Annotated in this window: 54 protein-coding genes, 10 tRNA genes, 1 rRNA gene, 1 pseudogene and 1 riboswitch (1 of these 67 running past the window's edge); of the genes and pseudogenes, 56 read left to right on the top strand and 10 right to left on the bottom strand. The window is 37.2% G+C overall.

All coding sequences use genetic code 11. The features are described from left to right. The 28 genes from rrf to CUU59_RS04800 all read left to right on the top strand — a co-directional run. Nucleotides 1–80, top strand: a 5S ribosomal RNA gene (gene rrf, locus CUU59_RS08360); the annotation flags it as partial. Between the two features lie 68 nt (nucleotides 81–148). Next, nucleotides 149–223 (top strand) — tRNA-Asn (locus tag CUU59_RS04930). 19 nt (nucleotides 224–242) lie between these two features. Next, nucleotides 243–318: transfer RNA gene (locus tag CUU59_RS04925), tRNA-Met, on the top strand. A gap of 4 nt (nucleotides 319–322) precedes the next feature. Next, a tRNA-Glu gene (locus CUU59_RS04920) sits at nucleotides 323–397 on the top strand. Nucleotides 398–418: 21 nt separating this feature from the next. Next, nucleotides 419–494 (top strand) — tRNA-Val (locus tag CUU59_RS04915). 49 nt (nucleotides 495–543) lie between these two features. Further along, nucleotides 544–620 (top strand) — tRNA-Asp (locus CUU59_RS04910). Nucleotides 621–625: 5 nt separating this feature from the next. Further along, nucleotides 626–711: transfer RNA gene (locus CUU59_RS04905), tRNA-Tyr, on the top strand. Nucleotides 712–717: 6 nt separating this feature from the next. Then, a tRNA-Gly gene (locus CUU59_RS04900) sits at nucleotides 718–792 on the top strand. A 28-nt stretch (nucleotides 793–820) separates the two neighbouring features. Then, a tRNA-Gly gene (locus tag CUU59_RS04895) sits at nucleotides 821–894 on the top strand. Between the two features lie 3 nt (nucleotides 895–897). Beyond that, nucleotides 898–974 (top strand) — tRNA-Arg (locus CUU59_RS04890). A gap of 3 nt (nucleotides 975–977) precedes the next feature. Further along, nucleotides 978–1,054: transfer RNA gene (locus CUU59_RS04885), tRNA-Arg, on the top strand. Between the two features lie 94 nt (nucleotides 1,055–1,148). Continuing rightward, a complete protein-coding gene (rpsT, locus tag CUU59_RS04880; RefSeq protein ID WP_099950870.1) occupies nucleotides 1,149–1,418 on the top strand; it encodes a 30S ribosomal protein S20 in 270 nt (89 codons plus the stop codon). Between the two features lie 170 nt (nucleotides 1,419–1,588). Then, nucleotides 1,589–2,062, top strand: coding sequence for an NUDIX hydrolase (locus CUU59_RS04875; protein WP_099950869.1), 474 nt, complete (start codon nucleotides 1,589–1,591; stop codon nucleotides 2,060–2,062). Between the two features lie 312 nt (nucleotides 2,063–2,374). Further along, nucleotides 2,375–2,818 carry a 50S ribosomal protein L13 gene (gene rplM, locus CUU59_RS04870; RefSeq protein WP_099950868.1) on the top strand — a complete coding sequence of 148 codons (444 nt, stop codon included), beginning with the start codon at nucleotides 2,375–2,377 and terminating at the stop codon, nucleotides 2,816–2,818. Further along, a complete protein-coding gene (gene rpsI, locus CUU59_RS04865; RefSeq protein WP_099950867.1) occupies nucleotides 2,818–3,198 on the top strand; it encodes a 30S ribosomal protein S9 in 381 nt (126 codons plus the stop codon). The genes rplM and rpsI overlap by 1 nt, the downstream gene beginning before the upstream one ends. A gap of 605 nt (nucleotides 3,199–3,803) precedes the next feature. Beyond that, nucleotides 3,804–4,916: a glycine cleavage system aminomethyltransferase GcvT gene (gene gcvT / locus CUU59_RS04860; RefSeq protein WP_099950866.1), complete on the top strand. Its 1,113-nt coding sequence runs from the start codon at nucleotides 3,804–3,806 to the stop codon at nucleotides 4,914–4,916. A gap of 26 nt (nucleotides 4,917–4,942) precedes the next feature. Beyond that, nucleotides 4,943–5,326 (top strand): glycine cleavage system protein GcvH, encoded by a 384-nt coding sequence (gene gcvH, locus CUU59_RS04855; RefSeq protein WP_099950865.1) that lies wholly within the window; start codon nucleotides 4,943–4,945, stop codon nucleotides 5,324–5,326. A 3-nt stretch (nucleotides 5,327–5,329) separates the two neighbouring features. Continuing rightward, a complete protein-coding gene (gene gcvPA, locus CUU59_RS04850) occupies nucleotides 5,330–6,667 on the top strand; it encodes an aminomethyl-transferring glycine dehydrogenase subunit GcvPA (RefSeq protein WP_099950864.1) in 1,338 nt (445 codons plus the stop codon). Then, nucleotides 6,667–8,127, top strand: coding sequence for an aminomethyl-transferring glycine dehydrogenase subunit GcvPB (gene gcvPB, locus CUU59_RS04845; protein WP_099950863.1), 1,461 nt, complete (start codon nucleotides 6,667–6,669; stop codon nucleotides 8,125–8,127). The genes gcvPA and gcvPB overlap by 1 nt, the downstream gene beginning before the upstream one ends. 45 nt (nucleotides 8,128–8,172) lie before the next feature. After that, nucleotides 8,173–9,072, top strand: a complete 900-nt coding sequence (locus CUU59_RS04840) for a YitT family protein (RefSeq protein WP_099950862.1) — start codon at nucleotides 8,173–8,175, stop codon at nucleotides 9,070–9,072. A gap of 58 nt (nucleotides 9,073–9,130) precedes the next feature. After that, nucleotides 9,131–10,105: a stalk domain-containing protein gene (locus CUU59_RS04835; RefSeq protein WP_169922860.1), complete on the top strand. Its 975-nt coding sequence runs from the start codon at nucleotides 9,131–9,133 to the stop codon at nucleotides 10,103–10,105. Between the two features lie 175 nt (nucleotides 10,106–10,280). Continuing rightward, nucleotides 10,281–10,760 (top strand): 5-(carboxyamino)imidazole ribonucleotide mutase, encoded by a 480-nt coding sequence (gene purE, locus CUU59_RS04830; RefSeq protein ID WP_099950860.1) that lies wholly within the window; start codon nucleotides 10,281–10,283, stop codon nucleotides 10,758–10,760. Beyond that, a complete protein-coding gene (gene purF, locus CUU59_RS04825; RefSeq protein ID WP_099950859.1) occupies nucleotides 10,761–12,101 on the top strand; it encodes an amidophosphoribosyltransferase in 1,341 nt (446 codons plus the stop codon). A 10-nt stretch (nucleotides 12,102–12,111) separates the two neighbouring features. Further along, the gene (purM, locus tag CUU59_RS04820) at nucleotides 12,112–13,143 is read left to right on the top strand and encodes a phosphoribosylformylglycinamidine cyclo-ligase (protein ID WP_099950858.1); all 1,032 of its coding nucleotides are present in this window, start codon (nucleotides 12,112–12,114) and stop codon (nucleotides 13,141–13,143) included. Continuing rightward, on the top strand, nucleotides 13,122–13,682 hold the full coding sequence (purN, locus tag CUU59_RS04815; RefSeq protein WP_099950857.1) for a phosphoribosylglycinamide formyltransferase: 561 nt from the start codon (nucleotides 13,122–13,124) through the stop codon (nucleotides 13,680–13,682). Before purM ends, purN begins: the two co-directional genes overlap by 22 nt. Further along, nucleotides 13,679–15,208, top strand: coding sequence for a bifunctional phosphoribosylaminoimidazolecarboxamide formyltransferase/IMP cyclohydrolase (purH, locus tag CUU59_RS04810; protein ID WP_099950856.1), 1,530 nt, complete (start codon nucleotides 13,679–13,681; stop codon nucleotides 15,206–15,208). The genes purN and purH overlap by 4 nt, the downstream gene beginning before the upstream one ends. Nucleotides 15,209–15,227: 19 nt before the next feature. Beyond that, the gene (locus CUU59_RS04805; protein ID WP_099950855.1) at nucleotides 15,228–16,526 is read left to right on the top strand and encodes an NCS2 family permease; all 1,299 of its coding nucleotides are present in this window, start codon (nucleotides 15,228–15,230) and stop codon (nucleotides 16,524–16,526) included. Nucleotides 16,527–16,679: 153 nt separating this feature from the next. Then, nucleotides 16,680–17,126: a hypothetical protein gene (locus CUU59_RS04800; RefSeq protein WP_099950854.1), complete on the top strand. Its 447-nt coding sequence runs from the start codon at nucleotides 16,680–16,682 to the stop codon at nucleotides 17,124–17,126. Here CUU59_RS04800 and CUU59_RS04795 read toward each other — a convergent pair. From CUU59_RS04795 to CUU59_RS04785, 3 genes are all read right to left on the bottom strand, one after another. Continuing rightward, on the bottom strand, nucleotides 17,123–18,439 hold the full coding sequence (locus tag CUU59_RS04795) for a bifunctional folylpolyglutamate synthase/dihydrofolate synthase (protein WP_169922859.1): 1,317 nt from the start codon (nucleotides 18,437–18,439) through the stop codon (nucleotides 17,123–17,125). The genes CUU59_RS04800 and CUU59_RS04795 overlap by 4 nt on opposite strands. After that, complete coding sequence (locus CUU59_RS04790) at nucleotides 18,439–19,311, bottom strand: YitT family protein (RefSeq protein ID WP_099950852.1); 873 nt, start codon at nucleotides 19,309–19,311, stop codon at nucleotides 18,439–18,441. The genes CUU59_RS04795 and CUU59_RS04790 overlap by 1 nt, the downstream gene beginning before the upstream one ends. 140 nt (nucleotides 19,312–19,451) lie before the next feature. Next, entirely contained in the window at nucleotides 19,452–20,324 is an 873-nt protein-coding gene (locus CUU59_RS04785; protein ID WP_099950851.1) for a YitT family protein, read from the bottom strand. A 313-nt stretch (nucleotides 20,325–20,637) separates the two neighbouring features. On the opposite strand from CUU59_RS04785, the gene CUU59_RS04780 reads away from it, so the two are divergent. Genes CUU59_RS04780 through CUU59_RS04765 form a run of 4 tightly spaced genes read left to right on the top strand, consistent with a single transcriptional unit; the run spans nucleotide 20,638 to nucleotide 24,254 of the window. Beyond that, entirely contained in the window at nucleotides 20,638–21,552 is a 915-nt protein-coding gene (locus tag CUU59_RS04780) for a metal ABC transporter solute-binding protein, Zn/Mn family (protein WP_099950850.1), read from the top strand. Nucleotides 21,553–21,559: 7 nt separating this feature from the next. Further along, nucleotides 21,560–22,282: a metal ABC transporter ATP-binding protein gene (locus CUU59_RS04775; protein ID WP_099950849.1), complete on the top strand. Its 723-nt coding sequence runs from the start codon at nucleotides 21,560–21,562 to the stop codon at nucleotides 22,280–22,282. Nucleotides 22,283–22,315: 33 nt separating this feature from the next. Beyond that, a complete protein-coding gene (locus CUU59_RS04770) occupies nucleotides 22,316–23,164 on the top strand; it encodes a metal ABC transporter permease (RefSeq protein ID WP_099950896.1) in 849 nt (282 codons plus the stop codon). After that, nucleotides 23,157–24,254, top strand: a complete 1,098-nt coding sequence (locus tag CUU59_RS04765) for a metal ABC transporter permease (RefSeq protein WP_099950848.1) — start codon at nucleotides 23,157–23,159, stop codon at nucleotides 24,252–24,254. Before CUU59_RS04770 ends, CUU59_RS04765 begins: the two co-directional genes overlap by 8 nt. Nucleotides 24,255–24,488: 234 nt before the next feature. Here CUU59_RS04765 and metK read toward each other — a convergent pair whose 3' ends face one another. Then, the gene (metK, locus tag CUU59_RS04760; RefSeq protein WP_099950847.1) at nucleotides 24,489–25,658 is read right to left on the bottom strand and encodes a methionine adenosyltransferase; all 1,170 of its coding nucleotides are present in this window, start codon (nucleotides 25,656–25,658) and stop codon (nucleotides 24,489–24,491) included. A 68-nt stretch (nucleotides 25,659–25,726) separates the two neighbouring features. Further along, a riboswitch (SAM riboswitch) is annotated at nucleotides 25,727–25,821 on the bottom strand. A gap of 152 nt (nucleotides 25,822–25,973) precedes the next feature. Between metK and guaB the strand changes: the two genes are divergently transcribed. From guaB to CUU59_RS04690, 14 genes and pseudogenes are all read left to right on the top strand, one after another. Then, nucleotides 25,974–27,428: an IMP dehydrogenase gene (gene guaB, locus CUU59_RS04755; RefSeq protein WP_099950846.1), complete on the top strand. Its 1,455-nt coding sequence runs from the start codon at nucleotides 25,974–25,976 to the stop codon at nucleotides 27,426–27,428. A 121-nt stretch (nucleotides 27,429–27,549) separates the two neighbouring features. Continuing rightward, nucleotides 27,550–27,684 (top strand): 50S ribosomal protein L34, encoded by a 135-nt coding sequence (gene rpmH, locus CUU59_RS04750; protein WP_075573435.1) that lies wholly within the window; start codon nucleotides 27,550–27,552, stop codon nucleotides 27,682–27,684. Beyond that, a complete protein-coding gene (rnpA, locus tag CUU59_RS04745) occupies nucleotides 27,684–28,010 on the top strand; it encodes a ribonuclease P protein component (RefSeq protein ID WP_075573436.1) in 327 nt (108 codons plus the stop codon). The genes rpmH and rnpA overlap by 1 nt, the downstream gene beginning before the upstream one ends. After that, nucleotides 28,007–28,222 carry a membrane protein insertion efficiency factor YidD gene (gene yidD / locus CUU59_RS04740; RefSeq protein ID WP_099950845.1) on the top strand — a complete coding sequence of 72 codons (216 nt, stop codon included), beginning with the start codon at nucleotides 28,007–28,009 and terminating at the stop codon, nucleotides 28,220–28,222. Before rnpA ends, yidD begins: the two co-directional genes overlap by 4 nt. A gap of 25 nt (nucleotides 28,223–28,247) precedes the next feature. After that, nucleotides 28,248–28,949, top strand: coding sequence for a YidC/Oxa1 family membrane protein insertase (locus tag CUU59_RS04735; RefSeq protein WP_099950844.1), 702 nt, complete (start codon nucleotides 28,248–28,250; stop codon nucleotides 28,947–28,949). A gap of 1 nt (nucleotide 28,950) precedes the next feature. Then, nucleotides 28,951–29,907 carry an RNA-binding cell elongation regulator Jag/EloR gene (gene jag, locus CUU59_RS04730; protein WP_099950843.1) on the top strand — a complete coding sequence of 319 codons (957 nt, stop codon included), beginning with the start codon at nucleotides 28,951–28,953 and terminating at the stop codon, nucleotides 29,905–29,907. 16 nt (nucleotides 29,908–29,923) lie between these two features. After that, nucleotides 29,924–31,252, top strand: a complete 1,329-nt coding sequence (mnmE, locus tag CUU59_RS04725) for a tRNA uridine-5-carboxymethylaminomethyl(34) synthesis GTPase MnmE (protein WP_169922858.1) — start codon at nucleotides 29,924–29,926, stop codon at nucleotides 31,250–31,252. Nucleotides 31,253–31,256: 4 nt separating this feature from the next. After that, a complete protein-coding gene (mnmG, locus tag CUU59_RS04720) occupies nucleotides 31,257–33,137 on the top strand; it encodes a tRNA uridine-5-carboxymethylaminomethyl(34) synthesis enzyme MnmG (protein WP_099950841.1) in 1,881 nt (626 codons plus the stop codon). Continuing rightward, nucleotides 33,118–33,780, top strand: a complete 663-nt coding sequence (gene rsmG / locus CUU59_RS04715) for a 16S rRNA (guanine(527)-N(7))-methyltransferase RsmG (protein WP_099950840.1) — start codon at nucleotides 33,118–33,120, stop codon at nucleotides 33,778–33,780. Before mnmG ends, rsmG begins: the two co-directional genes overlap by 20 nt. Before the next feature lie 426 nt (nucleotides 33,781–34,206). After that, nucleotides 34,207–35,748: pseudogene (locus CUU59_RS04710) on the top strand (ABC transporter substrate-binding protein). A 62-nt stretch (nucleotides 35,749–35,810) separates the two neighbouring features. Then, nucleotides 35,811–36,740, top strand: coding sequence for an ABC transporter permease (locus CUU59_RS04705; protein ID WP_099950839.1), 930 nt, complete (start codon nucleotides 35,811–35,813; stop codon nucleotides 36,738–36,740). A 9-nt stretch (nucleotides 36,741–36,749) separates the two neighbouring features. Next, a complete protein-coding gene (locus CUU59_RS04700) occupies nucleotides 36,750–37,628 on the top strand; it encodes an ABC transporter permease (protein ID WP_099950838.1) in 879 nt (292 codons plus the stop codon). 9 nt (nucleotides 37,629–37,637) lie between these two features. Continuing rightward, entirely contained in the window at nucleotides 37,638–38,633 is a 996-nt protein-coding gene (locus CUU59_RS04695; RefSeq protein ID WP_099950837.1) for an ABC transporter ATP-binding protein, read from the top strand. Between the two features lies 1 nt (nucleotide 38,634). Further along, a complete protein-coding gene (locus CUU59_RS04690) occupies nucleotides 38,635–39,585 on the top strand; it encodes an ABC transporter ATP-binding protein (RefSeq protein WP_099950836.1) in 951 nt (316 codons plus the stop codon). A gap of 77 nt (nucleotides 39,586–39,662) precedes the next feature. Here CUU59_RS04690 and CUU59_RS04685 read toward each other — a convergent pair whose 3' ends face one another. From CUU59_RS04685 to CUU59_RS04670, 4 genes are read right to left on the bottom strand one after another with little or no spacing between them, the layout of a single operon-like run. Next, nucleotides 39,663–40,394: a phosphate ABC transporter ATP-binding protein gene (locus CUU59_RS04685; RefSeq protein ID WP_099950835.1), complete on the bottom strand. Its 732-nt coding sequence runs from the start codon at nucleotides 40,392–40,394 to the stop codon at nucleotides 39,663–39,665. Then, nucleotides 40,381–41,211: a PstA family ABC transporter permease gene (locus tag CUU59_RS04680; RefSeq protein WP_099950834.1), complete on the bottom strand. Its 831-nt coding sequence runs from the start codon at nucleotides 41,209–41,211 to the stop codon at nucleotides 40,381–40,383. Before CUU59_RS04680 ends, CUU59_RS04685 begins: the two co-directional genes overlap by 14 nt. After that, nucleotides 41,208–42,068, bottom strand: coding sequence for a phosphate ABC transporter permease subunit PstC (gene pstC / locus CUU59_RS04675; RefSeq protein ID WP_099950833.1), 861 nt, complete (start codon nucleotides 42,066–42,068; stop codon nucleotides 41,208–41,210). Before pstC ends, CUU59_RS04680 begins: the two co-directional genes overlap by 4 nt. A gap of 19 nt (nucleotides 42,069–42,087) precedes the next feature. Further along, nucleotides 42,088–42,975, bottom strand: coding sequence for a phosphate ABC transporter substrate-binding protein (locus tag CUU59_RS04670; protein ID WP_099950832.1), 888 nt, complete (start codon nucleotides 42,973–42,975; stop codon nucleotides 42,088–42,090). A 209-nt stretch (nucleotides 42,976–43,184) separates the two neighbouring features. On the opposite strand from CUU59_RS04670, the gene CUU59_RS04665 reads away from it, so the two are divergent. Both CUU59_RS04665 and CUU59_RS04660 read left to right on the top strand, forming a co-directional pair. After that, the gene (locus CUU59_RS04665; RefSeq protein ID WP_099950831.1) at nucleotides 43,185–43,547 is read left to right on the top strand and encodes a DUF2089 domain-containing protein; all 363 of its coding nucleotides are present in this window, start codon (nucleotides 43,185–43,187) and stop codon (nucleotides 43,545–43,547) included. Between the two features lie 13 nt (nucleotides 43,548–43,560). Next, nucleotides 43,561–44,664, top strand: a complete 1,104-nt coding sequence (locus CUU59_RS04660; RefSeq protein ID WP_099950830.1) for a DUF4097 family beta strand repeat-containing protein — start codon at nucleotides 43,561–43,563, stop codon at nucleotides 44,662–44,664. A 144-nt stretch (nucleotides 44,665–44,808) separates the two neighbouring features. On the opposite strand, the gene CUU59_RS04655 is transcribed toward CUU59_RS04660, so the two are convergent. Continuing rightward, the gene (locus tag CUU59_RS04655) at nucleotides 44,809–45,105 is read right to left on the bottom strand and encodes a methylated-DNA--[protein]-cysteine S-methyltransferase (RefSeq protein WP_099950829.1); all 297 of its coding nucleotides are present in this window, start codon (nucleotides 45,103–45,105) and stop codon (nucleotides 44,809–44,811) included. Continuing rightward, nucleotides 45,081–45,269, bottom strand: coding sequence for a hypothetical protein (locus CUU59_RS04650; RefSeq protein ID WP_099950828.1), 189 nt, complete (start codon nucleotides 45,267–45,269; stop codon nucleotides 45,081–45,083). The genes CUU59_RS04655 and CUU59_RS04650 overlap by 25 nt, the downstream gene beginning before the upstream one ends. 217 nt (nucleotides 45,270–45,486) lie before the next feature. Here CUU59_RS04650 and CUU59_RS04645 point away from each other — a divergent pair, with 217 nt between their 5' ends. The 8 genes from CUU59_RS04645 to CUU59_RS04610 form a co-directional block, all read left to right on the top strand. Then, on the top strand, nucleotides 45,487–46,878 hold the full coding sequence (locus CUU59_RS04645; RefSeq protein WP_099950827.1) for a tyrosine phenol-lyase: 1,392 nt from the start codon (nucleotides 45,487–45,489) through the stop codon (nucleotides 46,876–46,878). A gap of 197 nt (nucleotides 46,879–47,075) precedes the next feature. Beyond that, a complete protein-coding gene (pyrB, locus tag CUU59_RS04640) occupies nucleotides 47,076–48,002 on the top strand; it encodes an aspartate carbamoyltransferase (protein ID WP_099950826.1) in 927 nt (308 codons plus the stop codon). Further along, the gene (locus tag CUU59_RS04635) at nucleotides 47,996–48,433 is read left to right on the top strand and encodes an aspartate carbamoyltransferase regulatory subunit (RefSeq protein ID WP_099950825.1); all 438 of its coding nucleotides are present in this window, start codon (nucleotides 47,996–47,998) and stop codon (nucleotides 48,431–48,433) included. Before pyrB ends, CUU59_RS04635 begins: the two co-directional genes overlap by 7 nt. Further along, nucleotides 48,420–49,265 (top strand): orotidine-5'-phosphate decarboxylase, encoded by an 846-nt coding sequence (gene pyrF / locus CUU59_RS04630; protein WP_099950824.1) that lies wholly within the window; start codon nucleotides 48,420–48,422, stop codon nucleotides 49,263–49,265. The genes CUU59_RS04635 and pyrF overlap by 14 nt, the downstream gene beginning before the upstream one ends. After that, on the top strand, nucleotides 49,255–49,968 hold the full coding sequence (locus CUU59_RS04625) for a dihydroorotate dehydrogenase electron transfer subunit (RefSeq protein ID WP_099950823.1): 714 nt from the start codon (nucleotides 49,255–49,257) through the stop codon (nucleotides 49,966–49,968). The genes pyrF and CUU59_RS04625 overlap by 11 nt, the downstream gene beginning before the upstream one ends. Then, nucleotides 49,962–50,858, top strand: a complete 897-nt coding sequence (locus CUU59_RS04620; RefSeq protein ID WP_099950822.1) for a dihydroorotate dehydrogenase — start codon at nucleotides 49,962–49,964, stop codon at nucleotides 50,856–50,858. Before CUU59_RS04625 ends, CUU59_RS04620 begins: the two co-directional genes overlap by 7 nt. Further along, entirely contained in the window at nucleotides 50,858–51,427 is a 570-nt protein-coding gene (gene pyrE / locus CUU59_RS04615; RefSeq protein WP_099950821.1) for an orotate phosphoribosyltransferase, read from the top strand. Before CUU59_RS04620 ends, pyrE begins: the two co-directional genes overlap by 1 nt. Continuing rightward, nucleotides 51,424–52,030, top strand: partial view of an NAD(P)H-hydrate dehydratase gene (locus tag CUU59_RS04610; RefSeq protein WP_099950820.1) — the 5' portion only. Its footprint extends 512 nt past the window's final position; the window shows 607 of its 1,119 coding nt (coding positions 1–607); the start codon lies at nucleotides 51,424–51,426; its stop codon lies off the right edge, out of view. Before pyrE ends, CUU59_RS04610 begins: the two co-directional genes overlap by 4 nt.

Raw genomic sequence — 52,030 nt, 5'->3', positions numbered from 1 at the left:
TGCCGAACACAGAAGTTAAGCCTCACAGCGCCGAAGGTACTCTGACGGCAGCGTCACGGGAGAATAGGTCAAAGCCGCACAGAAGAAATTAAAGAGGGACATTTGAATGCCCCTCTTTAATGTATTCTAAAGATAAGTATTTCACCCAGCTTGTGTAGCTCAACGGTAGAGCAACCGGCTGTTAACCGGTAGGCTGTAGGTTCGAGCCCTACCACAAGCGCCAATATAACTTTTATCTTTGACGCGGAGTGGAGCAGTTGGCAGCTCGTCGGGCTCATAACCCGAAGGTCGCAGGTTCAAATCCTGCCTCCGCAACCATTTAGGCCCTATGGTCAAGCGGTTAAGACATCGCCCTTTCACGGCGGTATCCCGGGTTCGAATCCCGGTAGGGTCACCAATTTTATTAATATAAAACTATGGGCGGTTAGCTCAGTTGGGAGAGCATCTGCCTTACAAGCAGGGGGTCATAGGTTCGAGCCCTATACCGCCCACCAATTAAATTTAATAGGAGGTATATGCATTAGCATATATGTGAAAGCATGAGGCCCGGTAGTTCAGTTGGTTAGAATGCCAGCCTGTCACGCTGGAGGTCGACGGTTCGAGTCCGTTCCGGGTCGCCATTTATGGAGGAGTACCCAAGTTGGCCAAAGGGGACGGACTGTAAATCCGTTAGCTTAGCTTTCAGTGGTTCAAATCCACTCTCCTCCACCATTTTATGCGGAAGTGGCTCAGTGGTAGAGCATCGCCTTGCCAAGGCGAGGGTCGCGAGTTCGAATCTCGTCTTCCGCTCCAATTTTTTATAATTATAAATTCAAACTTTGCGGGTGTAGCTCAGTGGTAGAGCCCCAGCCTTCCAAGCTGGTTGCGAGGGTTCGATCCCCTTCACCCGCTCCATTTGCGGCTATAGCTCAGTAGGATAGAGCAACGGACTTCTAATCCGTGTGCCGGGGGTTCGAATCCTCCTAGCCGCGCCATATGCGGCACTAGCTCAGCTGGATAGAGTGTTTGACTACGAATCAAAAGGTCAGGGGTTCGATTCCTCTGTGCCGCGCCAGTAAAACCACCCAGTGAGGTGGTTTTATTCTGAGCTTTTTCTTGACTTTTTACATTATATTTTGTATAATATATCTATTATTTGGAGGTGAAAAATGGCTAATATTAAAGCAGCTGAAAAGAAAATTCGCGTTATTGAAAAGAAAACTTTGGTAAACAAGAGAAGAAAGAGTGAAATTAAAACTTACATTAAGAAATTTGATCAACTTATTGATGCAGAAAATTATGCTGAAGCAGAACAAGTTTTAAAACTTATCGATAAGAAGCTCAAGAAAGCTGAACAAAGAAACCTCCTTAACAAGAACAATGTTTCAAGGAAGATGTCACAGCTACACAGAAAGCTTAATGTTGCAGCTTCAAAATAAGAACTCATGGGACTTGATAAAAGTCCTTTTTTTATTATAAATTTTTATTTTGATCTTATGCTTTAGTTTCTTTATATATGATTGCTGTTTAGATCAAATAGGGGTTTGTAAGCACGGATTTATGTTTTGAAAATATGTCTTTTGATAATTTATATAATAGGAGGTTGATTATGTTTTTAAAGCAGTCTTATACTGTTTGTTATATTAGAAGACTCGATGGAAAAACTTTATTTCTTGAAAGGAATAAGAAGAAAAATGATATTAATCATGCAATGTTTATCGGTATAGGCGGTAAGATTGAAGAGGGCGAGAGTCCTGATGAGTGTGTCAAACGAGAAGTATATGAAGAAACGGGACTTAGTTTAAAGAATATTAAATTTTGTGGACTTGTTAAATATTATTTAAATGAAGATTATTTTGAGAATATGTATGTCTACTACTCAGATGATTATACGGGAGATCTTAGAGAGTGTGACGAGGGCAGCTTACACTGGTTAAGCTTTGAAGAGTTTATAGAGATGCCTCACTGGGAAGGTGATGTTTTGTTTTTACAAAAGGCTATTATTGGTAAAGAATTTCCTGACATGGAACTCTATTACGACAATAAGGGTCTAAAATCATTTAGGAGGATTGATGGGGATTAAAATCCAAAAGATTCGTTCCTTTAATGATTATCGATTCTTTCCTGGTCCTATATTTTTTATATAAATAAGGTTGTTAATTTTTTATATCAATGATGTAGATAGGTTGAAACAGAAAGCTAAACTTGTTTTATAAGAAAATCTTTGTTTTTATTTTTATATGATAAAAATATTATTATAAAAGCAGATTTGTTTGTTTTAAATGCTTGACAAATGTATGTTAAACGTGTATAATACATGAGTATTGTTTTTTAAGGAGGACCCGGAAACCTCGTTATTAAACGTCACTATATTGCTCGAAAAGGAGAAGAAATTATGAAATCATATATGGCTAAACCACATGAAGTAGAGCGCAAGTGGCTATTAATTGACGCCGATGGCATGGTTCTAGGTCGTCTAGCTACTGAGGTTGCAAAACTTCTTCGTGGAAAACACAAGGTAACTTACACTCCACATGTTGATACAGGAGATTATGTAATTGTTACAAACGTAGATAAGATGATTCTTACAGGAAAGAAACTAGATCAAAAGAAGTATTACTATCACACAGGATACCCAGGAGGACTTCGTTCAGTTGATTACAAAACAATGATGAGCGATACACCTGAAAAGGCTTTAATGTTAGCTGTTAAGGGTATGCTTCCAAAGAATGCCCTAGGTAGAAAGATGATCAAAAAACTCCGTGTTTACTCAGGAGAAGACCATGGTCATGAGGCACAAATGCCAGAAAAGTACGAATTTGAAGGAGGTCGCAGATAATGTATCAAGCAAATGGTAGAAGAAAAACTTCAACAGCTCGTGCTATTCTAAGAGAAGGCAACGGAAATTTTGTTGTAAACGGTCTTGATGTTAACGAATATTTCGAATATGAAACACTCAGAAGACTTGCAAAGAGCCCACTTGATTTAACAAACACTCTTGATAAATACGACATTACAATTCTTGTTAATGGCGGTGGAAAGAGTGGACAAGCTGGTGCTGTAAGACACGCAGTTAGCCGTGCTTTGTTAGTTGCTGAACCAGACCTTCGTCCAGTTTTAAAACAAGCTGGTTACTTGACAAGAGATTCAAGAATGAAGGAAAGAAAGAAATACGGTTTCAAAAAGGCAAGAAAATCAACACAATTCTCAAAGAGATAGTATTTATTGCTTATATAGAAATTATAAACCCTGCAGTTTTAATACTTGCAGGGTTTTTTGTTGGCTTAATATTCATTAAAATAAAGGGAAATAAACGATGGTAACTAACACATAACTAACACGTAGCTAACACGAAATTGTTGAATGATTTGTCGAGACCTGTATTTATGTAAATTGTATACTTATAAATGGCTAAGCTTGTAGATTAAACTTACAAGTTTTTTGCTTTTTATTTTGCTTGTATACAGAAAGGAAAATTATCTTTATCTGTAAGTAATATAGCTAAGTGGATTATAATGTACTTGTGTTATGTAAACTTTATTTTTAAAATTCTTTTGCTTGGGGCAACTGCTAAATGTGGTTTAAATTTATTTTATATGATTATTTAATTTAGTCGATTTTATTTTAGTTAAGTTATATTTGAAAGCCTAGTTTTTTTAAACCTTTACTTACTTTAATTATGTCATAAGAGTTTTTAATAGGATATTTCTATTTTTTAATAATTGAATTTTGCCTGGATGTGTTGAATATTATACTTTATTGGGGTATAATAAACACAAGGACTGTTATGAGGATGTCCCAATAATATAAAGGAGGTATGTATTATGACAATGAAGACTCCGCTTTATGAAAAGCATGTTGCACTCGGTGGCAATGTTGTTGAATATGCTGGCTGGATGTTACCTGTAGAATACACAGGTCTAAAGGACGAACACAATGCTGTTCGTGAAAGAGCCGGAATGTTTGACGTTTCTCACATGGGTGAGATTTGGGTCGAAGGCAAGGAAGCAGAAAAATTTGTTAACTACCTGATGACAAATAACATTATTAATCAAGAAGACAATCAAATTCAATACACATTTATGTGCTATGAAGATGGTGGTGTTGTAGATGACCTTTTAGTCTACAAATATAATAATGAAAAGTACTACCTAGTAGTTAACGCTGCTAATGTAGACAAAGATTTTGATTGGATTAAAGAACAATCTAAGGATTTTGATGTAAAGGTTACAAATGTTAGCAATGAAGTTGGCGAAGTAGCTGTTCAAGGCCCTAAGGCTCAAGAAGTTGTCCAAAAACTTACAGATCTTGACTTAGATACTATAAAGTTCTTCTATTTCAAGGATGATGTTGAAATTGCTGGAGTTAAATGTATGATTTCCAGAACTGGCTACACCGGAGAAGATGGTTTTGAAATCTACACAACTAACGAAGGCATAGTTAAAGTTTGGGATGCAGTTTTGGAAGCTGGCAAGGATGTTGACTTGAAACCATGCGGACTTGGCTGCAGAGATACTTTAAGATTTGAAGCTTCACTTCCATTATATGGACAGGAAATTTCAAAGGAATTAAATCCTGTAGAATCAGGCTTTAAATACTTTGTAGATAGAAAATCCGACAACGATTACATTGGAAGAGAAGCTCTATTAAAGATTGCTGAAGATCCAAAGAAAGTTTTGGTTGGATTTGAACTAGTAGGCAGAGGTATTCCTAGAGAAGGATACAAGATTGAAAAAGATGGAAAAGAAATTGGCCATGTTACAACAGGCTATCTATCACCAACTCTTGGAACCAGAATTGGAAACGCCTTGATAGATGTAGAGTACAAGGGTATTGGCAACACATTTGATGTTATGGTTAGGAACAAACCTGTAGAAGCTAAGATTATTTCAAAGAAATTCTTAGAAGCTAGAGGCGACCAACATAAAAACAAATAAACTAATTAAATTTTAGGAGGATTAAAATGGAAGTAAAAAAAGATTTAATGTACACAAAAGACCACGAATGGGTCAAAATTGAAGGCGAAGAAGCATATGTAGGCCTATGTGACTATGCTCAAGATCATCTAGGTGAAATCGTTTACGTTGAACTACCTGACGTAGATGATGAATTTGATGTAGAAGATGCTGTTGCAGCTATCGAATCTACAAAGGCAGCAAGTGACTTATTTGCACCTATGGCTGGTGTAGTTACAGAAGTTAACGAAGAACTTGAAGACGCTCCTGAACTATTAAATGAAAAACCATACGACGCATGGGTTGTAAAAATGAAATTAGAAGACGCATCAGCTACTGATGATCTAATGAACGCTGAAGAATACGAAAAATATCTTGCAGAGGAGGCATAAGTAATGCACCCATATCTTTCCCATACGGAAAGTGATATTAAGAAGATGCTTGATACAATAGGCGTAAAGTCTATTGACGATCTTTTTAATGATATTCCTGAAGATATGAGGGTAAAGGGAGATCTAAATTTCGATAAGTCAAAATCAGAAATCGAAGTTAGAAATATAGTTGGTGGAATGGCTGCTAAAAACCTTACACCAGCTTTTATCCCTTCATTCTTAGGTGCAGGAATTTATGATCACTATATTCCAAGTATTATACCAGCTATTACTTCTAGATCGGAGTTCTATACTTCATACACTCCATATCAACCAGAAGTAAGCCAAGGTACCCTACAATATATTTATGAATTCCAAACAATGATCTGTGATTTAACTGGCATGGATGTTGCAAACGCTTCTGTTTATGACCACTCAAACGCAGTTGTTGAAGCAGCTATTATGTGCGCTGCTGTTTCAAAGAAAAAGAAAGTTATCGTTTCTGAAACTTTGAATCCAAGTGCTAGAATGGTTTTAGACACCTATGCACACGCACAAGGTTTGGAAGTTATCACAATTCCACAAAAAGATGGGGTTACAGATGCTGAAGAATTAGAAAAAAATATGAGCGATGATGTAGCTTGTGTTATGGTTCAAAATCCAAACTTCTTTGGTATTATTGAAGATGCTAAGAAGCTTGGCGAAATTGCCCACACAGGCAAAAAGACATCCTTTGTAGTAAGTGTTGATCCTATTTCACTTGGTATCATGAAGAAACCTTCAGAATATGGTGCAGACGTTGTTATAGGTGAAGGCCAAGCCATGGGCGTTAATATGAGCTTTGGTGGTCCATCTCTTGGTTTCTTTGCAGTAAAAGAAAAGTTTATGAGAAAGATGCCAGGCCGTATTGTTGGTCAAACTGTTGATCACAATGGCAAACGCTGCTACGTACTAACACTTACAGCTCGTGAGCAACACATTAGACGTGACAAGGCAACTTCAAATATCTGCTCTAACCAAGGTGTAAATACTTTGGCAGCCAGCATTTATATGTGCGTAATGGGTAAACAAGGCCTAAGACGCGTTGCTGAACTTTGCACACAAAAGGCTCACTACCTACAAAAAGAATTAGAAAATAAGGGCTTGAAGCTAAAATATGATCAACCTTTCTTCAAAGAATTTGTAGTTACAGGCATTAATGAAGAAGAACAATACAATGCTCTCCATGAAAAGAATATTATCGGTGGCTTAGCCCTAGATAGATTCTTCAAGGACATGGATAAGGAAATTATGTTTGCAGTTACTGAAAAGCGTACAAAAGAAGAAATGGACGCTTTGGCTAAATACTTGGAGGTAAAATAATGTTTAGAAAATATGATAGTTTAATTTTCGAAGTTTCAACTCCAGGCAGAACTGCATACCAATTACCAGCTTGCGATGTTGAAGAAAAAGATTTGAAGGACTTTATTCCAGCTGATTATTTGTCAGATGAATGCCCAAAACTTCCAGAAGTTAACGAAGTTGATATCGTTCGTCACTACACAAATCTTTCCAACAAAAACTACGGAGTAGATACAGGTTTCTATCCACTAGGAAGCTGTACCATGAAGTACAACCCAAAGATAAATGAAGAAATGGCTGCACTACCAGGTTTTGCTGGCTTGCACCCTTACCAAGATTCAAGACAAGTTCAAGGTGCTCTTGAACTAATGTATAATTTCCAAAATATCTTGGCAGAAATCAGTGGCATGGATGAAGTTACTCTCCAACCAGCTGCTGGTGCTCAAGGTGAGCTCACAGGTATTATGTTAATCAGAAAGTACCACGAATCAAGAGGCGACTTCAAGAGAAACAAGGTTATTGTACCTGACTCAGCTCACGGTACAAACCCAGCTACATCTTCAGTAGCAGGTTATACTCCAGTTGAAGTACCATCTGATGAAAACGGTCTGGTTGACCTAGATGCTCTAAGAGCTGCTGTAGGTGAAGATACAGCTGCACTTATGCTTACAAATCCAAACACTTTGGGACTATTTGATAAGCACATCAAGGAAATCACCTCAATTATCCACGAAGCTGGCGGACTTTGCTACTATGACGGTGCAAATGCCAACGCTATTATGGGTAAGGCACGTCCTGGTAAAATGGGCTTTGACGTTATCCACTTTAACGTTCACAAGACCCTATCCACACCTCACGGTGGCGGCGGACCAGGTGCAGGCCCAGTTGGATGCAAGGACTTCTTAAAAGAATTCCTACCTGTTCCAATTGTAGAAAAAGATGGAGATAAGTACTTCTTAAATTACGATAAGGAAAACTCAATTGGTAAGATGAAAGACTTCTACGGTCACTTTGGAATCCTAGTCAGAGGTTACACATACTGCTTGACAATGGGTTCTGACGGACTTAAGAGGGCAAGTGAATTAGCAGTATTAAACGCTAACTACTTGGCAAGTTTATTAAAAGGTGAATACAACCTACCAATTGATACAACTTACAAACACGAATTTGTTCTAGCAGGACTCAAAGACCATGAAATGTCAGGTGTTACAACACTTGATGTTGCTAAGGGATTAATCGATAGAGGCTTCCACCCACCAACAGTTTACTTCCCATTAATTGTTGACGAGGCTCTAATGATTGAACCTACAGAAACTGAATCTCTAGAAACACTGGATGCATTTGCAGGAGCAATGTTAGATATTGCAAAGGTTGCAAAGGAAAATCCACAAGAGCTCAAAGAAGCTCCACACAATACAGATATTTGCAGACCTGATGAAACGCAGGCTGCTAGAAACCCAATCGTTAAACACGCTTGGTAAAATTATAGGCGGCTTTTTAAGTCGCCTTACATAATGGAGGAAAGTATGAAGGAATTGGATTTAAATAAGGATAAGGTCAAACGCCTTAGAAATATAAAGCCACAGACCACTGTTAAGCAGGCTATATTAATTGTAATAGGAGTAATTATGATTGCTATTGCAATCCATTTCTTTTTACTTCCTAATGACTTATCACTTGGAGGTGCAACAGGTATTGCCCTTATCTTGAGTAAGTTAACTGGCATATCAGCTCCACCACTTTTAATAGTGGCTAACATATTTTTATTTATAATGGGATTCATATTTATAGGCAATAAATTTGGAGTGCTTACTGTAATTGCTTCTCTTGGTTTATCAGCTCTGGTATGGATTTTAGACGTTTTAATTCCGCTTCAAGGACCTATAATCGATAATATGTTCTTGTCATTAATAGTTGCCTGTATTTTATACGGGGCGGGGGTTGGTATTGTTTTAAACCAAAACGCGTCTACAGGTGGCAGTGATATTATTGCCAAGATATTAAATAAATTTTTAGGATTAGACTTAGGCAAGGGCTGCTTACTAACAGACTTTATCATAACTATGATAGTTGGCTTTAACTACGGTTTAGAAATTGCTTTATTCTGCCTGGTTGGTGTTATTTTAACTGGGCTTATTGTTGACTATACAATAGATGGTCTAAATGTTGGTAAGCTATGCTATATAACAACTTCTCAACCGGAAAAGATCTGCGAATTTTTAATCTCTATTGGAAGAAGCGCCACTGTCTACAAGGCAAAGGGTGCCTACTCAAACACAGATAGGGAAATTATACAGACTGTAATTAATAACCGTGACCTGATAAGGCTAAGGACTTTTATCCACCAAATAGATGATAAGGTCTTTATGGTTGTTACAAATGCCCACCAGGTATTTGGCTGGCACTGGAAAAATATTTGGGATTAGACTTTTAATTTTACTGTTTTTATGTTACAATTACCTTAGAAAGGGGTTCGGATTCACAATGAAAAAATTATTTAAGTACTCTTTAATAATTGTTCTTATGTGTTTTTTGGTTTTGCCAATTCAGGCAAAAGAAAAAGACCTTGTTAGAATGAAGGGTATTATAAATCATGACTTTAAAGAAAAACCTTATATTGTGGATTCTGTAAGCGATGATACGCTCTTTATGCTTCCTTTAAGAGAAACTATGGAGGCTCTGGGTTACAATGTAACCTGGTATAGAGATGGTAGGATAACTGTAAAAAAAGGCTTGATTAGAGCATCTCTCATAGTAAACAAGGATGAATATAGAGATAGGTATGACGAACTGAAAAAGATTTACACAACTCCAGTTTACAATGACGGGGTTTGTTATGTGCCAAATACTTTTTTTACTCAGGTTTTGGAATATGACACCTTTATTATAGGTGATAGTGTTTATCTTAGAAAAAAGATTGACGGTATAATCTCCAGGTCTAGTGAATCCATTATCAAATATGAAAATAGTGGGACAAGTGATGTAACGATCGCATACCCAGCCTTTACTGCTAAAAAATATGAATTCGTAAATAGAGAAATAGAAAAATATATAGAACGCATAAAAGAAGAGTACAGGTTTGACCAAGTTAATCTTTTGTATGACATTGCGATTTCCAATTCAAAAGTTGTAAGCGTTATCTTTAAAGGTGATCTGATCAGTGGTGAGGATTCAAAATACTTTTTTGATTCTTTGAACTTTGATATAAAGAACCAAAAGAAGATTGATTTTAAAGATATTATAGTCGACACAAAGTCATCCAATAAGTTCTTGAAAGAGAAAATGAATTTGGATGATGACTATGACTTTAGGATTGAAGATTTTAAAATGTATATAGTAAAAGATGCCCTGGTAATATATAAAAACTCAGAGCAAAATAAAACGATAAATAAATATTTTAAATTATATGAGTTAGAGCATCTTTCTTCAAAATATGGAGAATTTTTGTTCGATCGTTAGGATAAGTGCATCTAGGGAACCGTGATTTATCAAAGGACCAAGCGATGCAAGAAGTGCTTCATTGGCACTTCCACACCGTAGGGATAAAAACCCAGACGGGTAGGTTTTCCCTACCCGTCTGGGTTTTGTGTTTTTAATGGACATTTGTTAATATTTTGTAAAATAGGAGGTCATTATGAAAGTAGCAATTATTATGGGAAGCATTAGCGACAGGGATGTAATGGAAAGGGCAAAGAAAATTTTAGATAAGTTTGAAATTGAAACACATTGTGAAGTTATTTCTGCTCACAGGACTCCAGAGAGAGCCATTGAATTTGCATCTACAGCTAGGGAAAATGGAATCGACGCAATTATTGCCATTGCAGGAAAGGCTGCTCACCTAGCAGGTGTTGTAGCTGCAATTACAACTGTGCCAGTAATTGGTGTTCCAGGCAAAACATCTGTAATGGGTGGACTTGATTCACTCTTCTCAGTTGTTCAAATGCCAAAGGGAATTCCAGTTGCAACAGTTGCAATTGATGGTGGAGAAAATGCAGGTCTACTTGCAGTTTCAATGCTATCCTTGAAATACCCTGAACTAGCCCCCAAACTCGCTGCTTACAGGCAAGAGCTAAAGGACCAAGTAGTCGAAATGAATGAGGAGCTAGGCAAATAAATGAGCGGCGTAGCTGGTGTTTATTCAAAAAATAGTAGTGCAAAAGAGTATATTTATTATATGCTCTACGCCCTCCAACACAGGGGCCAAGAGTCAGCAGGGATTGCTTGCTACAACAATGGTCTTATAGATTATCATAAGTCACAAGGCTTGGTTAATGATGTTTTTCCAAAGGATATTATGGAAAGATTGGCTGGCAATATTGCCATTGGCCATGTTAGAATGGCTGCCAAGGATGAGGGTCTTGATTACCCTTATTTGCAACCAATAGTTGCTGGTTACAGGCAAGGGGCCCTGGGTATTGTCCACGATGGACATATCTCAAATGCACCTCAACTAAAAGAAGAATTGCAAAACCAAGGTTATATGTTCCAATCCTTTTTAGATACTGAAGTAATTGCGACCTTGCTTGCAAAAAATACCAAGGAAAATATTGAACAATCCATTTTAGATACTGTTAAGATGTTAAAAGGATCCTATTCAATTATAATTATGGCCAATGAAAGTCTTTATGCAGTGAGAGATTTTTATGGGATAAAGCCACTTTCAATTGGCAAGCTCAATGATAAATACCTGGTCGCAAGCGAGACTTGTGCCTTTGACTCAATAGGCGCTGAATTTGTCAGAGATGTGGAACCAGGTGAAATAGTTAGGATTAACGAAAATGGTATAGAAGTCATTCAAAAAGGTGATCCATCTAGAAGGAAGCTTGGAGTTTTTGAAATGGTATATATAGCAAGACCTGATTCATATATTGATGGCAAATCAATTTACTCGGTCAGAAGAAATGCAGGAAAAATATTGGCTCAAGAATCTCCGGTAGATGCAGACCTAGTTGTTGGAGCTCCTGATAGTGGCATTAGCTTTGCTATTGGTTATGCAGAAGAATCAGGCATTAAATATACAGAGGGTATTATCAAAAATAGATATGTAGGCAGGACCTTTATTCAGCCGACCCAAGAAATGCGTGAGCTAGCTGTTAGGATCAAATTAAATCCTCTTAGAGAGTACATCGAAGGCAAGAGAATAGTCTTGGTTGACGACTCTATTGTAAGGGGAACAACCATGAAGAGGACTGTTAAAATGCTTAGGGATGTAGGTGTTAAGGAAATTCATTTGAGGATTGGAAGCCCAATGGTTAAGTATTCATCAAATTTAGTTATGAATACACCTACCAAAGCTGAGCTCATTGCAGCTAATCACACAAAAGATGAAATTAGAGATATGATTGGTGCCGATAGTTTGGAATTTATTTCTACAGAAGGATTATATAAAGCCCTTGGAGGCAGAGAATTTACTGAGGCGTGTTTTACAGGAGTATTCCCAGAAGGGACAATATAAGGAGGATTGTATGACATTATCTTACAAAGATGCAGGCGTTGACAAGGAGCAGGGTTACCGTCAAGTTCAAATGATTAAGGAGCACATCCAGAGGACAAACCGTGATGGGGTCATGGGTGGCATTGGTGGTTTTAGCGGATTATTTAAATTAAATAATTACAAAAATCCAGTGCTAGTAAGTGGTACAGATGGTGTTGGAACCAAGTTAAAATTTGCTTTCCTATGCGATAAGCACGACACAATAGGTATTGACGCTGTTGCTATGTGCGTTAACGATATTTTATGCCAAGGCGCTGAACCTTTATTCTTTTTGGATTATATTGCAACAGGAAAACTTATTCCAGAAAAGATGACTGAAATCGTAAAGGGTGTTGCCGATGGCTGCGTTCAAGCTGGAGCTGCTTTAATAGGCGGTGAAACAGCAGAGATGCCAGGTTTTTACAGCGAAGACGAGTATGACATTGCAGGTTTTGCAGTTGGCTGCGTAGAAGAAGATGAAATTATCACTAATGACGCAGTTAGCGAAGGAGATGTGTTAATCGGACTTCCTTCATCAGGCATTCACTCTAACGGCTATTCCTTGGTTAGAAAGATTGTATTTGATGTTTCAAAGGCTGACTTGGATAAGGTTTACGATAAACTTGATAAGCCTCTTAAAGAAGAACTTTTAACTCCAACCAGAATTTATAAAGATGCAGTTTTTGCTTTAAAAGACAAGGTTAAAATACACGGTATGTGCCATATTACAGGTGGTGGCTTCTATGAAAATATTCCTAGGATGATTCCTGATGGACTTTTTGCAGAAGTTGATACAAAGGATATTAAAAAGCCTGCAATTTTTGATCTCTTGCAAGAATGGGCAAACATCAATACAAAAGAAATGTATTCGACTTTTAATATGGGCATAGGCTTTATATTTGCTGTTGCCAAGGACGATAAGGATGCAGCTCTAGAAGCTCTGAAAGCTGCTGGAGAAAATCCGGTTGTACTTGGAGAAATCAAAAAAGGTCAAGGAGACAAATGCATAATAAAAGGGTTATAATTCTAATTTCAGGTGGTGGATCCAATATGGAATCCATCGCCAGAAATGTAAAGGATATTGATATTGTGGGCGTATATGCCGACCGTGAATGCGGTGGAATTGACAGGGCAAAAAATCTAGGCTTGAGAGCAGAGTTAATTGCTAGTGACTTTTTTAAAAATATTGCAAAGATAATAGAAGAAAAGCAAGTTGATTTTATAATTTTAGCTGGTTTTTTAAAAATTCTTCCAAGCGATTTCGTTAAGTCAGGTCCTCCAATTTTAAATATACATCCATCATTGCTTCCTAAATATGGGGGCAAGGGATGTCACGGTATAAATGTTCACAGGATGGTTTTAGAGGCTAATGATAAGTATTCTGGTGCGAGTGTGCATATTGTTGACACCGGCATAGATACAGGGCCTATAATCATGCAGTCCTTTATATCTATTGAAGGATTAAAAACTGCTGAGGAAATTGCAGCGAGAGTTTTAACTACTGAGCATAAGCTTTACAGTATGGCTATTAATGAATTTATTAGAAATGGAGGAGACAAATGAAGCTAGCATTATTTTCATGCTATGATAAGAATGGGATTGAAGACTTTGCCAAAGAACTTGTTAATTTAGGTTATGGAATTTTATCCACAGGCGGAACATTAAAGTATCTTCACGACAAGGGAATTGAAGCTATGGATGTCAGCGAGTACACAGGTTTTCAAGAATGTTTTGATGGAAGGGTAAAGACCCTTCATCCAAAGGTTCACGCAGGTATTTTGTACAGACGCGAAAATACAAAAGACGTCAAGGAATTAAAAGATCTTGGTGCTCAACCGATTGATATAGTTGTAAACAGCCTATATCCATTTGTAAACACATATCTTTCAGATGCAAGCGATGATGAAATCGTAGAAAAAATTGACATCGGTGGACCAAGTATGATCAGAGCCGCTGCTAAAAATTTCAAATATACAAATATTATCGTCGACAACAGCGACTTTGATAGAGTTATCGAAGAATTAAAAGAACGTGGCGATACAAAGCCGGAAACCAGGATGTATCTTGCAAAGAAGGCTTTTAACCTAACAGCTAATTATGACGCATGGATTGCCAAATACTTTAATGAAAAAATGGATGATGAATTCCCAGATCTCTTAACTATTCCTTTCCACAAGGAAGGTGAATTAAGATATGGCGAAAACCCACATCAAAAAGCTTTTAGATACAATATGTATAATGGAGAAGTGGGAGGCATTTGCCAAGGAAAAGTCCTTCACGGCAAAGAGTTAAGCTTCAATAATATCTATGATGCTAGTGCAGCTGTTGAAATGGTAAAACTCTTTTATGAAAAGCCAGCAATCGTTGCAGTTAAACATACAAATCCATGCGGAGTAGCTGAGGCTGATACCATTAAGGAAGCTTATCTAAAGGCCTACGCATGTGATACATCGTCAATCTTTGGTGGAATTGTCGCAGCTAATCGTGAAATAGACAAGGAAACTGCCGAAGAAATGGTAAAGATTTTCCTTGAAGTAATCATTGCGCCAAGCTTTAGCGAGGAAGCTCTAGAAGTTTTAATGAGAAAGAAAAATTTAAGGCTAATTGAAATTCCTGAAATAGTTGACGGTCCAAAAGACGGTATGGATATGAAGATTGTACCAGGAACCATGATCATTCAAGAGAGAGACATGGCTGAGGATTGTAAGCTGACAGTTATGAGCAAGGTTCAACCTACTGATAAGGAACTTGAAGATATTAAATTTGCCCTAAAGGCTGTTAAATTTGCAAAATCAAATGCTGTTGTCCTGGCTAAGGACGGAGCTACAGTTGGAATTGGCCTTGGCAATGTAAATAGGTTCTTTGCTGTTGAAGCCGCTTTAAAACAAGCAGGCGACAAGGCAAATGGAGCAGTCCTTGCTTCAGATGGTTTCTTCCCATTTGACGATTGCATTAGACTTTTGGCCAAGCACGGAGTCAAAGCTATTGTTGAGCCAGGCGGAAGCATTAAGGATAAAGATTCTATCAACGCTGCTGATGAATTAGAACTTGCACTACTATTCTCAGGTAAGCGTCATTTTAAACATTAATATATAAAAAGGAGAAGGTATGGAAAAGTTTTTTAAATTAAAAGAACATGGCACAGATGTCAAGACCGAGATTATTGCAGGTCTTACAACATTTATGACAATGGCCTACATCCTAGCTGTTAACCCAATGTTATTGGGAGCAGCTGGCATGGATGCAGGCGGAGTATTTACTGCAACAGCTCTCTCAGCTGGTGTGGCCACAATTATTATGGCTCTCTATGCAAAATATCCATTTGCACTAGCACCAGGCATGGGACTAAATGCCTATTTTGCCTTTACAGTTTGCTTGGGGCTAGGTTATGATTGGCAATTTGCACTTACAGCAGTACTTGTAGAAGGATTTATATTTATTATCCTTAGCTTTTTGAAAGCAAGGGAAGCAATTTTTGATTTAATTCCATTATCATTAAAGAAAGCCGTTTCCGCAGGTATTGGTTTGTTTATAGCTCTAATCGGTATGCAAAATGCTGGAATTATTGTAGGCAATGAATCAACTCTGGTTGGACTTGGTAAATTAACTGCAAACCCAGCTATAGTTGCAATTTGTGGTTTATTAATTATATCAATTCTATATGCAAGAAATGTTAAGGGAGCTCTATTAATCGGCATTATAGCATCCACAATTATCGGTATACCACTTGGAGTTACTGAACTTCCAGAAAGCTTTAAGATCTTTAGCTTACCACCATCACTTAGCAATGTTGCCTTTAAGTTTGTTGGCTTTGATCAAATTATGACCAAGGAATTTTGGATCGTAGTTGCAACATTCTTGTTTGTAGATATTTTCGACACAGTCGGAACTCTAGCAGGTGTTGCTTCAAAGTCAGGTATGCTTGATAAAGATGGGAAACTTGAAAGAGTCTCTCAAGCGCTAACAGCGGACTCTATAGGTACAATTTTTGGCGCTTGCATGGGTACATCAACAGTTACAACTTTTGTTGAAAGCTCAGCTGGCGTTGCAGAAGGTGGCAGAACAGGTTTAACATCACTTACTACAGCTATTATGTTCTTACTCGCACTATTTATTGCTCCACTATTTGCAATTATTCCTGGAGCAGCAACAGCACCAGCCCTTATTATAGTTGGTGTATTTATGATGAGTCAAGTTGGAGAAATTGATTGGCACGATTTAACAGAAGCAGTACCAGCATTTTTAGCAATCGCCATGATGCCATTTGCATATTCAATTGCAGAGGGTATTGTATTTGGTATTATTTCCTACACAATCGTTAAAAGCTTTACAGGCAAGGCAAAGGACGTATCTATACTTATGTGGATACTTTCAATCCTCTTTGTTCTCAGATATATTTTCTTATAAAAGTTTTTAATAAAATATTTAAAATAAGATGGACCTGGGTGTGCAAGACCTGGTCCGTTTTTTTATTTGAAAAATGAATTTTTTAAATCAAAGGCCAAGTGGCCGATTGATTAATAAAATAAAATAATGTATAATTTAAATATTGGAGGTAATATGAAAAAGAGAGATTATGCACCGCTGATAGCTTTAGCTGTGCTTACGGTAATTATGTTTTTAGTTTCGATCCTGGTAAAAAGCAAGAAGATTTTAATCTTTACAGGAGTCATATATTTTGTCGTTTGCAATGTAATCATTGCATATAAGAGATGGATAAGGCCCATCCATATAGTAATTAGCTTTGTATCCTTGTTTTTAGCCTGGTTTTTTACCTGGATTTTCCTTAAGGGAGTAATAGGATACGGCCTGATGAAAATTTTACTTATATTCAACTGTGGCTTATATTGGCTGAATGCTCTTTTAACTGTGGTTGATTTTATTATAAGAAAAAAACGCAGACTCCCACAATATATAAGCATGGCCTGGTTTTTATTAACGACCATAATAATTTCTTATATATTATACGTCTACGTTTTTAACTTTATATCAATGTTATCTTTTTAGATTAATTTTAAAACTTCACCGACCAAGTATAGCGAACCTGCGATGAGAATTAGATCATCAGGGTTTGCTATTTTTTTGGCATAGGCCAGGGCATGGTCAATATCTTCAAAGGCCTGGTCTGCGTTCGATTCCTTGGATAGGATATCTATGCTGGTGCTGTTGGAGTCGCCATTTGATGTGACAATTAGTAAATCGGATTTGGACCTCATAAACTTGGTCATATCCTCGTGGTTTTTCCGGTCCATAATTGCGATTATTGTAATCAGTCTCTTGTGGTTGACACCTTCTATAGACTTAAAGAGTTTTTCTATAGCATCAACATTATGGGCTCCGTCTAGTATTATAATAGGGTCTGTGCCAATTACTTGCATGCGACCCTTCCACTGAGAATTGGACAGAGAATTTGCAATTTTTTCTAGATTTGTATCGACATCAATTTTAAAATACTCTAGGATTTTTATGATTGCTGCATAAGCAAGAGGAAAATTTTCTCCTCTTATAAGGCCAAATTGCTTGGGATTTATTTTTACACTTTTATTTTCAAAAGTTACTTCAAATTCTCCCTTAACAGGAATATTATCTGGCAAGATAAAATTCCTGTAATCATAAAGCTTAAATTCATTTAGCTTGGAGGCTTCTTCATTTATAACATCATGAGCTAAGCCCTTGTTTAGACTTATAGAACATGTATTATCCTTCATAATGCCAGCCTTGTGCCAGGCAATAGATTCGATGGTATTACCCAGGGCAGATATGTGGTCGATGGACAGGGAAGTGATTACAGACAAAATGCTTTGGCCAAGAGCTTTTGTGGCATCGCATCTTCCACCGACTCCGGCTTCAAGTATAACAAGGTCCAGATTTTTATTGGCAAAATAAATATTCGCAACTAATGTCAGAACTTCAAAATAAGTGAAGTTGCCATATTCATCTTTAATTTCCGCTTCCAGGTCAGACACCAAGTCAATCAAGGCATAAAATATATTATCAGGAATCTCTCCGTCGCTTGTAATGATTCTTTCATTGTAGGAAACCAGGTGAGGGGAGGTGTAGAGGCCAAGGCGCATGTCAAAATCATTTAGAGAGTCAAAAATTGCCTTGGAAACAGTTCCCTTGCCGTTTGTACCCACAATATTTACAACTTTTATTGGCTGTAAATTCAAAATTTCAAGAGCAGCCCTCATCCTATTTAGTTCACGGTCGGGAAGGTTTCCAGCCCGAGATTCAAGCTTATCTATAATTTTATTTGTTTCTTCTTTTGAGAAAGGTTTTTCATTCACAAAAATTTTATCAATTTTTTCTTTGTAAGTCATTATCCTATAAACCTCCTCCATTTTTCTCCCAGGACTTCATTTGTACTGGAAACTACAACAAAGGCTTTAGGATCTATTGAATGCACATAGGCTTTTAATTGCATGTACTCACGATTGTTAATTGCTGTTAGAATCATCTTGCGTTTCTCGTGGGTGTAGGCACCTTCGCTTGGAATTAAGTTTGCACTTCTATGCAGATCATTTATAATAAAGTCAGATACCTCATCGACTTTGGATGTATTTATAAAGCACATCTTGGATGAGTTTAGTCCATCAATTACAGTATTAATTAAAACTGAGTTTATAAGAACACCTATAAATGAATAGAGCATAAGCTCTGTACCAAAGGCCAAACCAGCCATAATTACTACAATCATATCTGTTATAAAACATCCAATGCTTAAATTTAAACCAAAATATTTTTGTAGAATCTTGGCGATAATATCAGTGCCACCAGTTGATGTATACTGGTTTAGGACTAGGCCAACGCCAGCTCCTTGGAGGATTGTGCCAACTAGTAAAATTAAAATTAAATTATCTGAAAGCGGCTGAGGGTTTGGAAAAATAATTTCAAATAGCCAAACCACAGCGGACAAGGTCATGCCTACGATAATAGTCTTGATCCCAAAACTCTTGCCGACAAATATCAAACCGACTGCAAATAGAATTATATTTACAGCTGTATATATTGGACCAACATTAAAGGGTAGGTAGTGGGCAAGGACTATTGAAAGACCGCCGGCACCACCTGTGGTAAGGTTGCTGGGGACCAAAAAGAAATGGACAGCCGTTGCAACCATTAAAATACCTAAGCTTATTAGCGATAGTTCCTTAAGACTAGTAGATTTTTTATTATCTAAATTTTTATCCATAAATATACCCCCTAAAAAACAAACTGCAAATATTATAACACAAAAAAGAATAAATACATAAATTACTGCTATAAATTTAGCAGAAAAAAGAAATTGCCAGGTAAAAAAACTTACCTGGCAAAATTATTTCATATTTTATCTTATCCGATAAACTTTCTCCATTTTTCTCCCAGAACTTCGTTGGCACTTGAAACGACCACAAAGGCCTTGGGATCAATTGAGTGAACAAATTCTTTTAGCCTCATAAACTCGCGGTTATTAATGGCTGTTAAAATTAATTGAAATTCCTGTTGGGAATAAGCACCGCGGCTGTTTAATAGATTTGCAGACCTGTCCAAGTCCTTGATTATAAATTCACAAACTTCGGCGACCTTGCAGGTGTTAATATAGCATAGCTTGGATGAGTTTAATCCATCGATTACAATGTCGATTAGGGCTGAGTTAATTAAAACACCGACGACTGAGTAAAGCATGAGCTCAACACCAAAGGCAATTCCAGCTAGGACAACTACAACAAAGTCAGCTATAAAGCAGCCAATGCTCAGGTTTAGTCCAAAGTATTTTTGTAAAATCTTGGCGATAATATCGGTACCACCTGTTGATGTGTATTGGTTTAAAACGATTCCGACTCCCGCTCCTTGTATAATGGTTCCTAAAAACACAATTAAGAATAAGTTGTCTGAGAGTGGAGTAGGGTTTGGATAAAGAATTTCCAGTAGCCAAACAACTCCGGATAATGAAAGGGTAACTATAACAGTTTTTAAACCGAAGTCTCTACCAATAAATATTAAACCAACTAAGAAGAGTAAAATATTTAGAACAGTATAAATAGGACCAACATCAAAGGGTAAGTAGTGGGCAAGGACAATTGCAAGTCCACCAGCTCCACCAGTAGTTAAATTACTTGGAACCAGGAAAAAATGAATAGCCACAGCCACCATCAAAACTCCAATAGTAATAAGTACAATCTCCTTGGTGGTCGTGGTTCTTTTTGATTTTACAGTTACATCCATTTTTCAAACCTCCTTAAAAAAATAAACTAGGACAATTATAGCACAAAAACAAAAATAAACATAAACTAGCAATAGAGGTTTATCATGTAAAAGCAAGGAACTGCAAGCACTTATCAAAATAGAAATAATAACCTCGGCAAACTTGTAAAAATAAAAGTGGAGTATAAAAAATTGCAAAAAGACTTAAAAGGATGAAGAATTAATATGGGTGAAAGAAGTAAAAAACAATTTTTTAGCTTGACATAATTTTTTTCATATGATAAGATTAACTTATCGTAATTGATAAAAATTATTAATTAGATGAGGAGATTTTATGAAAAAAACTTTTATTTTTATTTTATTAATCGCGCTAATGTTTACAGGGTGCGGCCCAAAGACAGAAAACCTTGCCAGTGACAAAAGAAAAGTTACTGTTACAACTTCATTTCTTTATGATATGGTAAAGGTTATTGCAGGTGATAGTGTGGAGAGGGATTTGATTATTCCTGCTGGAGAAGACCCACACCTATATTTAATGAAGCCAGAGGATTCTAAAAAACTTGAGAGAGCTGACCTTGTTTTGTATCACGGTTTGCACTTTGAAGGCAAGATGAATGAAGCACTTGAGGCAGTTGGAGTTCCAGTAACAAAAGATTTTACAGACCAAGAGATAGGAACACTCGATGGAGATGAGACAGAGTTAGACCCGCATTTTTGGTTTGATATTCCTCTTTATAAGAAAGCAACTATTGCTGCTTGTGAGGAATTAAAGAAGCTTGTGCCAGAAAAAGCTGAAGATTATCAAAAGAATTGCGATGAATATCTAGTAGAACTTGATAAGCTGGATGCTTATAATAGAGAAAGACTTGATGAGATACCGGTCGAATCAAGATATATCGTAACTCCACATGATGCATTTAATTATATGTCAAGGCATTATAATATTCCTGTCATAGCTCCACAAGGCGTTTCAACTGAAACTGAAGTTGGGGTTAAGGATATGGATGAAACTGCAAACTTTATTTACGAACACAAAATAAAGGCAATTTTTGCAGAGAGCACAACAGATCCTAAGAGGATGGAGGCCCTAAGAGCTTCTGTTTTGAAGAAGGGTTTTGATGTTTTGGTAGTTCAAGGCGAAGGCAATGAATTGTTTTCTGACAGCTTGGCAACGGAGGGGAAAAAAGGCGACAACTATATTGACATGTACAAACACAATATTGATTTGATCGTAAATAATTTAAAGTAGGTGACTAATGAATAATGAAATAATTATAGATGTTGAAGATTTAACCCTAGCTTACAACGAAAACCCAGTTGTATGGGATGCGGATGTTGAGATTATAAATAATTCCAGGACGGCTATTATTGGACCAAATGGAGCTGGTAAGTCAACATTTCTAAAGGGAATTTTGGGACTTATAAAGCCCTTGGCCGGTGAAGTTAAGATTATGGGGAAAAATCCAAAGGATGCAAGAAAATATATTGCATATATTCCTCAAACTGCTAGTGTCAATTGGGATTTTCCAACCAATGTTTTAGACGTGGTCCTTATGGGCCGCTATAAAAGTTTGGGCTGGATCAAAAGACCTGGCAAAAAAGATATGGAGATTGCAAAGGAAGCCCTAAACAAAATGGGTATGTACGAGTACAAAAACAGACAGATATCTGAATTATCTGGTGGCCAAAGGCAAAGAGTTTTTTTAGCTCGTGCAATTTGCAGTGACGCTCAAATTTATTTTATGGATGAGCCCCTTGCAGGTGTAGACATGACAACAGAAAAGATTATCATGGATACCATCAAGGAGTTTCAGGCAAATGGCAAGACCATAGTAGCAGTCCATCACGATTTAAATACAATTAAAGAATATTTTGACCATGTTGTTATAATAAATAAGAGGGTCCTTGCCTATGGGCCAATGGACCAAGTATTTACGGAAGAAAATTTACAAATAGCATACAAGAAGGGGCGTGATTAAGTGAAAGACTTATTTACCAACCACCTCTTTATTATGGTTGCTATTGGCACAACTCTACTTGGTATAGCCGCGGCGATGATTGGTACAATAACGGTTTTAAATAAAAAAAGTTTGATAGGAGATGCTATTGGCCATTCGAGTTTTCCTGGCATTGTTCTTGCCTTTATGGTTTTTTCTACCAGGTCGCCCTATGTACTTTTGATGGGAGCAGTCTTTAGTGGATTTTTAGCTTATATGATTATTCAAAGGATTGCAAAGGCTGAGACCCATAAGACGGATACGAGTCTTGCGGTTGTTCTCTCAGGATTTTTTGGACTTGGTATGGCGCTCAATAGTTATATCCAAGGAAATCCATCTTATCAGGGAGCATCTCAAAGCGGGCTTGCAAATTATATTTTTGGCCAAGCAGCATTCATAACCAAGCAGGACCTCTGGTTGATCTTTGGAGTTAGTCTTGCATCAATGCTCGTGATGACTTTGTTTTATAAAGAAATCAAGCTCTATGTCTTTGATGCCCAGTACATGGAAGCATCTGGCTTTAACAATAAAATTATCGATACCCTTATAACTATTACCATGGTCGCCATTATTGCTGCTGGCCTAAAGGTAGTGGGATCAATTTTGATTTCCTCCATGCTAATTGCACCAGTAGTTGCTGCCATGCAGTGGAGCAAAAAATACAATATAGTAGTTTTTATTGCTGCTTTGGTAGGTGGACTATCAAGTTTTATTGGAACGGTATTTTCAAGTCTCTATGCCGGAGTTTCAACTGGACCTGCTATTGTTCTTGTCATGAGTTTTATTGCAATCATTTCAATAATTTTTGGCAGGTGGGGAGTTGTTAAGACTGCTCTTAGAAGGAGGGCTATTAAAAATGTTTGAGATTTATTTGACAATGCTAATCACTGCAATTGCTCTTTCGATTATTGGAACATTTTTAGTTCTTAGAAATCTTTCTATGACGGCAGATGGCATTAGCCACTCTGTGCTTTTGGGCATCGTTGTTGGATTTTTAATTTCCAGAGACTTTAACAGTCCAGTTTTAATTGTTGGAGCTGTACTTGCAGGCTTGCTTACAGTTGTATTGGTTGAGCTCTTGTTAAAATCCGGCAGAATCAACGAAGACTCGGCCCTTGGAATTGTATTCCCATTATTATTCTCCCTTGGAGTTATAATAATGAGCAGGCTTTTAAAGAACACTCATCTTTGTGTTGATGGAGTCCTTATGGGGGAAATTCTAATGAGCAAGTTCAACAGAACTGTGTTTTTAGGAATTGATATGCCCCTTGCCTTAAAGATGGCGCTAATTGTTTTGACAGTAAATTTGATATTTATAATGGTATTTTTCAAAGAGCTAAAGGTCACTGCTTTTGACACTGGATTTGCAATCATATCTGGTTTTTCAGCAGCCTTTATCCACTATATGACTATGACCTTGGTCAGCCTTAACTCAGTTATTGCTTTTAACTCTGTGGGAAGCATCTTGGTAATTTCATTTATGGTAGCGCCTGCCGCTTCGGCAATTCTACTAACCAAAGATCTCAGAGATTCAATACTGCTTACAATTTTAATAGCTTTTATTAACGTAAGTTTAGGAGTTTATCTAGGCTACAATTTAAATATTAATATAGCTGGTACCACGGCTCTTATAGGCATGTTAACCTATATTATCTGCCATATAATAAAGCCGGGAGGTCTTATGACCAAGCTTTTAAACCGCAAAAAGCAGTTGGATTATTTGAACGAAGTACTCGTGCTTATTCACATACAAAACCACATGGGTCATGATAACCAAAATATTGAACTTGGTGTAAACACAATTCAAGATCATTTAAAGATGAATTTAAATACCATGAATGAGACCATAGATAGGTTGATGGATAAAAATATAATTCAAGCTGGTGAATTTTATTCGCTTACAGATAAGGGGATAGAATATTTTAGAGAAATTGAAAAGAGAAATGGAATTTAAATAAACTCCGGATGGCCGGAGTTTTTTATTTGCATTAAATTAATTCTAAAAAATTAATTTCAAAATAAATGAAAAGGGCAGAGGTAAATGGTTATGTATTTTTAAAAAATAAAAAAACTGCGAAATAAATCGCAGTTTATAAGATTCCTTCTTTCTTCATTAGCAAGTACAAGAGCAGAGACATTAGAAGCAAAGCACTTCCAACTAAAAAAGCTCTTTTTAAAAACGGATCTTTTAACATTTTAATGCATCCACCTTATCTAATTTTTCCCATGGAAGATCTAGTTCTGGTCTACCAAAGTGGCCATAGTTGGTAACTTGAGAGTAGATTGGTCTTCTTAGGTCAAAGTTTTCGATAATTGCAGCTGGCCTTAGGTCAAAGTTTTTGTAAACTCTTTCTCTAATGCTTTCAATATCAATTTTTTCTGTGCCGAAGCAGTCGATATCAATTGAAGTTGGTCTTGCAACGCCGATTGCGTAGGATAGGGCAACTTCACATTTATCAGCGAGACCTGCTCCCACAATATTTTTTGCAACATAGCGGGCAGCATAAGCAGCAGATCTATCAACCTTTGTTGGGTCCTTGCCGCTAAAGGCTCCGCCACCGTGTTTTGCATATCCGCCGTAGGTATCTACAATAATCTTGCGGCCGGTTAGACCTGTGTCAGATTTTGGACCACCGATTACAAATCTACCAGTTGGGTTGATGTAATAAACGGTTTCATCGTCTACATATTCTGGTGGAATAATTTTATCTATAACTTCACGCTTTACATCTTTTCTTAGGTCTTCGATATCAACTGATGCCAAGTGTTGGGTAGAGATAACTACATTTGTAATTCTAACTGGCTTGTTGTCATGGTACTCAACTGTAACTTGTGATTTTCCGTCTGGTAAAATATAAGGAAGGATGCCTTCTTTTCTAACAGCGGTTAAACGCCTGGTCAAATCGTGAGCTAGCTTGATGGCAAGTGGCATCAACTCTTCAGTTTCGTTTGATGCATAACCATACATCATACCTTGGTCGCCAGCGCCAATTTCGTCGTACTTGTCAGTTGAACTGCCTTTCTTTTCGTATGAGTCAGAAACACCCATGGCAATATCAGGGCTTTGCTCTTCGATAGAAGTTAAGATGCCACAGTTTTCAGCATCGAAACCGTATTTGCCTCTTGTGTAGCCAATTGATTCTATAGTTTTTCTAACTATAGCAGGTATATCGATATAGCAATTGGTTGTAATTTGTCCGCTAACAATAATGTAGCCGGTAGATGCGACTGTTTCGCAAGCGACGCGTGCATTTTTATCTTTTTCAAGTATCGCATCTAAGATTGAGTCGGAAATTTTGTCACAGACTTTGTCTGGGTGACCTTCTGTAACACTTTCACTAGTATGAAATCTAATCATTTATTCTCCTTTCAAATTTAAAATAAAAAAACTCCTTCATCAGGAGCCACAAAAACATCTTAAAGATAAGATCATCTTTCAGATTAATCTGTAGGACTTGGCACCTTAAAATTAGGTTGCCGGGCTTCACAGGGCCTATTCCCTCCGCCTCTCTTGATGAACAATATCATTTTACCACATGTGGTATAAGTTGTCAAGCAATATTTCTAAAAATATTTTTTAAAAAATACGTTTTTCGCGTGATTTTTTTTAAAATTTGTTATATAATGAATACTAGAAAGAATTTTGCAAAATGAATTTACTTAAGGAGGAATTATGGAATTTTACAAAGAAGCACTTACATTTGACGATATCCTATTGGTTCCAGCTGAGAGCCATGTATTACCACGCGAGGTTAATACAGAAACTATTCTGACAAATAAGATTAAATTAAATATCCCTATTATGTCTGCAGGGATGGACACAGTTACTGAAAGTCAAATGGCAATTGCAATGTCAAGAGAAGGCGGCATTGGTATTATTCACAAAAATATGACCATTGAAGAGCAAGCCCATGAAGTTGAAAGGGTAAAGAGAAGTGAACATGGAGTTATTACCGATCCATTTTATCTTTCCAAGAACCATATTTTAGCCGATGCTGAAAAGTTGATGAGCACATACAAGATCAGCGGCGTTCCAATTGTAGAGGAAGATGGAAGACTCATTGGCATTATTACAAACCGTGATATGAGATTTGAAAATGATATGTCAAAATCCATCGAAAGCACTATGACCAGTGAAAACTTAATCACTGCTCGTGAAGGCGTAACAATGGAGGAAGCTAAAGAAATTTTAATGGCTCACAAAATTGAAAAGCTTCCAATCGTTGACGAAAATTATAAGCTAAAGGGATTAATTACAATTAAAGATATAGAAAAATCAATTGAATTTCCAAATTCATCAAAGGATAGCCAAGGTCGTCTACTAGCTGGCGCAGCCCTTGGTGTAACTGGCGACATGATGGAAAGAGCGGCTGCTCTCGTGGAAGCAAAAGTTGACGTTGTTGTTTTAGATACAGCTCACGGTCACAGTGCTGGAGTTATGAAGGCTGTAGAAAAATTAAAGGTCGCTTATCCTGACCTACAAGTTATCGCAGGAAATGTTGCAACTTATGAAGCTACAAAGGCACTATTTGCTGCAGGAGCTGACTGTGTAAAGGTTGGTATTGGACCTGGCAGTATTTGTACAACAAGGGTTGTAACTGGTATTGGCGTTCCACAAATTACAGCTATTATGGATGCCAGAAAAGCTGCTGAGGAAGAAGGTAAACCAATTATTGCTGACGGCGGTATCAAATACTCAGGCGATATTACAAAGGCTATTGCAGCCGGCGGTAATGTTGTTATGCTTGGCGGACTTTTGGCAGGTACTGTTGAAAGCCCTGGCGAAGAAGTTATCTATGAAGGCAGACGCTATAAGGAATACCGCGGCATGGGTTCACTAGGAGCTATGTCAGCAGGATCCAAGGACAGATACTTCCAAGAAGGTACTAAAAAATATGTACCAGAAGGCGTTGAAGGTAGAGTTCACTTTAAGGGTAAAGTTGGCGAAGTTATTTACCAATTAATGGGTGGATTGAAATCAGGTATGGGTTACCTGGGCTGCAAAGATATTGCAGAGCTGATGGTTAAACCAAGATACGTGAAGATTACTTCATCATCACTCGTTGAAAACCATCCGCACGACATCAACATTACAAAGGAAAGTCCAAACTATTCACCACAAAGATAATTTAAATTTAAATTGCAGGGTTTTTGCTCTGCAATTTTTGTTTTTATTGGGTGAATTTCCTTTACAAAAAAATATCTTTATGATAAAATAGATAGGTAAATTAGATAAAGGAGGTGTGGTTATGAAAAGAACTTACCAACCAAAAAGAAAAGCTAGAAAGAAAGTTCACGGTTTTAGAGAAAGAATGAGCACAACTGCCGGACGCAAAGTCTTAAAAAGAAGAAGAGCAAAAGGCAGAAAGGTTCTAAGCGCTTAATGCTAGCAAAAGAAAACCGTCTGAAGAAAAAAGAGGATTTCAGCTCACTTTATAAGAGATCAAATTTTAAGGCCAATCGCGTTTTTAAAATCCGCTATAGGCGGGGGGTTAAACGCGTGGGAATTGTCGTATCAAACAAGCATGGCAAGGCTAATGTTAGAAATAAATTAAAAAGAAGAATTCGTGCCATCATGAGAGAACAGATTCCAAATATGGAAAATTACGATATAATAATTACTCCAAAGATTGGTGCCAGTGATCTGTCGTATAGTGAGCTTTCTAGAAATCTCTTGCATGTTCTAAGGCTCGGTGGAATTATTAAATGAAGTATATTGCAATAGGATTTATTAAATTCTATCAAAAAGTAATATCAAAATATATTTTAAGGGGCGCTCATTGTAGGTTTACTCCTACTTGCAGCGAATATGCCCTCCAGGCTTTTAAGAAATACAATTTTTTTAAGGCCTCTTACATTAGTTTTAGACGAATTTTAAGATGCAATCCATATTGCGATGGGGGTTATGACCCTTTACCATAAATATAAAATCGAAAGGAAAGACTAAATGGAATTTTTAGCGAACGCTCTGGGCTGGATTATGAGATATGTCTATGATTTCGTAGCATCCATTGGCCCGGAAAACGAAAACTTTAGCTACCTTGCAATTACAATTATACTTACAACTATTATTGTTAAATTGCTTTTGCTACCTTTACAACTCAGGAGTTCCAAGCAAATGAAAAAGACTCAAGAGCTCCAACCCCAAGTAAAGGAAATTCAAATTAAATATAAACACGACCCGCAGGCAGCAAATATGAAAATCCAGCAGCTATATAGAGAAAATGGAGCTAGTATGACAGGCGGATGTCTGCCACTTCTAATCCAATTTCCAATAATACTTGCATTTTTCAGTGTAATGAGAGATCCAAGTCTTTATGTTTTCCACGAATCTGGCATGTATGACAATATGCTAAAGACATTTTTCTGGATTAAAGATTTGACCCAAGCCGACCCATATTGGTATGGTTTACCGCTTATTACTGCTGTTATGACCTACTTACAAACATTAACTACACCTAAGGTAGGGGCTCAATCACAAGAGCAACAAAGTATGTCAACTATGAATTATATAATGCCTATTATGATTTTCTGGTTTGCTCTTAAATACCCTGGTGGTCTAGCCCTATATTGGACTGTAAGCACAATGTTTACAGCTGTTCAATCTTTAATTTCTAATAGAGATTTGTTGTTTAAAAAAGGAGAATAAGATGGATAGAGTTACACTTGAAATGAAAACTGTTGAAGAAGCTATTGAATCCGCATTAAAAATGCTTGATGCTACAAGAGATGAAGTAGATGTTATTATAGAAGAAGAGCCTTCCAAGGGTTTTCTTGGCTTAGGTGCCAAAGAAGCCAAGGTTACTGTTGTACGCAAGGGCACAGGTCAAACGGCTCAAGTATTAAATGAAATTGAAGAAAATAAATCAGATTTTGAAAAAAAGATTGATGAAGTTACAGCTGATGCTAAAAACGCTTATGATGATATAAAAGAAGACGTTTCTGAGATGGCTGAGAAAGCATCAGATAAGGTATCCGAACTCGCTAATGATGCAAGCGATAAATTTAATGATGTAAAAGAAGATGTAAAAGATAAATTCGAAGACATGAAGGAAAGCACAGAGGATTTTGTTGACGAAAAGATAGCTAGACCTATGAAGTCATTCTTACTCGAAGGTGTTGACCACTATAAAACTGAAGAAGACATGGCTGAGGCTGCTAGAAAATATCTTGAAAAAACAATTAATCTAATGGGTTTTAAAGGCCATGTAGAAATTATTGATGAAAGAGAAAAAGGTGAAAACCTTGTCCTTGATATCATGCTTGATGACTACGAACAAAATTCTAGAATCATCGGCAAAAAAGGTGCAACTATTGATGCCCTTGGATATATGGTAGGTCAATTTGTCAGAGGTCGCTATGATGAAAGACTCATGCTTGAAGTTGATTGCGGAGACTATATCTACGATCAAAAAGAAAAGCTCAAGGCCTTTGCAAGAGATGCTGGTGAGCGCGCTATCAGAGATGGCGAATACAGATTAAGACCTATGAACGCTTACGATAGAAGAATTGTCCACAAGGCATTAAATGATATGGAAGGGGTCTCTACTCATTCTGAAGGTGAAGAACCGAGACGCTCCATTGTTATTACAAGAGACCCGCAATAAAGCGGGTTTTTTAGTTATGAGAACTATTGCAGCTATCGCCACTCCACCTGGTCGTGGAGGCATTGGCATCGTGAGGATGTCAGGACCTATGAGCCTTGACATATTAAAGAAAATATTTAAAACAAAAAAAGAAATTAAGCCAAGATTTATGCACTATGGCCACATTGCCTATGATGATAAAATAATAGACGAGGTTATGGCTTGCTATTTTAAAGGGCCTTATTCATACACGACTGAGGATATGGTTGAAATATATTGCCATGGTGGTTATGTTTCGACTCTTTATATCTATGAAATCCTTTTAAAAGAGGGAGCTGTCCAAGCTGACGCTGGAGAGTTTACTAAACTTGCCTTTTTAAATGGCAGGATTGACCTCTTGGAAGCAGAAGCTGTGTCAGGAATCATCGATGCCCAAAACAAGGAAGAGCAAGTTTTATATACTAATGTCCTTGGAGGCAGCCTGTCAGAAAAAATAGATTCTTTGGCGAATGAACTTTTGTCTTTGATTGCTGAGTGCGAGGCCAAGATTGATTATCCTGAACTTGGCAATGTCGATGATATGAAGGCAAGAGTTGATGAAATTTATTTGGCTATTGAAAATCTTTTGGACGACCAAAACAGGTCAAGCTTTATTAGAGAAGGCATCAAGACTGCTATTATCGGCAGGCCAAATGTAGGCAAGAGCTCCTTGTTAAATGCAATTACAAATAAGGACAGGGCTATTGTTACTGAAATACCTGGGACGACCCGTGATACTATTGAAGAATTTATAAATTACGAGGGACTTTATCTGCACTTGATAGATACTGCAGGCATTAGGCACACAAGCGAGGTTGTTGAATCGATTGGCATTGAACTCAGCAAAAAATCTGCAAGGGAAGCGGATATTGTAATCGTGGTTATCGATGGGTCAGATAAAATTTCCGATGAAGACAGGGAAATTTTAAATTCTGTAGAAGATAAAAATAAAATTATTTTTATAAACAAGGCTGACAAGGGCACAAGCGCTGACCTTGAAGAGATAAAAAAATACAGTGATAATCTGGTTATTGGTTCTATTAAAGAGGATCAAGGAATTCGCGAGATCATGTCACTAATTAAAAAAATATTTACCATTGATGTAGATGCGTCCTTTACATCTATATTTAACCTTCGCCACAGGCAGGCCCTGGAGGCAGCAAAGGATGAGTTAATACAAGCCAAAAACGATATGGACTTTATGCCTTTTGAAATAGTCGAAGTAAGTCTCAGGATGGCTTTGGATGACCTCTATTCGATTTTAGGAAAAAATTATGATGAAGATTTGATTGACAGAGTCTTTCATGACTTCTGCGTAGGGAAGTGATATTATGGATTATGATTTAATAGTAGTAGGGGCTGGTCACGCTGGATGCGAGGCCGCTATTGCTGCTGCAAATATGGGAATAAAAACTTTAATAATTACCATGAACTTGGACGGAATTGCAGCTCTTTCCTGTAATCCAAATATCGGTGGAACAGGCAAGGGCCACTTGGTTAGAGAAGTTGACGCCCTTGGTGGCTACATGGGACTTAATATTGATAAGTCCTTCATCCAATCAAGGATGCTAAACACATCCAAGGGTCCAGCTGTTCACTCGCTTAGAGTCCAAGCTGATAAACTTGAATACCACAAGCACATGAAGCAAAAATTGGAGAACACAGAAAATTTAATCCTTCGTCAAATGGAGGCCGTCGATATTATTGTAGAAGATAATGAGGTAAAGGGCATTGTCCTTCGCGACGGTAGAGAAATTTGTGCACAGGCTGTTATCTTAGCAACAGGAACTTACCTAAAGGGCAGGGTCTTTATTGGTAAAAATATTTATGAATCTGGACCGGATGGTAGGTTTCCATCGGTTTTGCTTGGAGACAATCTAAGAAAACATGGCATTGTCCTTAGGAGATTAAAGACTGGGACGCCGGCAAGGGTTGACAGGAAGACTATAAATTTTGAAAATATGGAAGTCCAACCTGGCGATGAAGAGATAACACCTTTCTCATTTTTAAATACAAGAGAAGACATTGATCGCCCACAGGTAAATTGTTATTTAACCAGAACGACCAAGAAGATGCATGATTATATTAGAGACCACATGGAAGAATCGGCCCTTTATTCTGGGGCCATAGAAGGGACAGGCCCACGCTATTGTCCAAGTATTGAGGACAAGATCAAGCGTTTTCCAGATAGGGACGACCATCAAGTATTTTTGGAACCTGAAGCTGAGTCGACTGATGAAATTTATGTTCAGGGCGTTTCGACTTCCATGCCCGAATACATTCAAGAAAATATGTACAAGATGATTGAAGGCATGGATGACGTTCGTATTATGCGTCCGGGCTATGCCATTGAATATGATGCAATTTTTGCTACATCTCTTAAGTCTACGCTTGAAAGTAAGGACATAAGCAATCTTTTCTTTGCGGGCCAAATAAATGGGTCTTCTGGTTATGAAGAAGCCGCAGCCCAAGGCCTTGTCGCTGGAATAAATGCGGCGAGAAAAATCAAGGGCCAAGATGAGTTTACAATTAAACGCGATGAAGGTTACATTGGGGTTTTAATCGATGACCTTGTAACAAAGATCACCTATGAACCTTACAGGATGATGACGGCGCGTGCTGAATATCGCCTAACCCTTCGCCAAGACAATGCCGATTTAAGGCTCACACAAAAAGGCTATGATATTGGCCTGGCAAGTGATGAGCGTCTAAAGAAAATGCTTGAAAGAAAAAAAGTTTTGGAAGACGCGATTAAATTGTTGGAAGATAAAAAAATCACCCCAACTGAAGAGACAAATGAGCTTTTGTCAAAGTATACAACGCCGATTAAGACGGCTATTTCCTTAAAAGAGCTAATTAGGCGGCCAGAAATTCGAATTGACCAAGCCCTTGAAATGTTTCCTATAAATATTAATTTAGACAAGGAAACAAAACTCCTCATTGAAACAGAAATTAAATATGAGGGCTATATAAAGAAAAACAACGATAGAATTGCTCGCATGCACAAATTTGAAGATCGTAAATTGCCAGAGGATATTAATTATCATGAGATAAAGGGCCTTAAACATGAGGCGGCTGACAAGCTCACACAAATTAGGCCGGAGACCTTGTCTCAAGCAAGTAGGATTAGCGGGGTCAGCCCATCTGATATGAATGTGCTCATGATTCATCTTGAACTGGAAAGGCGGAAACATGAAAACAGAAATAGTTAATAAGGAAAAAGTTGATAGATATTTAAAGTTAATCCAAGAAAAAAATAAGGTGATGAATCTAACGGCAGTTGATGATTACGATGAGATGTGGGATAAGCATGTCATAGATTCTGCAACCATAATGCCTTTGCTGGAAAAATACGAGATCAAAAGTTTGATTGACATTGGCACTGGCGCAGGTATACCAGGCGTGATTATAAAACTTCAAGACGAAGATTTAAAAATTACCCTTATGGATAGTTTAAAAAAGAGAATTAATTTTTTAGACGAAGTTGTAGAAGACCTTGGATTAAAAAATGTAAAGACCATTCATGCCAGGGCAGAAGATTTGGCCAAAACTCCTGAACGCGAGGCCTATGATGGGGCGATTTCAAGGGCGGTTGCTAGATTAAACACACTTGTAGAATACTGCTTGCCATTTGTTAAAGTCGGTGGATATTTCTTCGCCATGAAGGGGCCGGCTATAGGTGAAGAGATAGAAGAAGCCAAAAAAGCAATAAAAATTCTTGGTGGAGAAATAGTTGAGAATGTAAAATTTGATTACGACTATGGGGAAAGAAATATTTTAGTTATTAAAAAAATTAAGCCAACACCCAAAAAATATCCCCGTGAACAAAATAAGGCAAAGACCAAACCACTATAAATTTTACCTGGAGGAAACTCCAGGTTTTTATTTTATAATTATATCTTACATATATTTAAAAGAAGCCATTTTAAGTTGCTGGTCAATTCTTATAAAAATGTTGAATACTTTTAATGCAAAAAATAAATAGAAATTTTAAAACAAAGTTGTGTTTAAATGTTTACAAAATTATTAAATGTGGTATAATATACTCAAGTACAAAAAAATTGTTGGAAGGAAATATTATGGCTACATATTTTGAAAAAAATTATAATATAACTTATCATAGTAGTAATTATTCGTTCGAGAGTATGTACTATTATATTTTTATGCAGTCATTAAGCAAACTACAAGGATAGGGATTTCTTGTAGTTTTTTTGTACAAATTTTCTGGTATTTCCGTGGTTATCACGTAAATATAAATTGTCACAAAACAAGGAGGATAATATGAAAAGATTTTTGACAATCATCATTTCTATAGCTATGGTTATGACACTATTAACCGGCTGTGGAGGAAACAGCTCATCAAAGGGCGGAAAAGACGCTACACTTGTAGTAGTTAACGACTCAGACGCTGTAACAATGGATCCTATGGGATCAAACGACAATGCTTCATCAAAGGCATTAGTACAAGTATACGAAGGTTTATTTGAACTTACAGGAGACGGCTCAATCAAACCTTTACTATGTGAAAGCTATGATCAACCTTCAGATACAGAATATGTATTCCATCTGAAAAAGGGAGTTAAATTCCACAATGGAGAAGAAATGAAGGCTGAAGACGTTGTATTCTCAATCAAGAGAGCATGTGAAGCTCCAAACGTTCTTCACTTATTCAACACAATCGACAAAGATTCCATTGAAGCCGTTGATGATTACACAGTAAAAATGCAATTAAAACACCCGTTCAAGGGCGTTTTGATGGCCTTTATGCACCCAGGCGGATCAATTCTTTGCAAAAAAGCTGTTGAATAAGCTGGCAAAGACTATGGTCAAACAGGCGACAAAGTTGTAGGTACAGGTCCATTTAAACTTGATGAATGGCAAAAAGCTACAGTTTTAAAATTCTCACGTTTTGAAGATTATCACGGAGAAAAAGCTGGCGTTGCTAAACTTGAAATGAAGATCGTTCCTGAACCAACAAACAGATTCGTTGAATTGCAAACTGGTGGAGCACAAATCGCTTACGAAATTCAACCTCTAGACGTTGAACAAGTTGAAAAAGACGACAAACTTCAAATGTTCAAATCAGACGACTATGGTACAACATATTTAGGATTTAACACATCCAAGGCTCCATTTGACAATCCAAAGGTAAGAGAAGCTATTGCTTACGGTATTGACATGGAAGAAATTATTCCAAAGGTATGGTTAGGTCTAGGACGCACAGCATCCAACTCAATGCCACCAACACTAAAATACTCAATCGGTGACTCAACACAACCTAAGAAACGTGATATTGAAAAAGCTAAGGCTTTATTAAAAGAAGCTGGATATGAAAACGGATTTGCTACAACTCTATCAACAAATGAAAGAAAACAAAGAGTTGATATGGCTACTATTATAAAAGAACAACTTGCTGAAATCGGCATCGATGTAACAATTCAAGTTATGGAATGGTCAGCATATAATGACTTGTTAAAGAACAGTCAACAAGATATGTTTGAAATCGCTTGGATTTCTGATACACCAGACCCAGATACATTCTTATTCCCATGCTTCCACTCATCTGCAAAGGGTGAAGGTGGAAACTACTGCTTCCTAGACGACCCAGAACTAGACAAACTTCTAGAAGACGCTAGAGAAGAACAAGACGATGCAAAACGTGGAGAACTATATAAGGAAGCTCAACAAAGAATTCTTGATACACAAGTTTGGATTCCTCAATACTGGTCAGAATTAACAGTTGCTACATCAGCAAAGGTTAAGGGATTTGAAATGAATCCATTTGGTTTCTACAAGCTAAACAAAGTAACAATAGAAGAATAGTTATTAAATTGAATAAGGCCACTTCAATTTAGTGGCCTTTTCTTTAATATTAGGAGGTACAAATGGCAAAATATATTTTAAAAAGATTATTGTATCTTATTCCCGTTATTCTACTTGTAAGTTTATTTGTTTTCTGGTTATTGTATGTAACGCCTGGTGATCCGGCGAGAAACGTTTTAGGTCCATCTGCAACAGAACAACAAGTTAAGGATTTAAGAGCAGAATTGGGTTTGGATGATCCGTTTTTTGTACAATATGGAAGATATCTAAAAAATATGGTACTTAAGGGAGATTTAGGAAGAAGTTATATTACTAGGGTGCCAGTAGTAAAAGAAATTCAAAGTCGTGCTGGCGCAACTATTAGACTTGCATTTTTAGCTATTACTTTTGCAGTAATTCTAGGTATTCCTATTGGAATTATCTCGGCTGTCAAACAATATAGTATTTTTGATAACATAACAATGATTTTTGCCCTCATAGGGATTTCTATGCCGGTATTCTGGCTGGGGCTCTTGCTTATAATGTTGTTTTCTGTAAAACTCGGCTGGCTACCAGCGTCTGGATTTGACACACCAAAACAATGGATACTTCCAGCAGTTGCTCTTGGCGCACAATCTGTTAGTGTTATTACCAGACAAACCAGAAGCTCCATGCTTGAAGTTATTAGACAAGACTATATAAGAACTGCTAAAGCTAAAGGCCAAGAAGACAAGGTTATCAGAAAAAAACACGCTCTTGCCAATGCTTTAATACCAATCACTACAGTTATTGGTACACAATTTGGTCAGTTGATGGGCGGAGCTCTAATGACAGAAGTTATCTTTTCGATACCAGGAATTGGTCGTTTAATGGTTGACTCAATTAATAAACGTGATATGCCAATGGTTATGGGCTGCGTACTTTTTGTAGCTATTACCTTTGCTTTTGTTAATTTGATCGTTGATATTCTATATACCTTCATCGATCCACGTGTTAAGAGTCAATATGTGTAGGTGATAATTATGGCTAAAGAAAATAAAGTTAAAAAAGAAAAATCTAGACGCCAAACTGGTCTTAGCGAAGTTATGAAGAGGATGTCAAGGAACAAACTTTCTATGGTTGGTCTTGTAATCCTAGTAATATTGATTTTAAGCGCTATATTTGCAGATGTAATTGCACCATTTAAATACAATGAAATCGTGGCTGATCCTTTTGTTACACCGAACAGTGAATTTATTTTTGGAACAGACCACCTTGGTCGTGATATCTTCTCTCGTGTAGTTTACGGTTCCAGAATTTCATTAAAGGTTGGTTTTATTTCTGTTTCGATTGCACTGGTATTTGGGGTAACTATGGGTGCTATAACAGGTTATTATGGAGGCAAGGTCGATACACTCATTATGAGATTTATAGATATCCTACAAGCTATTCCTGATATTTTGCTTGCAATTGCAATTATGGCTGCACTTGGCACAGGCCTTGGCAACCTTATGATTGCTGTTGGTATTGCATCCGTTCCTGCTTATGCAAGAATTGTTAGGTCATCAGTTTTAACAATCAAGGATAATGAATTTGTAGAAGCTGCAAAAGCTAATGGTTCTACAGATTTTAGAATTATTTTTAAACACATAATCCCTAACTGTATGGCTCCTATTATAGTTCAAGCTACACTTGGTGTTGCTTATGCAATTATCAATGCTGCAGGTCTATCATTTATAGGTTTGGGGCTAGAACCTCCAACACCTGAATGGGGCGCAATGCTTTCTGATGGTAGAACATACATCATGCACTACCCACACATCACGGTATTTCCAGGACTTGCAATTGTAATTACAATTTTTGCTTTAAATGTTATGGGCGATGGTTTAAGAGATGCTCTTGATCCTAAGCTTAAGAGATAGGAGGGAATTATGCAAAAAGGAGATTTATTAAATATAAGAAATCTATGCGTTGAATTTCATACCGACTCAGGAATAGTTAAAGCAGTAAACAATATGAATTTATCGCTAAATAGATCAGAAACTTTGGGTCTTGTTGGAGAGACTGGGGCTGGCAAAACTACAACAGCTTTATCAATACTAAACTTGATTCCAGATCCACCCGGAGTAATTACAGATGGTTTTGTTGAATTTGAAGGAGAAGATGTACTAAAGAAAAAGGGCAAAGAAATGAGGGCGATTCGTGGTAAAAAAATCTCCATGATCTTCCAAGACCCTATGACATCTCTAAACCCTGTTATGACAATTGGTGATCAAATCAAGGAAGTTATTGAACTTCACACCGATCTAAATAAAAAAGACCAAGATAAAAGAGTTCTTGAAATGCTAGAACTCGTTGGCATTAGACCAGAGCGTGTAAACGACTATCCTCACCAATTATCAGGTGGTATGAAACAAAGGATAGTTATCGCTATGGCCCTTGCTTGTAATCCTGAAATCATAATAGCTGACGAACCTACAACAGCTCTTGACGTTACTATTCAAGCCCAAGTATTGGAACTTATGAAGGACCTCAAGAGAAAGTTTAACACTTCGATTATTATGATTACTCACGACTTAGGAGTTATAGCTGAAATCGCAGATAGGGTTGATGTTGTCTACGCTGGTGAAGTTGTAGAAAGCGGATCAACAAAAGATATTTACACAAATAAATTGCATCCATATACAATTGGTTTGTTCGAATCAATTCCAAGCTTAACTGATGATGTTGAAAGACTTGCAGTTATTCCAGGTGCCACACCTGACCCAACTGATTTGCCAAAAGGATGCAAATTCCACCCAAGATGCACACATTGCATGGAAAAATGTAAGACACAGGATCCGAAGATGTACGAAGTCGAAGAAGACCACTTTGTAAAGTGTTTCTTGTTTGAAAATTCGGATAAGGCCGAAGATAAGGAGGTATAATATGGATCATTTTATTGAAGTTAAAAATTTAAAAAAATACTTTCCTACTAAAAAAGGTCTCTTACATGCTGTTGAAGATTTGTCCTTATATATCGATAAGGGTGAAACTTTAGGACTGGTTGGTGAATCTGGATGCGGTAAATCCACTGCAGGCCGTGCTATAATTAGACTACACGAACCAACCTCAGGTGAAATTTACCTAAATGGCGAAAACATTATGGATAGGCACAGCAAAAAAGATTTGCGCCTCTTAAGACGGGAAATGCAAATTGTTTTCCAAGATCCATATTCATCACTAAACCCAAGATTAAATACCTTTGATCTTATAGCTGATGCTTTGTATGTAAACAAGATTTACAAGGATAAAAAGGAAATTGAAGAAGTAGTTCTTGAAATGATGGAAACAGTTGGTCTTGAAAAGAGATTAATGAACTCATATCCTCATGAACTTGACGGTGGTAGAAGGCAAAGAATTGGTATAGCAAGGGCCCTGGTTATGAAGCCAGAATTTATCGTCCTCGACGAACCAGTATCTGCTCTTGACGTTTCTATTCAAGCTCAAGTTTTGAACCTACTTCAAGACATTCAACAAGACAAAGATCTTACCTATCTATTTATATCTCATGACCTTTCAGTCGTAAGACACTTGTCGGACAGGGTTGCTGTTATGTATTTGGGCCGTATGGTTGAACTTGCAGACTACAAGGCGATCTTTGAAAATGCCTTGCATCCATATACTCAGGCGCTCTTATCAGCTATACCTGTTCCTGAATATGACTATCATGCAAATAGGATTATCCTTGAAGGCGATGTACCTTCTCCAATTGATCCACCAGATAGATGTGTATTCTATGGAAGATGTAAAAATAGAAAAGAAGGCATTTGCGATGGTCCACACCCACAAATAAGAGAAGTATCTCCAGGACACTTCGTAGCTTGCCACTTGGTATAATTAATTATTATTTATAAAAATAAAACTGCTTTGAAATTAAAAATCAAAGCAGTTTTTCTTTTGTGTAAATATAATTTTTATCCAAATAAGCCAGCTACATAATCTTCTGTGCGTTTGTCTTTTGGGTTTTCAAATATTTGATTTGTCGGTCCCCACTCAATTAATTCTCCGTTTAACATAAAGAGTGTGTTATCCGAAATCCTCTTTGCTTGCTGGAGGTTGTGGGTAACGATTATTATAGTGATTTCGTCCTTGAGATTGACCAAGAGTCTTTCGATTTTTTCTGTGTTTCGTATGTCTAAACTAGAGCAGGGTTCATCAAGTAAAAGGACTTTGGGCTTGATGGCTATGCTTCTAGCTATAGACAGCCTTTGCTGTTGGCCGCCAGAAAGTTCAAAGGCCGATTTGTCTAGGTCGTTGGCGACTTCATCATAGAGACTAACTTTTTTTATAGCTTCAATAGCCGCATCTTTATAATTCATATTATGATATTTGAGGGCGAGTTCCACATTGCCTTTGATAGATAAAGGAAAGGGTGTTGGCTTTTGAAAGACCATGCCAATTTGTTTTCTTAGGTCATTTATATCGTAGGAATTTATATTTTTATCCATATAAAAAATTTCGCCCGTATAGGATCCGCCACGCTCTTCAATAATCTTATTTAAGGTAACCAAAAATGTAGTTTTACCACAACCCGATGGCCCAATTATAGATGTTATTTTATTTTCTGCAAAATCTATATTTACATTCTTGACAACATGATTGTCACCATAGTAAATGTTCAAATCTTTTGTGCTAATAATTGTCATCTTTACCTCCTATCAAAAGAGAGAATGTGTTTATGATAAGTAGGATTATCATAAGGACGAGGGCTGTCCCGTAGCCCATGGTGGTTGAAATGCCTTCGTTAATTAAAATATATAAGTGGTAAGGCAGGGCCATAAAGGGTTTAAATAGCCCGCTTGGTATGCCAGTGTGGATAACAGCTCCTGTGAGCATTATTGGAGCTGTGGCACCAATAGCCAAGCTCCCACCGAGTGTAACGGTTTGGATAATTTTATTTCTTAGGCCCTTTAAAACTATATGTCTAATTACAAAGCCTTTGTCAATTCCTAGTGAGAGAGCAGTTTCTAATTTATCATAGTCGTAATTTATAAATAATTTCTCCATCCTTATTTCCATAAAGGGAAAGATCATTACCGCTAAAGTTGCAGATGCAGATAATACTGACCTGCCTAGTCTTAGCTTGTATACGAGTAAGGTATATCCAAAGAGTCCTAGGACAATTGATGGAATACCTGATATGCATTGGATTATAATTCTTAAAATATTTTTAGTTCTGCCTTCCTTTAGGTAAAAGACAATATAAATTGCCGTCATCAAAGCTAGAATTGATGAAATAAAGGACGACAAGAAAAATGTTATAAGCGAACCTATTATGGCTGGCCAAATGCCGCCTTCCTTTCCTGGAGGCAGGCCAGATGGGCTTCCAAAGAGAAAATCCCAAGATAGGACATGTGCCCCTTCTTTAATTAATTTAGAGAAGAGGGCGATAAGTATAGATGCAAATATCAATAAATTTATAAAAAGTAGGACCTTAAAAATTGTATCTTTAAACTTTCTCATCTTTGGTCCCCCTTAGTAACTATAAAGGAAAATAAAATATTTGTAAGTATTGTTATAAGCATTAGGACTAGGCCAGCAGCGTAGAGGCTGTGGTAGTGCATGCTGTTTAGTTCGACCATACCCATCTCTAGGGCAATGAGCGAAGGAATGGTTTGCCCCTTGCTCAATAGTGTCGGCATAATTGGCGCGTTGCCAATTACCATCATAACGGCCATAGTTTCACCAAAGGCTCTACCCAGCCCAAGGATTATGCCTGCGATAATATTTTTAAGGGCATCCTTAATAATGATTTTCCTTAAGAAAAAGTCCTTGCTTAGTCCGAGTGACTTGTAGATTTCATTGTATTTTTGATAAGACTCTTCCATCTTATCAAAGGTGACTGAAGTTATATAGGGGATAATCATCAGGGCCAAGAGGATGCCGCCAGCCAGAACAGACTCGCCAGTAGCTAAATTAAATTTATCTTCAAAAATTTTGACTATAACGGTTAAGCCTAAAAATCCGTAAATAACTGACGGAACTCCAGCCAGGATATTTAATAAATTATTTATGTATTTCTTGTACTTGCCAGGGACATAGCCGACTATAAGCAAGCTAAGCCCTAGGGAAATTGGTGTGGCAAATAATATTGCAAGAAAAGATGTGTAGGCGCTGGCCAAGATGATTGGCAAGAGGCCAAGCTCTAATTCAACTCCTCGTCGCCAAGTCTTTCCTGAAATAAATTCAATTATGGAATGATTTTTAAAAAATGGTAAACTTTCTATAATTATAAAAATCAAAACTAAAAACAATAAAGAAATAGAAAAAAAGGTAAAGACAGAGAGAATACCTTTAAAAAATTTATCGTTCTTCTTCATATCTTTACCTCCTTTAAAACTATTTTACAGGAACAAATCCTAGGTCGTGAAGGATAGCTTCGCCCTTATCTGATTTTAAATAATCCATAAAAGCTTTTGCTTCACCTTTTAATTCTCCGTCGTGAACAATAATTAGTGGTCTTGAAATGATATATGAACCATTTAAGATTGTTTCTTCAGTTGCTGCAACGCCATTAACCTTGATAGGGAATAGTTTACCTTCGTTTTGGTTTGATACACCAAATGATGCATAGCCGATAGCGTTCTTGTTTTCAATAACTTTTTGAACTAGGGCACCCATTGATGGGGCTTGGATAACGTCTTCGCGAACTGGTGTTTCACCCATGATAACTTTTTGGAAAACTTGGTGGGCTCCGCCGCCTAAGTCTCTAGCAACCACAACGATTTCTTCATCAGGTAGGCTTGGGTCAAAGTCTGACCATTTTTTGTATTCGCCTGAGAAGAATTTTTTGATTTCTTCGCTTGAAAGATCATCAACCAAATTGCAAATTGGGTTTTCTGGGTTAACAGAAATTGTAAGAGCGTCGATACCGATTTTATTTACAACCAAATTTTCAATTTCTTTTTCGCTGTCTTTTAAGTCGCGAGCAAGCATACCAAAGTCTGCAGTTTTCTCTTGGATAGCTTTAATACCAGCACCTGAACCGCCAGTTGACACATTTACTACAACAGGTTTGTCTGCTAGGCTATTGTCGTATTCTTTCCAAGTTTTGTAATTTGATTTGAAGTCATCTGTGACTGCTGATACTACAGGTCCGAGTGTTGATGAACCTGCGAATGATAATTCGCCACTTGCATCAGATGCTTTTTCGCCTGAATCAGCAGGCTTGGTGCATCCTACGAATAAAAGTAGGGCTGCAATAATAATTGCTAATGTTTTTTTCATTAATATTTCCTCCTTAAAAAATAAAAATGTTCATTTGATATTATAGCATTATTAAATAATTTTATCAAACCTATAAGATAAAAAGTGATAGAGCAAATTTTCAAACGAAATTTTAAAAATATTAATTATTAAATTAATTTTATTAATTTTAATCTTAATATTATTGACAAATATTAAAAGAGGTGTTAAAATATACTTGAGGTGATCATATGGCAAATAAAAAATTATCATCCTGTCCGGTTTGCGGAGGATCTTTAATTATCAAAGAGGTCTCCTGCGAGAATTGCGGGACAACTATTAAAGGCGACTTTGAAGAAGATAAGTTTTCAAAGCTCAGCCAAGAGGAAAAAGATTTTATAGAAATTTTTGTAATGAAGAGGGGGTCAATCAAAGAGATTGAGAAGGAATTGGGCATATCCTATCCAACGGTTAGGAATAAACTGGATGGTGTAATTAAATCTCTTGGTCACGATGTAGGCAAAGAAGAGTCTAGGATAGATATCTTAAACAGGCTTAATGAAGGGGAGATTAGCCCTGAAGAAGCCACTGAACTTTTAAAAGAATATAAATAAAAAGGAGGTTCTTATGAGTAGAGAAAGAGAAATGATTCTAGAGATGCTAAAGGATGGCAAGATTACAAATGATGAAGCCTTAAAACTCTTGGACGCCATTGGTGAAAACAAGAGTCAAGAAAAGAAAAGCAAATCTTCTAACAAGGTTTTTGATGATAGCTTTGTAGACAAGGTCACAGATTCCATTTCAAAGATTGGCACCAAGACCGAAGAGGCCATTAAGAAATTAAATCTGGATAATCTGTGGGAAGGCATCAGCGTAAATATAGGATCTTGCTTTGAAGATTTAAATGCTAGGACCAGGCAAGAGTATACTCATGACTTAAATGAGGATGGTGAAGTAAAAGGCATTGATGTTGAAAACATACGCGGTAGATTAGATGTAATCACAGATTTGTCAGACCAAATAAAAGTTGAAATCGACATTAAATACGACGAAAGAGACAACAAGAACAATAAAAATGATTACTATGATATTTACCTTGAAGGAGACACTCTAAAGGTTAAACCAAAGTTTAAAAAATACAAGGCCGACTCCTACATTTCTGATATAAGGTTGACCCTGCCAAAGAGGAATTTTGAAGAAATCAAATTAGAAAATGTTTCCGGCTGCATAGAGGCTGAAGGATTAAATGCGGATGAAGCAGATATAGAAGCAGTTTCTGGCAAGGTTATGGTTAAAAACTCCAAGATGGACAAGGCAAATATCGAAGCAGTTTCTGGCAAGGTTGAAATAGACAATATTTCCGGTACAAATTTAAATGCAAGCACAGTTTCTGGCAAGGTTGTTGCAGATGAAATCGATTATAAAAACTCCTACTTAGAGACGGTTTCGGGTAAAGTTGAAATTGATGACATTAGAAACTCAGCTGAAAAGATCGACATTGAAGTTGTTTCTGGCAGTATTAACTTAGGCTTAGACGGGCTTGACAAGCCAGTTAAACTCATAGGTAGGAGGAAGAAGAGATCGAATTCCAGAGAGTTTTTCGGCTATAGGTTTACCAGATTCGAAGAGATAGGTAATAAAATTATTGCCTATACGGATGATTATGTAGATGATGAGACAAGTCTCATAATAAATGTAGAATCTTCTTTTGGATCTGTAAATATTGATTAATAAAATATTATAAATAAAGTTAAAAGATACAATTAAAGCCTGGGTTTGCTGAAATGCACCCAGGCTTTTGCGTTTAATAAATTATTATTATTTAAATTTTCATTTAAATCTCCAAGTCATATTATAATAGAAATTATGAAAAAATCATAGATTAAATTTTTGGGCATTTGCTTTTTCCATATTGAGCAAAAAGTATTTTAAGTCCGCTCCATAGGCATAGGCTCCGGGATTATTTGTGCCCACAACTCGGTGGCAGGGAATTACAAATGGCAGGGGGTTATTTTTCATAGCAGAGCCAACAGCTCGGGCTGCCTTGGGATTGTTAATTCTCATGGCTAGGTCTTTGTAAGTGACCGTCTGACCGTAGGGGACTAATAATAATTCTTTATAAACTTTTTCCCTAAAGGCAGTCGCTTTTATTTTAATAGGTAGATCATCCAAGAGGCCCTGACCCTTAAAATAATCCGCAAATTTTTTTTAATTTCATTTTGCATTTTATTTAAATTTTTATTTTCGTTTTCATCTGTCATTTCAATTCTTATAATATGTGAGTCCTCACAGGTAATTTTTAAATTGCCAATGGCAGTTTTTATTACAAAGTTCATGCACTGATACCTCCCTTCATAAGTATAGCAATTTTTAATTTGCTCTTCAACTTATAATTGATATCACTGATGGTTGATAAAGTGCTAACTATTTTTGTAAAAAGTTATATTTTATTAAAAAATCCATTGACATACACAATGCTTTTTAATATAATAAAGTTATAATAAGAGCAATGGGAAAGAGATTTTTTCCTTGCTAAAAACAAAAGGAGGATATATGAGTTATTTAGATTTAAGCAAATACCCAGCGGAGCCATTTAAAATTAAATCCGTTGAACCAGTTAAGATGATTTCCAAGGAAGAAAGAATCAAAGCAATTAAGGAAGCAGGATATAACACCTTTAACTTAAAGAGTGAAGATGTATATATCGACTTACTCACTGACTCAGGAACAAACGCCATGAGTGACAAGCAATGGGCAGGATTAATGATCGGTGACGAAGCTTACGCAGGAAGTAGAAACTGGCTCTACTTAGAAGAAACAGTTAAGGAAATCTTTGGCTTCAAGCACGTTGTGCCAACCCACCAAGGTCGTGGTGCAGAAAACTTACTCAGCCACATTGCAATTAAACCTGGCCAATATGTAGCTGGCAATATGTATTTTACAACTACTAGATTCCACCAAGAAGCTAATGGCGGAATTTTCGTAGACATTATCAAAGATGTTGCCCATGACGCTGCAGCTAATGTTCCATTTAAAGGTGACATTGACCTAGGAAAGTTAGAAACTCTTATCAAGGAAAAGGGTCCAGAAAATATCGCTTATGTTTGTTTGGCTGTTACTGTTAACCTAGCTGGTGGACAACCTGTTTCCATGAAAAATATGAGAGAAGTTCATGAAATGTGCTCAAAGCATGGCATAAAAGTTTTCTTTGACGCTACCAGATGTGTTGAAAACGCCTACTACATCAAAGAACAAGAAGAAGGATACGAAGACAAGACTATCAAAGAAATTGTTCACGAAATGTTCTCCTATTCAGACGGAGCTACAATGAGCGGTAAAAAAGACGGTATCGTAAATATCGGTGGCTTTTTAGCAATTAATGATGACGAACTCTTTGGCAAGGCCAAGGAAATCGTAGTTGTATACGAAGGTATGCCTTCATACGGCGGTATGGCTGGACGCGATATGCAAGCTTTTGCTGTAGGTCTACGCGAATCACTACAATTTGAATATATCGAACACAGAATTAAACAAGTTAGATACTTGGGCGATAGATTAAAAGAAGCTGGCGTTCCAATCGTTGAACCAGTTGGTGGCCACGCAGTATTCTTAGATGCTAGACGCTTCTGCCCACATCTAGAGCAAGAACAATTCCCAGCTCAATCTCTTGCTGCCAGCATTTATGTTGAAGGCGGAGTTAGATCTATGGAAAGAGGAATCGTATCAGCTGGTCGTGACAACAAGACTGGAGAAAACCACAAGCCAAAACTAGAAACAGTTAGACTTACAATTCCAAGACGTGTTTACACATACGCTCACATGGACGTTGTTGCTGACACTGTTATCCACCTATACAAACACAAAGAAGATATTAAGCCACTTAAATTTGTATATGAACCAGCACAACTTAGGTTCTTCACTGCAAAATTTGATATAGACGAATAGAATTTATAAGAGGGATTTATAGTCCCTCTTTTTTTGAAAAAAATAAATAAAGTGCAAAGAAAAATATTAAAAATATTTTTTAAAAATACTTGACAGGCCCTTGGTCTTGATGTATAATTATTTAGATAAAAATCCACCGAGGGTGGTAGAGGCCATCCTTGTGGATGGCTTTTTTTAAAATACGATTGGAGGATGCAATGCTTAAAGGAAGAAATTATATCGATCCGACAGATTTTTCTGTAGAGGAATTAGACGAGGTAATGAGTCTAGCACAAAAAATTAAAGATAAACCTGAATTATTTACCGATGTTTGCAAAGGTAAATTATTAGCTACCCTATTTTATGAGCCCAGCACGAGAACACGTTTTTCATTTGAAGCTGCCATGTTAAGACTTGGCGGTCAAGTTATTGGTTTCTCGGAGCCGGGCTCTAGTTCTGTTCAGAAGGGTGAAAGCTTACGCGACACAATTAGAACAGTTGGATGTTATTCTGATATTATCGCCATGAGACATCCAAAAGAAGGTGCTCCAAACTACGCACGCGAATATACTTATGTGCCACTAATTAATGCTGGAGATGGTGGCCACCAACATCCAACACAAACGCTGACAGATCTTTTTACCATTCAAGAAAGCAAGGGCAGACTAGCCGACATGGTTATCGGCCTTTGCGGAGACTTGAAATTTGGTAGAACAGTTCACTCACTGATCAAGGCCATGAGCATTAGAGAAAATATTAAATTCGTTTTAATTTCTCCTGAAGAACTTCGCGTTCCAGATTATATTAAAAATATTTTAGATGATAAAAATATCGAATACAAGGAAGTGGAAAGACTTGAAAATGTAATGGACGAATTGGATGTCCTCTACATGACAAGGGTTCAAAAGGAAAGATTCTTCAACGAAGCTGACTATATTAGACTCAAAGATTCATATATCTTGGATGAAGAAAAATTAAAATCTGCTAAAGCAGACCTTGCAATCCTCCATCCACTACCACGTGTAACTGAAATTGCAAACGAAGTCGACGATGACCCACGTGCATGGTACTTTAGGCAAGTTAAAAACGGAATGTTCGTAAGAATGGCACTTATTATGGAATTGTTGGGGGTAGAAGCATGTTAAGTATAAATTCAATTAAAAAAGGTATAGTTATAGACCACATCCACGCAGGACTTGGCGTAAAGATTTTTGATTATTTGGGCCTAAGAGATGCTGATTATACAGTTGCCCTTATTATGAATGCTCAATCAGGCAAGATCGGAAGAAAAGATATTATAAAAATCGAAAACGTAATTGATCTCGACTTATCAGCTCTTGGCTTTATCGATCCTGAAATTACAGTAAATATAATTGAAGACGAAAAAATTGTAGATAAAATTAATCTAACCCTACCTGAAAAAGTTGTTGGAGTTATCCAATGTAAGAACCCAAGATGCATCACCAGTATTGAACGCGGTATAGAACATGAATTCCATTTGGTCGACAGGGAAAAGGGAATTTACAAATGCACTTACTGTGACCATCAAGTGGTAAAAGACGATGTCAATAAATAAATTATACAAGAGAGTTGAGGAGAGGGGGCCCATCTGTGTGGGCCTGGACCCAAACCTTGACCATCTACCAGACTTTGTAAAGGACCTAAGCATTGAAGAAAAAATTTTTTCTTACAACAAGGCAATTATAGATGCCACCCATGATTTGGTCGCTGTTTATAAACCACAAGCTGCCTACTATGAGGGGGCTGGTCTGGACGGACTCAAAGCTTACAAGAGGACACTGGAATACTTAAGAAAGAAAGACGCCCTAATTATAAATGACGTTAAACGTTCTGATATTTCTTCAACTGCCAGCCAATATGCCAAGGCTTATTTTGAAGGCGACTACGAAGGTGACTTCGTGACATTGAATCCATACATGGGCCTGGACAGCATTGAGCCTTATATGGAATATGCTGAAAAGAAAAACAAGGGTTTATTTGTAATTATTAAAACTTCAAACCCAGGCAGCGCTGATTTTGAAGAGCTCATGGTTGGAGACGATCCACTCTATATGAATATTGGCAAAAAGATTTGCCAAATGTCAGGGAATTCTGTAAATGAATCTGGCTATAGAAATATTGGTTTTGTAATTGGAGCTACAAATAAAAACGCAGATGAGGGCAAGATCATCAGAGAAACTTTTAAAGATGTATTCTTTTTAATACCAGGTTACGGGGCCCAAGGCGGTGGAGCTCATGATGCAATGGAACTTTTAAACTCAGGTAATGGCGGAGTTGTAAATTCATCACGCGGCATTATCAGGGCCTTTGAAAAGAGTGAAAAATCTTTTGAAGAAGCCACCAGAGAAGCTGTTGAAAAAATGAGGAGAGATTTTAATGTCATATAAATTTGTAGAAATTTCCAATAAAGAAATCTTGACCGATGAAGTTTTTACCTTGACTTTTGAAGGCGACTTTGAGGGCAAGCCTGGCCAATTTTATATGCTCAAGGTAAATGAATTTCAAGATCCACTATTGGGCAGGCCAATTTCAATTTCAGATATTGATGGAAACAAAATCGTTTTTCTAATACAAATAATGGGAAGAGGCACTAAATACTTGTCTAATCTAAGAGTTGGAGACAAAGTCGGTCTCTTGGGACCACTGGGTAACGGCTTTAACTTAACTGAAGGCAAGACCGCTTTGCTCGCTGGCACAGCAGGAATCGCTCCCATGCTATATCTGGCAAAAAATTTAAAGACCAAGCCAGACTTATATGTGGGCTACAGGTCAGGAGAATATTATACTGACAAGTTCAAAGACTATGTAGAAAATATTTATATAGCAACTGAAGACGGCAGCGTTGGCCACAAGGGTTATGCTCTTGATATATTGGATGCAGAAAAGTATGATAAAATATATGCATGTGGACCAATGCCAATGATAAATGCCCTTGTAAAAAAATATCCGAATGCAAATATAGAAGTGAGCCTAGAGGCCCGTATGGGCTGCGGTGTTGGCGCATGCTTGTCATGCAACTGCAAGACCAAGGACGGCCACATCAGGATTTGCAAGGAAGGACCAATAATTAACGGGAGGGATTTATGTTAGAAACAAAATTTTTAGGTAAAGAATTAAAAAATCCCCTGCTCGTTGCAAGCGGCACTTTTGGTTTTGGCACTGAATTTACTCCTTACATGGACCTATCAAGACTTGGTGGACTTATTTCCAAAGGCTTAACCATTCGCGAAAAGGAAGGAAACAGTGGAATTAGAATTCACGAAACTCCATCGGGAATTATGAATTCAATCGGTTTACAAAATCCTGGCATCCCACACTTTATCGAACATGAACTCCCAGAAATGCACAAGCTTAATGATTATATTATTGCAAACTTGGGCGGCAACTCACTGGAAGACTATATGGAAGGGGCCAAACTTTTAGATCAGACAGATGTTGACGCAATTGAATTAAACATTTCCTGCCCAAATGTAAAAGAAGGTGGTATGGCCTTTGGTATCCAATGCCAAGACGCATCTGTCGTCGTCAGAGAAATCAGATCAATTGTCAAAAAACCTTTGATTGTAAAGTTATCGCCAAATGCTTTTGATTTAAAATCCATGGCCAAGACCGTTGAAGCTGAAGGTGCAGACGCCATTAGTTTGGTAAATACCTTTAATGCCTTGGCAGTTGATGTTGAAAGAAGAAAACCGGTTTTTGATAATGTGACAGCTGGCCTATCGGGTCCTGCCATTCGACCAATTGCCGTAAGGATGGTCCACGATGTTGTAAAATCAGTTAAGATTCCTGTAATTGGCATTGGTGGCATAATGACTGCCAGTGACGCCTTGGAATTTATTATGGTCGGTGCGACATTATTTGAAATTGGCACAGCTAATCTGGTAAATCCATCTGCTGCAATCGATATCATTGAAGGCATGGAAGAATATATGACCAGACACGGAATAAAGAGCTTAGATGAAATTAGGGGGATTATATAATGTATGTAAAAGAACTTATGATTAAAAGACACGCCTTGCTTGAAGGACACTTTTGCCTATCAAGTGGTAAGCACTCTGACCAATATTTTCAATGTGCCAAGGCAACTGAATATCCTGAAGACGCAGAATTTATTGCAGGTGAAATTGCAAAAAAATTAAGTGACGCTGGTGTAGAAGTTGATGTAGTTGTTGGACCTGCCATGGGCGGAATTATAATTGGTTATGAACTTGCCAGAGCTTTAAAAGTTAGAAGCGTTTTTACAGAAAGAGTTGAAGGTAAGATGACCTTTAGACGCGGCTTTAGAATTGAAGAAGGCGAAAGAGTTTTGATTTGCGAAGACGTAATTACAACAGGCAAGAGCTCTATGGAAACTGCAAAAGTCATCGAAGAACTGGGCGGCAAAGTTGTAGGCATCGGCGCTATTGTAGATAGGACAGTTGACAAGGTAGAACTTCCAATCTACGCAGCTATTTACGAAGAAGCAAAACTCTTTGAAGCAGACGCTTGCCCCCTATGTGAAAAAAATATTCCAATTGAAAAACCAGGAAGCAGATTTTTAAAGAAATGATTGGAATTGATCTTGTAAAAATTTCACGCATTGATGAAATTATAAATAATAAAGGCTTAGACTTTGCACAAAAGATGGTTGGGTCAGACGCAGATAAGACTGAGACTCTGGCCGGCCATTATGCTGCCAAAGAAGCCTTTGCCAAGGCTATGGGCATAGGGATTTCCACAGATATTTTAAAGAATTCAAAAGTTATTTATGGTGAGAAGGGTCAACCCTTTTTGTCTTACAAAAATAAAAGATATATTATTAGCATTTCCCACGATGGTGATTATGCTGTGGCAAATGTCGATGCATCGAGTTTTATCGCTGACCAAAAATATTTGGATTTATTAAATAAGCGACCAGAGGATTCCAACAAGGGGACTTTTGGCAGGCTGGGTTTAATCGCCGGCTACAATAATATGCCGGGGTCTGCTTTGCTTGCGACCGATGCTGCCTTTAGGTCAGGGGTTGGCTATGTATATTTATATTCATCAGATCAAATGATTCCAATTTTACAAAGTAAATCAACCGAGGCTATAATTAATAGCTTTGGTTGCTTTTTTTTAAGGGAAAATTTTGATGCCATTGCCTTTGGGCCGGGTCTTGGATTTGAAATGC

The organism is Ezakiella peruensis (assembly GCF_900215725.1).
Lineage (GTDB): Bacteria > Bacillota > Clostridia > Tissierellales > Peptoniphilaceae > Ezakiella > Ezakiella peruensis.
Note: the sequence above shows the minus strand (reverse complement) of the source record. Positions and strands in the feature narration are given on the sequence as shown.

Excerpts from the sequence above, each read along its gene's own strand:
- jag (WP_099950843.1), top strand. The coding sequence starts at position 28,951 with ATGGATAGAGTTACACTTGAAATGAAAACTGTTGAAGAAGCTATTGAA.
- CUU59_RS04650 (WP_099950828.1), bottom strand. The coding sequence starts at position 45,269 with ATGAACTTTGTAATAAAAACTGCCATTGGCAATTTAAAAATTACCTGT.
- CUU59_RS04700 (WP_099950838.1), top strand. The coding sequence starts at position 36,750 with ATGGCTAAAGAAAATAAAGTTAAAAAAGAAAAATCTAGACGCCAAACT.
- guaB (WP_099950846.1), top strand. The coding sequence starts at position 25,974 with ATGGAATTTTACAAAGAAGCACTTACATTTGACGATATCCTATTGGTT.
- CUU59_RS04735 (WP_099950844.1), top strand. The coding sequence starts at position 28,248 with ATGGAATTTTTAGCGAACGCTCTGGGCTGGATTATGAGATATGTCTAT.
- pyrE (WP_099950821.1), top strand. The coding sequence starts at position 50,858 with ATGTATGTAAAAGAACTTATGATTAAAAGACACGCCTTGCTTGAAGGA.
- pstC (WP_099950833.1), bottom strand. The coding sequence starts at position 42,068 with ATGAAGAAGAACGATAAATTTTTTAAAGGTATTCTCTCTGTCTTTACC.
- CUU59_RS04665 (WP_099950831.1), top strand. The coding sequence starts at position 43,185 with ATGGCAAATAAAAAATTATCATCCTGTCCGGTTTGCGGAGGATCTTTA.
- CUU59_RS04765 (WP_099950848.1), top strand. The coding sequence starts at position 23,157 with ATGTTTGAGATTTATTTGACAATGCTAATCACTGCAATTGCTCTTTCG.
- rnpA (WP_075573436.1), top strand. The coding sequence starts at position 27,684 with ATGCTAGCAAAAGAAAACCGTCTGAAGAAAAAAGAGGATTTCAGCTCA.
- rpsI (WP_099950867.1), top strand. The coding sequence starts at position 2,818 with ATGTATCAAGCAAATGGTAGAAGAAAAACTTCAACAGCTCGTGCTATT.
- pyrF (WP_099950824.1), top strand. The coding sequence starts at position 48,420 with ATGTCAATAAATAAATTATACAAGAGAGTTGAGGAGAGGGGGCCCATC.
- CUU59_RS04790 (WP_099950852.1), bottom strand. The coding sequence starts at position 19,311 with ATGGATAAAAATTTAGATAATAAAAAATCTACTAGTCTTAAGGAACTA.
- CUU59_RS04835 (WP_169922860.1), top strand. The coding sequence starts at position 9,131 with ATGAAAAAATTATTTAAGTACTCTTTAATAATTGTTCTTATGTGTTTT.
- CUU59_RS04785 (WP_099950851.1), bottom strand. The coding sequence starts at position 20,324 with ATGGATGTAACTGTAAAATCAAAAAGAACCACGACCACCAAGGAGATT.
- gcvPA (WP_099950864.1), top strand. The coding sequence starts at position 5,330 with ATGCACCCATATCTTTCCCATACGGAAAGTGATATTAAGAAGATGCTT.
- CUU59_RS04780 (WP_099950850.1), top strand. The coding sequence starts at position 20,638 with ATGAAAAAAACTTTTATTTTTATTTTATTAATCGCGCTAATGTTTACA.
- CUU59_RS04670 (WP_099950832.1), bottom strand. The coding sequence starts at position 42,975 with ATGAAAAAAACATTAGCAATTATTATTGCAGCCCTACTTTTATTCGTA.
- CUU59_RS04770 (WP_099950896.1), top strand. The coding sequence starts at position 22,316 with ATGGTTGCTATTGGCACAACTCTACTTGGTATAGCCGCGGCGATGATT.
- CUU59_RS04775 (WP_099950849.1), top strand. The coding sequence starts at position 21,560 with ATGAATAATGAAATAATTATAGATGTTGAAGATTTAACCCTAGCTTAC.
- purN (WP_099950857.1), top strand. The coding sequence starts at position 13,122 with ATGCATAATAAAAGGGTTATAATTCTAATTTCAGGTGGTGGATCCAAT.
- rplM (WP_099950868.1), top strand. The coding sequence starts at position 2,375 with ATGAAATCATATATGGCTAAACCACATGAAGTAGAGCGCAAGTGGCTA.
- purH (WP_099950856.1), top strand. The coding sequence starts at position 13,679 with ATGAAGCTAGCATTATTTTCATGCTATGATAAGAATGGGATTGAAGAC.
- CUU59_RS04695 (WP_099950837.1), top strand. The coding sequence starts at position 37,638 with ATGCAAAAAGGAGATTTATTAAATATAAGAAATCTATGCGTTGAATTT.
- rsmG (WP_099950840.1), top strand. The coding sequence starts at position 33,118 with ATGAAAACAGAAATAGTTAATAAGGAAAAAGTTGATAGATATTTAAAG.
- gcvH (WP_099950865.1), top strand. The coding sequence starts at position 4,943 with ATGGAAGTAAAAAAAGATTTAATGTACACAAAAGACCACGAATGGGTC.
- CUU59_RS04680 (WP_099950834.1), bottom strand. The coding sequence starts at position 41,211 with ATGAGAAAGTTTAAAGATACAATTTTTAAGGTCCTACTTTTTATAAAT.
- CUU59_RS04635 (WP_099950825.1), top strand. The coding sequence starts at position 47,996 with ATGTTAAGTATAAATTCAATTAAAAAAGGTATAGTTATAGACCACATC.
- CUU59_RS04805 (WP_099950855.1), top strand. The coding sequence starts at position 15,228 with ATGGAAAAGTTTTTTAAATTAAAAGAACATGGCACAGATGTCAAGACC.
- mnmG (WP_099950841.1), top strand. The coding sequence starts at position 31,257 with ATGGATTATGATTTAATAGTAGTAGGGGCTGGTCACGCTGGATGCGAG.
- purF (WP_099950859.1), top strand. The coding sequence starts at position 10,761 with ATGAGCGGCGTAGCTGGTGTTTATTCAAAAAATAGTAGTGCAAAAGAG.
- rpsT (WP_099950870.1), top strand. The coding sequence starts at position 1,149 with ATGGCTAATATTAAAGCAGCTGAAAAGAAAATTCGCGTTATTGAAAAG.
- gcvT (WP_099950866.1), top strand. The coding sequence starts at position 3,804 with ATGACAATGAAGACTCCGCTTTATGAAAAGCATGTTGCACTCGGTGGC.
- CUU59_RS04645 (WP_099950827.1), top strand. The coding sequence starts at position 45,487 with ATGAGTTATTTAGATTTAAGCAAATACCCAGCGGAGCCATTTAAAATT.
- CUU59_RS04705 (WP_099950839.1), top strand. The coding sequence starts at position 35,811 with ATGGCAAAATATATTTTAAAAAGATTATTGTATCTTATTCCCGTTATT.
- purE (WP_099950860.1), top strand. The coding sequence starts at position 10,281 with ATGAAAGTAGCAATTATTATGGGAAGCATTAGCGACAGGGATGTAATG.
- CUU59_RS04875 (WP_099950869.1), top strand. The coding sequence starts at position 1,589 with ATGTTTTTAAAGCAGTCTTATACTGTTTGTTATATTAGAAGACTCGAT.
- gcvPB (WP_099950863.1), top strand. The coding sequence starts at position 6,667 with ATGTTTAGAAAATATGATAGTTTAATTTTCGAAGTTTCAACTCCAGGC.
- CUU59_RS04840 (WP_099950862.1), top strand. The coding sequence starts at position 8,173 with ATGAAGGAATTGGATTTAAATAAGGATAAGGTCAAACGCCTTAGAAAT.
- CUU59_RS04690 (WP_099950836.1), top strand. The coding sequence starts at position 38,635 with ATGGATCATTTTATTGAAGTTAAAAATTTAAAAAAATACTTTCCTACT.
- mnmE (WP_169922858.1), top strand. The coding sequence starts at position 29,924 with ATGAGAACTATTGCAGCTATCGCCACTCCACCTGGTCGTGGAGGCATT.
- yidD (WP_099950845.1), top strand. The coding sequence starts at position 28,007 with ATGAAGTATATTGCAATAGGATTTATTAAATTCTATCAAAAAGTAATA.
- CUU59_RS04660 (WP_099950830.1), top strand. The coding sequence starts at position 43,561 with ATGAGTAGAGAAAGAGAAATGATTCTAGAGATGCTAAAGGATGGCAAG.
- CUU59_RS04625 (WP_099950823.1), top strand. The coding sequence starts at position 49,255 with ATGTCATATAAATTTGTAGAAATTTCCAATAAAGAAATCTTGACCGAT.
- CUU59_RS04685 (WP_099950835.1), bottom strand. The coding sequence starts at position 40,394 with ATGACAATTATTAGCACAAAAGATTTGAACATTTACTATGGTGACAAT.
- pyrB (WP_099950826.1), top strand. The coding sequence starts at position 47,076 with ATGCTTAAAGGAAGAAATTATATCGATCCGACAGATTTTTCTGTAGAG.
- CUU59_RS04620 (WP_099950822.1), top strand. The coding sequence starts at position 49,962 with ATGTTAGAAACAAAATTTTTAGGTAAAGAATTAAAAAATCCCCTGCTC.
- metK (WP_099950847.1), bottom strand. The coding sequence starts at position 25,658 with ATGATTAGATTTCATACTAGTGAAAGTGTTACAGAAGGTCACCCAGAC.
- purM (WP_099950858.1), top strand. The coding sequence starts at position 12,112 with ATGACATTATCTTACAAAGATGCAGGCGTTGACAAGGAGCAGGGTTAC.
- CUU59_RS04800 (WP_099950854.1), top strand. The coding sequence starts at position 16,680 with ATGAAAAAGAGAGATTATGCACCGCTGATAGCTTTAGCTGTGCTTACG.
- rpmH (WP_075573435.1), top strand. The coding sequence starts at position 27,550 with ATGAAAAGAACTTACCAACCAAAAAGAAAAGCTAGAAAGAAAGTTCAC.
- CUU59_RS04795 (WP_169922859.1), bottom strand. The coding sequence starts at position 18,439 with ATGACTTACAAAGAAAAAATTGATAAAATTTTTGTGAATGAAAAACCT.